The organism is Mycobacterium sp. NGS64, assembly GCF_059812245.1.
Genome location: NZ_JCALCI010000004.1, coordinates 570,905 through 628,575 on the forward strand (window position 1 = coordinate 570,905; position 57,671 = coordinate 628,575).

Annotated in this window: 39 protein-coding genes and 2 pseudogenes (2 of these 41 running past the window's edge); 29 read left to right on the forward strand and 12 right to left on the reverse strand. The window is 69.7% G+C overall.

Going from position 1 to position 57,671, the window contains the following annotated elements:
• The 7 genes from pafA to AC5Y4S_RS20690 form a co-directional block, all read left to right on the forward strand.
• Positions 1–232: the final stretch of a Pup--protein ligase gene (pafA, locus tag AC5Y4S_RS20660; protein WP_096866143.1), read on the forward strand. Its footprint begins 1,127 nt before the window's first position; the window shows 232 of its 1,359 coding nt (coding positions 1,128–1,359); the start codon falls outside the window, past its left edge; the stop codon is at positions 230–232.
• Positions 233–442: 210 nt separating this feature from the next.
• Entirely contained in the window at positions 443–1,435 is a 993-nt protein-coding gene (locus AC5Y4S_RS20665) for a helix-turn-helix transcriptional regulator (protein WP_500034474.1), read from the forward strand.
• Complete coding sequence (locus AC5Y4S_RS20670; protein ID WP_500034475.1) at positions 1,432–2,409, forward strand: helix-turn-helix transcriptional regulator; 978 nt, start codon at positions 1,432–1,434, stop codon at positions 2,407–2,409. The genes AC5Y4S_RS20665 and AC5Y4S_RS20670 overlap by 4 nt, the downstream gene beginning before the upstream one ends.
• A 50-nt stretch (positions 2,410–2,459) precedes the next feature.
• Entirely contained in the window at positions 2,460–2,714 is a 255-nt protein-coding gene (gene tatA / locus AC5Y4S_RS20675) for a Sec-independent protein translocase subunit TatA (protein WP_068105216.1), read from the forward strand.
• A 49-nt stretch (positions 2,715–2,763) separates the two neighbouring features.
• On the forward strand, positions 2,764–3,732 hold the full coding sequence (gene tatC, locus AC5Y4S_RS20680) for a twin-arginine translocase subunit TatC (protein ID WP_500034476.1): 969 nt from the start codon (positions 2,764–2,766) through the stop codon (positions 3,730–3,732).
• Between the two features lie 87 nt (positions 3,733–3,819).
• Positions 3,820–6,585 carry a DEAD/DEAH box helicase gene (locus AC5Y4S_RS20685; RefSeq protein ID WP_500034646.1) on the forward strand — a complete coding sequence of 922 codons (2,766 nt, stop codon included), beginning with the start codon at positions 3,820–3,822 and terminating at the stop codon, positions 6,583–6,585.
• Between the two features lie 65 nt (positions 6,586–6,650).
• Positions 6,651–7,427 carry a DUF4333 domain-containing protein gene (locus tag AC5Y4S_RS20690; RefSeq protein ID WP_500034477.1) on the forward strand — a complete coding sequence of 259 codons (777 nt, stop codon included), beginning with the start codon at positions 6,651–6,653 and terminating at the stop codon, positions 7,425–7,427.
• Between the two features lie 5 nt (positions 7,428–7,432).
• Here the strand turns inward: AC5Y4S_RS20690 and AC5Y4S_RS20695 are convergent, their stop codons facing one another.
• Positions 7,433–8,389: a 5'-3' exonuclease gene (locus tag AC5Y4S_RS20695; protein ID WP_500034478.1), complete on the reverse strand. Its 957-nt coding sequence runs from the start codon at positions 8,387–8,389 to the stop codon at positions 7,433–7,435.
• A 36-nt stretch (positions 8,390–8,425) separates the two neighbouring features.
• Here AC5Y4S_RS20695 and AC5Y4S_RS20700 point away from each other — a divergent pair, with 36 nt between their 5' ends.
• The 4 genes from AC5Y4S_RS20700 to AC5Y4S_RS20715 all read left to right on the forward strand — a co-directional run bounded on the left by AC5Y4S_RS20700 (position 8,426) and on the right by AC5Y4S_RS20715 (position 15,233).
• The gene (locus AC5Y4S_RS20700; protein WP_500034479.1) at positions 8,426–9,553 is read left to right on the forward strand and encodes a M24 family metallopeptidase; all 1,128 of its coding nucleotides are present in this window, start codon (positions 8,426–8,428) and stop codon (positions 9,551–9,553) included.
• Positions 9,554–9,558: 5 nt separating this feature from the next.
• Positions 9,559–11,835 (forward strand): alpha/beta hydrolase-fold protein, encoded by a 2,277-nt coding sequence (locus tag AC5Y4S_RS20705; RefSeq protein ID WP_500034480.1) that lies wholly within the window; start codon positions 9,559–9,561, stop codon positions 11,833–11,835.
• Between the two features lie 63 nt (positions 11,836–11,898).
• Positions 11,899–14,709 (forward strand): TNT domain-containing protein, encoded by a 2,811-nt coding sequence (locus AC5Y4S_RS20710; RefSeq protein WP_500034481.1) that lies wholly within the window; start codon positions 11,899–11,901, stop codon positions 14,707–14,709.
• Positions 14,706–15,233 carry a TNT antitoxin family protein gene (locus tag AC5Y4S_RS20715; protein WP_500034482.1) on the forward strand — a complete coding sequence of 176 codons (528 nt, stop codon included), beginning with the start codon at positions 14,706–14,708 and terminating at the stop codon, positions 15,231–15,233. Before AC5Y4S_RS20710 ends, AC5Y4S_RS20715 begins: the two co-directional genes overlap by 4 nt.
• 12 nt (positions 15,234–15,245) lie before the next feature.
• Here AC5Y4S_RS20715 and AC5Y4S_RS20720 read toward each other — a convergent pair whose 3' ends face one another.
• Positions 15,246–15,656: a F420-dependent biliverdin reductase gene (locus AC5Y4S_RS20720; protein WP_500034483.1), complete on the reverse strand. Its 411-nt coding sequence runs from the start codon at positions 15,654–15,656 to the stop codon at positions 15,246–15,248.
• A gap of 35 nt (positions 15,657–15,691) precedes the next feature.
• Between AC5Y4S_RS20720 and dprE2 the strand changes: the two genes are divergently transcribed.
• The 4 genes from dprE2 to AC5Y4S_RS20740 are packed head-to-tail and all read left to right on the forward strand — an operon-like array spanning position 15,692 to position 19,078.
• Positions 15,692–16,441, forward strand: coding sequence for a decaprenylphospho-beta-D-erythro-pentofuranosid-2-ulose 2-reductase (gene dprE2, locus AC5Y4S_RS20725; RefSeq protein ID WP_500034484.1), 750 nt, complete (start codon positions 15,692–15,694; stop codon positions 16,439–16,441).
• Positions 16,438–17,604, forward strand: coding sequence for a precorrin-6y C5,15-methyltransferase (decarboxylating) subunit CbiE (gene cbiE / locus AC5Y4S_RS20730; protein WP_500034485.1), 1,167 nt, complete (start codon positions 16,438–16,440; stop codon positions 17,602–17,604). Before dprE2 ends, cbiE begins: the two co-directional genes overlap by 4 nt.
• Positions 17,601–18,353 carry a precorrin-4 C(11)-methyltransferase gene (cobM, locus tag AC5Y4S_RS20735; protein WP_500034647.1) on the forward strand — a complete coding sequence of 251 codons (753 nt, stop codon included), beginning with the start codon at positions 17,601–17,603 and terminating at the stop codon, positions 18,351–18,353. The genes cbiE and cobM overlap by 4 nt, the downstream gene beginning before the upstream one ends.
• A complete protein-coding gene (locus tag AC5Y4S_RS20740; protein ID WP_500034486.1) occupies positions 18,353–19,078 on the forward strand; it encodes a cobalt-precorrin-6A reductase in 726 nt (241 codons plus the stop codon). Before cobM ends, AC5Y4S_RS20740 begins: the two co-directional genes overlap by 1 nt.
• On the opposite strand, the gene sigC is transcribed toward AC5Y4S_RS20740, so the two are convergent.
• Both sigC and AC5Y4S_RS20750 read right to left on the reverse strand, forming a co-directional pair.
• A complete protein-coding gene (sigC, locus tag AC5Y4S_RS20745; protein WP_500034648.1) occupies positions 19,075–19,629 on the reverse strand; it encodes an RNA polymerase sigma factor SigC in 555 nt (184 codons plus the stop codon). The genes AC5Y4S_RS20740 and sigC overlap by 4 nt on opposite strands.
• A 168-nt stretch (positions 19,630–19,797) precedes the next feature.
• Positions 19,798–20,430, reverse strand: a pseudogene (locus AC5Y4S_RS20750) (DUF2275 domain-containing protein); the annotation flags it as partial.
• Positions 20,431–20,568: 138 nt separating this feature from the next.
• Here AC5Y4S_RS20750 and AC5Y4S_RS20755 point away from each other — a divergent pair.
• Together AC5Y4S_RS20755 and AC5Y4S_RS20760 are read left to right on the forward strand one after the other, a co-directional pair.
• Positions 20,569–22,122 (forward strand): PPE family protein, encoded by a 1,554-nt coding sequence (locus tag AC5Y4S_RS20755; RefSeq protein WP_500034487.1) that lies wholly within the window; start codon positions 20,569–20,571, stop codon positions 22,120–22,122.
• Positions 22,123–22,295: 173 nt separating this feature from the next.
• Positions 22,296–22,922 carry a flavodoxin family protein gene (locus AC5Y4S_RS20760; protein ID WP_500034488.1) on the forward strand — a complete coding sequence of 209 codons (627 nt, stop codon included), beginning with the start codon at positions 22,296–22,298 and terminating at the stop codon, positions 22,920–22,922.
• Positions 22,923–22,926: 4 nt separating this feature from the next.
• Here AC5Y4S_RS20760 and AC5Y4S_RS20765 read toward each other — a convergent pair whose 3' ends face one another.
• From AC5Y4S_RS20765 to cobG, 3 genes are read right to left on the reverse strand one after another with little or no spacing between them, the layout of a single operon-like run.
• Positions 22,927–24,399 (reverse strand): precorrin-2 C(20)-methyltransferase, encoded by a 1,473-nt coding sequence (locus AC5Y4S_RS20765; RefSeq protein ID WP_500034489.1) that lies wholly within the window; start codon positions 24,397–24,399, stop codon positions 22,927–22,929.
• On the reverse strand, positions 24,396–25,022 hold the full coding sequence (locus AC5Y4S_RS20770; protein WP_500034490.1) for a precorrin-8X methylmutase: 627 nt from the start codon (positions 25,020–25,022) through the stop codon (positions 24,396–24,398). The genes AC5Y4S_RS20765 and AC5Y4S_RS20770 overlap by 4 nt, the downstream gene beginning before the upstream one ends.
• A 4-nt stretch (positions 25,023–25,026) precedes the next feature.
• Positions 25,027–26,136 (reverse strand): precorrin-3B synthase, encoded by a 1,110-nt coding sequence (gene cobG, locus AC5Y4S_RS20775; protein WP_500034491.1) that lies wholly within the window; start codon positions 26,134–26,136, stop codon positions 25,027–25,029.
• 71 nt (positions 26,137–26,207) lie between these two features.
• Between cobG and AC5Y4S_RS20780 the strand changes: the two genes are divergently transcribed.
• The 4 genes from AC5Y4S_RS20780 to AC5Y4S_RS20795 all read left to right on the forward strand — a co-directional run bounded on the left by AC5Y4S_RS20780 (position 26,208) and on the right by AC5Y4S_RS20795 (position 31,822).
• Entirely contained in the window at positions 26,208–26,879 is a 672-nt protein-coding gene (locus tag AC5Y4S_RS20780; RefSeq protein ID WP_500034492.1) for an alpha/beta hydrolase, read from the forward strand.
• Positions 26,880–26,882: 3 nt separating this feature from the next.
• Positions 26,883–30,458: a cobaltochelatase subunit CobN gene (gene cobN / locus AC5Y4S_RS20785; protein WP_500034493.1), complete on the forward strand. Its 3,576-nt coding sequence runs from the start codon at positions 26,883–26,885 to the stop codon at positions 30,456–30,458.
• A gap of 108 nt (positions 30,459–30,566) precedes the next feature.
• Positions 30,567–30,962 carry a PPOX class F420-dependent oxidoreductase gene (locus AC5Y4S_RS20790; RefSeq protein ID WP_500034494.1) on the forward strand — a complete coding sequence of 132 codons (396 nt, stop codon included), beginning with the start codon at positions 30,567–30,569 and terminating at the stop codon, positions 30,960–30,962.
• Between the two features lie 5 nt (positions 30,963–30,967).
• Positions 30,968–31,822 (forward strand): type 1 glutamine amidotransferase domain-containing protein, encoded by an 855-nt coding sequence (locus AC5Y4S_RS20795; protein WP_500034495.1) that lies wholly within the window; start codon positions 30,968–30,970, stop codon positions 31,820–31,822.
• An 11-nt stretch (positions 31,823–31,833) separates the two neighbouring features.
• Here AC5Y4S_RS20795 and AC5Y4S_RS20800 read toward each other — a convergent pair whose 3' ends face one another.
• Entirely contained in the window at positions 31,834–32,532 is a 699-nt protein-coding gene (locus tag AC5Y4S_RS20800) for a dienelactone hydrolase family protein (protein ID WP_500034496.1), read from the reverse strand.
• Positions 32,533–32,605: 73 nt separating this feature from the next.
• Here AC5Y4S_RS20800 and AC5Y4S_RS20805 point away from each other — a divergent pair, with 73 nt between their 5' ends.
• The 3 genes and pseudogenes from AC5Y4S_RS20805 to lnt all read left to right on the forward strand — a co-directional run bounded on the left by AC5Y4S_RS20805 (position 32,606) and on the right by lnt (position 37,597).
• On the forward strand, positions 32,606–33,127 hold the full coding sequence (locus tag AC5Y4S_RS20805; RefSeq protein WP_500034497.1) for an FxsA family protein: 522 nt from the start codon (positions 32,606–32,608) through the stop codon (positions 33,125–33,127).
• 162 nt (positions 33,128–33,289) lie between these two features.
• Positions 33,290–34,822, forward strand: coding sequence for an amidohydrolase (locus tag AC5Y4S_RS20810; protein WP_500034649.1), 1,533 nt, complete (start codon positions 33,290–33,292; stop codon positions 34,820–34,822).
• Positions 34,815–37,597 (forward strand): annotated as a pseudogene (gene lnt, locus AC5Y4S_RS20815) (apolipoprotein N-acyltransferase). Before AC5Y4S_RS20810 ends, lnt begins: the two are co-directional and overlap by 8 nt.
• Here lnt and rbpA read toward each other — a convergent pair.
• Positions 37,594–37,929: an RNA polymerase-binding protein RbpA gene (rbpA, locus tag AC5Y4S_RS20820; RefSeq protein WP_067015244.1), complete on the reverse strand. Its 336-nt coding sequence runs from the start codon at positions 37,927–37,929 to the stop codon at positions 37,594–37,596. The pseudogene lnt and the gene rbpA sit on opposite strands and share 4 nt — an antisense overlap.
• A gap of 155 nt (positions 37,930–38,084) precedes the next feature.
• On the opposite strand from rbpA, the gene AC5Y4S_RS20825 reads away from it, so the two are divergent.
• The 5 genes from AC5Y4S_RS20825 to AC5Y4S_RS20845 all read left to right on the forward strand — a co-directional run bounded on the left by AC5Y4S_RS20825 (position 38,085) and on the right by AC5Y4S_RS20845 (position 55,729).
• Complete coding sequence (locus tag AC5Y4S_RS20825; protein ID WP_500034498.1) at positions 38,085–38,435, forward strand: hypothetical protein; 351 nt, start codon at positions 38,085–38,087, stop codon at positions 38,433–38,435.
• A gap of 322 nt (positions 38,436–38,757) precedes the next feature.
• Entirely contained in the window at positions 38,758–51,279 is a 12,522-nt protein-coding gene (locus tag AC5Y4S_RS20830) for a type I polyketide synthase (RefSeq protein WP_500034499.1), read from the forward strand.
• Between the two features lie 9 nt (positions 51,280–51,288).
• Complete coding sequence (locus AC5Y4S_RS20835) at positions 51,289–53,850, forward strand: sugar epimerase family protein (RefSeq protein ID WP_500034500.1); 2,562 nt, start codon at positions 51,289–51,291, stop codon at positions 53,848–53,850.
• A 257-nt stretch (positions 53,851–54,107) separates the two neighbouring features.
• Positions 54,108–55,415: a cytochrome P450 gene (locus AC5Y4S_RS20840; RefSeq protein WP_500034501.1), complete on the forward strand. Its 1,308-nt coding sequence runs from the start codon at positions 54,108–54,110 to the stop codon at positions 55,413–55,415.
• A 53-nt stretch (positions 55,416–55,468) separates the two neighbouring features.
• Positions 55,469–55,729, forward strand: coding sequence for a hypothetical protein (locus AC5Y4S_RS20845; RefSeq protein ID WP_500034502.1), 261 nt, complete (start codon positions 55,469–55,471; stop codon positions 55,727–55,729).
• On the opposite strand, the gene AC5Y4S_RS20850 is transcribed toward AC5Y4S_RS20845, so the two are convergent.
• The 3 genes in view from AC5Y4S_RS20850 to AC5Y4S_RS20860 are tightly spaced (at most 20 nt apart) and all read right to left on the reverse strand, a layout consistent with a single transcriptional unit that may run on beyond the window.
• Entirely contained in the window at positions 55,706–56,947 is a 1,242-nt protein-coding gene (locus AC5Y4S_RS20850; protein WP_500034503.1) for a cytochrome P450, read from the reverse strand. The genes AC5Y4S_RS20845 and AC5Y4S_RS20850 overlap by 24 nt on opposite strands.
• Entirely contained in the window at positions 56,944–57,360 is a 417-nt protein-coding gene (locus AC5Y4S_RS20855) for a hypothetical protein (RefSeq protein WP_500034504.1), read from the reverse strand. The genes AC5Y4S_RS20850 and AC5Y4S_RS20855 overlap by 4 nt, the downstream gene beginning before the upstream one ends.
• Positions 57,361–57,380: 20 nt before the next feature.
• Positions 57,381–57,671, reverse strand: the final stretch of a protein-coding gene (locus AC5Y4S_RS20860; protein WP_500034505.1) for an NAD(P)H-dependent amine dehydrogenase family protein. It continues 765 nt past the right edge of the window; the window shows 291 of its 1,056 coding nt (coding positions 766–1,056); the start codon falls outside the window, past its right edge; the stop codon is at positions 57,381–57,383.

Below are 57,671 nucleotides of genomic sequence, written 5' to 3' on the forward strand. Positions count from 1 at the left end.
CGCCCGGGTAACCACCGACGAGGACATCGCGGAGGCGGTCGACCACCCGCCGCAGACCACCCGCGCCCGGCTGCGCGGGGAGTTCATCAGCGCCGCCCAGGCGGCGGGCCGTGACTTCACCGTCGACTGGGTGCACCTGAAGCTCAACGACCAGGCGCAGCGCACCGTGCTGTGCAAGGACCCGTTCCGGGCGGTCGACGAGCGGGTCAAGCGGCTGATCGCCAGCATGTAGCCGGGTGGTCGGTTCACGGCCAGTCACATCAGTCACATCGGCACCGTTGCGGCACCCCATTTTTGAACCGCAAACGTGATAGCGCCGGCGCCATCAAGTTTCAGAGTCAGTGCCCCCGGCCAGCTCGCGACCGGTGTGGCCGCCGTGAATCGTGCGACGCGGCCCGCCGGCGTAAGCGCCGCGCGGGGACCATCGAATAACCTGGGACAAATGGCGACCTCGAAAGTCGAGCGGCTGGTTAATCTCGTGATCGCCCTGCTGTCCACCCGCGGCTATGTCACCGCCGAAAAGATCAGGTCCAGCGTCGCCGGCTACTCCGACAGCCCTAGCGCCGAGGCGTTTTCGCGGATGTTCGAGCGCGACAAGAACGAATTGCGCGACCTCGGCATCCCGCTGGAGGTCGGCCGGGTGTCGGCCATGGATCCCACCGAGGGCTACCGGATCAACCGCGACGCCTACGCGCTGGCGCCGGTCGACCTCACCCCGGACGAGGCGGCCGCGGTGGCCGTCGCCACGCAGCTGTGGGAGTCGCCCGAACTGATCACCGCCACCCAGGGCGCCCTGCTCAAGCTGCGCGCCGCCGGCGTGGACGTCGACCCGGACGCGCCGGTGGCCATCGCGTCCCCGGCGGGCGTGCCGGGCCTGCGCGGGTCGGAGGAGGTGCTCGGAATCCTACTGTCCGCCATCGCTTCCCGTCAGGCGGTGCAATTTCCGCACCGGCCATCGCGGGCCGAGCCCTACACGACGCGCACCGTCGAGCCCTGGGGCGTCGTCACCGAGAAGGGCCGCTGGTATCTGGTCGGCCACGACCGCGACCGCGACGCCACCCGCACCTTCCGGCTGTCTCGGATCGGGGCCGACGTCGCGCCGATCGGCCCGCCCGGCGCGGTCACCGTGCCCGACGGCCTCGACCTGCGCAAGATCGTGGCCCAGACGGTCAGCGAGTGGCCGGCCGTCGGGCAGGCCCGGGTGTGGGTCGCCGACGGGCGGGCCACCGCGCTGCGCCGCGCCGGCAGGTCGACCGGGGCGCAGCAGCTCGCGGGCCGCGACGGCGAGGTGATCGAGCTCGGCATCGGATCCGGCGATCAGCTGGCCCGCGACATCGCCGGCTATGGGGCCGACGCCGTCGTGCTCGAGCCGCAATCGCTGCGCGACGAGGTGCTGGCGCGGCTGCGTGCGCATGCGGGGGTGCACAGCTCATGACCCCCGTGTCCACCCGGCTCGTTCGGCTGCTCAACATGGTCCCGTATTTCCAGGCCAACCCGAAGGTCACCCGGGCCAAGGCCGCGGCCGACCTCGGGGTGTCGGAGAAGCAGCTGGAGGAGGACCTCAACCAGCTGTGGATGTGCGGTCTTCCCGGCTACTACCCGGGGGACCTCATCGACTTCGAGTTCTCCGGCGACACCATCGAGGTGACGTTCTCGGCGGGCATCGACCGGCCGCTCAAGCTCACGTCGCCGGAGGCCACCGGCCTGCTGGTGGCGCTGCGGGCGCTGGCCGACATCCCGGGCGTCGTCGACCCGGAGGCCGCGCGCAGCGCGATCGCCAAGATCGAGGCCGCCGCCGGCGCCGTCGGGCACGACGCTTCGGCTGCAGTGGCGGCAGTCGACGAGCCCGCACCCGTCGAAAGCCGCGCCGCGGCGGCCGTCCGCACGGCGGTGCAGTACAAGCGCGCGCTGGCCATCGACTACTACTCCGCCTCGCACGACACCCTGACCAGCCGGGTCGTCGACCCCATCCGGGTCTTGCTGATCGGCGGGCACAGCTATCTGGAGGCATGGTCGCGCGAAGCCGAAGGCGTCCGGCTGTTCCGCTTCGACCGGATCGTGGACGCCACCGAGCTGGGCGAGCCGGCGGCCCCGCCGGAACCGGCGCTGCACGCGCCGCCGGACACGTCGCTGTTCGACGGCGACCCGTCGCTGCCGTCGGCGCGGCTGTGGGTGGCGCCCGCGGCCTCGTGGATGTTCGAGTACTACCCGATGCGCGAGGTGCTCGAGCTGGCCGACGGCTCGTGCGAGGCCGTCATGACCTACGCCTCGGAGGACTGGATGACCCGGCTGGTGCTGGGCTTCGGGTCGGCGGTGCGGGTGCTCGAACCGGAGTCGCTGGCCCGTCGTGTACGGGATGCCGCCGCGGCCGCCCTGGAGTCCTACCAGGTCGCGGCGCGGCCACAATAGCCGCGACCGTTGCTGCGGTAGCATCGGGTGGACGTCTGGAGGTAATCAAAGTGGGCAGTCTTAGTCCGTGGCACTGGGCGATCCTCGCTGTCGTAGTGATCCTGTTGTTCGGTGCCAAGAAGCTCCCCGATGCCGCGCGCTCGCTGGGCAAGTCGATGCGCATTTTCAAGTCCGAGATGCGGGAAATGCAGACCGAAGGCAAGTCCGAGGCGCCTTCCATCGAGACCCCCCAGCCCGTGCAGTCGCAGCGGGTCGACCCGCCGGCGACCACCGAGCAGGGGCACACCGAAGCGCGCCCGGCCTAGCCGCGCCGCCGCGGTGCCCGAGCGCCCCTGATCGACCGCAAAGACCACCGTGAAAGGTTTCAAGGTTTCGGCGCGCACCGCGGGCCTGCTGAAACGGCTCAACCCGCGCAACAGGCGCAGCCGCACCAACCCCGACGCGACGATGTCGCTGGTCGACCACCTGACCGAGCTGCGCACCCGGCTGCTGATCTCGTTGGCCGCGATCCTGGTCACGACGATCTTCGGGTTCTTCTGGTACTCGCACGGGATCTTCGGGCTGGAGAGCCTCGGCGAATGGCTGCGCCACCCGTACTGTTCGCTGCCGCAATCGGCGCGGGCGAGCATCAGCGCCGACGGGCAGTGCCGGCTGCTGGCCACCGCGCCGTTCGACCAGTTCATGTTGCGCCTCAAGGTCGGGCTGACGGCCGGGCTCGTGCTGGCCTGCCCGGTCTGGCTCTACGAGCTGTGGGCGTTCATCACGCCCGGGCTCTACCAGAAGGAGCGCCGCTTCGCGGTCGGGTTCGTGGTGCCCGCCGCGGTGCTGTTCGTCGTCGGCGCCGTGCTGGCCTACTTCGTGCTGTCCAAGGCGCTGGGGTTCTTGTTGACCGTCGGCAGCGACGTGCAGGTGACCGCGCTGTCCGGGGACCGGTATTTCGGCTTCCTGATCAACCTTTTGGTGGTCTTCGGGGTCAGCTTCGAGTTCCCGTTGCTGATCGTCATGCTCAACGCGGTGGGCGTGCTGAGCTACGAGCGGCTCAAGTCCTGGCGGCGCGGCCTGATCTTCGGCATGTTCGCCTTCGCGGCCATCTTCACGCCCGGATCGGACCCGTTCTCGATGACGGCGCTGGGGATCGCGCTGTCGGTGCTGCTCGAGCTCGCCATCCAGATCTCCCGACTGCACGACCGGCGCAAGGCCAAGCGCGAAGCCCAGGTCACAATTCCCGACGACGAGGCGTCGGTCATCGAGCCGCCCGAGCCGATACCGGGGCCGATACCGGAGCCGTCGTTCACGGCCGGGCAGCATGACGACGTCACCTAGGCCCCCCTTGCGCGAGAGCGCGTGTCTGCACACCGACACGCCGATGTCGACGTACATTTGCGGACCCTCGCGCGATCCGGCAGCGGCGTGACCGAGCTGCCCGAGCTCACCCGCTTCGCCGCGGAACTGAGCTTCACGCTCGACGACTTTCAGCGGCGCGCGTGCGAGGCGCTGGAACGCGGCCACGGCGTGCTGGTGTGCGCGCCGACCGGGGCCGGCAAGACCGTGGTCGGCGAATTCGCCGTGCACCTGGCCCTGGCGTCCGGCGGCAAATGCTTTTACACCACGCCGCTGAAGGCGCTGAGCAACCAGAAGCACACCGACCTGAGCGAGCGCTACGGCCGCGACCGGATCGGGCTGCTGACGGGCGACATGTCGGTGAACGGCGACGCGCCCGTCGTGGTGATGACCACCGAAGTGCTGCGCAACATGCTCTACGCCGATTCGCCTGCGCTGCAAGGCCTTTCGTATGTGGTGATGGACGAGGTGCATTTCCTCGCCGACCGGATGCGGGGCCCGGTGTGGGAGGAGGTGATCCTGCACCTACCCGACGAGGTGCGCGTCGTCAGCCTCTCGGCGACGGTGAGCAACGCCGAGGAATTCGGCGGCTGGATCCAGACCGTGCGCGGCGACACCACCGTCGTCGTCGACGAACACCGGCCCGTTCCGCTGTGGCAGCACGTGCTGGTCGGCAAGCGGCTGTTCGACCTGTTCGACTACTCGCACGCCGTGCCGGACGCCGCAGGCAAGCCGCGCGTCGACCCGGACCTGGTGCGCCACATCGCCCATCGCCGCGAGGCGGACCGCATATCGGACTGGCAGCCGCGGCGCGGCCGGACGGCGCGACCTTCCCGCCCGCGCTTCTACCGGCCGCCCCCGCGGCCGGACGTGATCGGCATCCTGGATTCGCAGGGCCTGCTGCCGACAATCACGTTCGTGTTCTCCCGGGCCGGCTGCGACGCCGCCGTCCAGCAGTGCCTGCGATCGCCGCTGCGGCTCACCACCGAGGAGGAGCGCGCGCAGATCGCCGAGGTGATCGAGCACCGCTGCGGGGACCTGGCCGACGCCGACCTGGCGGTGCTCGGCTACTACGAGTGGCGCGAGGGATTGCTGCGCGGGCTGGCGGCCCACCATGCCGGGATGTTGCCGGCGTTCCGCCATACGGTCGAGGAGCTGTTCACCGCGGGCCTGGTCAAGGCGGTGTTCGCCACCGAGACGCTGGCGCTGGGCATCAACATGCCCGCGCGAACCGTGGTGCTCGAGCGGCTGGTCAAGTTCAACGGCGAGCAGCACGTGCCGCTCACGCCGGGGGAGTACACCCAGCTGACCGGGCGCGCCGGCCGGCGCGGCATCGACGTCGAGGGCCACGCGGTGGTGCTGTGGAATCCCAGCGAGGAAACCACCGAACCGTCGGCGGTGGCTGGGCTGGCGTCGACCCGCACCTTTCCGCTGCGCAGCTCGTTCGCGCCGTCGTACAACATGACGATCAACCTGGTGCAGCAGATGGGCCCCGAGCAGGCGCACCAGTTGCTCGAGCAATCGTTCGCCCAGTATCAGGCCGACCGTTCCGTGGTCGGCCTGGTCCGCGGCATCGAGCGCGGCCAGCGGATGCTCGACGAGATCGCCGCCGAGTTCGGCGGCCACGACGCGCCGATCTTCGAATACGCGCGGATGCGCGCGCGGATCTCTGAGATGGAGCGTGCGCAGTCCCGCGCGTCGCGGCTGCACCGACGGCAGGCCGCCAGCGATGCGCTGGCCGCGCTGCGCCGGGGTGACATCATCACGATCACCCACGGCCGGCGCGGCGGGCTGGCGGTGGTGCTGGAGTCGGCGCGCGACAGCTCCGACCCGCGCCCGCTGGTCCTCACCGAAAACCGTTGGGCGGGAAGGATTTCGTCGGCGGACTATTCGGGCGCGACGGCACCCGTCGGCTCGATGCCGTTGCCCAAGCGCGTCGAACATCGTCAGCCGCGGGTGCGCCGCGACCTGGCTTCTGCCCTGCGGTCGGCGGCCGACGGGCTGGCCGTTCCAACTGCGCGCCGCGGCGGTCGCGGCGACGGGGACGGCGCGTTCCACGACCCGGAGCTGGCGTCGCTGCGCACCGAACTGCGCCGGCACCCCGCGCACAACGCCCCCAACCTCGAGCCCCAGATGCGCCAGGCCGAGCGGTACCTGCGCATCGAACGCGACAACGCGCAGCTGGAGAAGAAGGTCGGCGCGGCCACCAACTCGTTGGCGCGCACGTTTGACCGGATCGTCGGGCTGCTCACCGAACGCGGCTTCATCCAGGGCCCGGCCACCGATCCGCATGTCACCGACGACGGCCGGCTGCTGGCCCGGATCTACAGCGAGAGCGACCTCCTGGTCGCCGAATGCCTGCGCACCGGCGCGTGGGCGGGTTTGAAACCGGCCGAGCTGGCGGCGGTGGTCTCGGCCGTCCTGTACGAGTCCCGCGGCGGTGACGGTGCCGGCGCGGCGTTGGCCGCCGAGGTGCCCACCCAGCGGCTGCGGCAGGCGCTGCAGCAGACCTCGAGGCTGTCGATCGCGCTGCGCGCCGACGAGCAGGCACACAGGATCGCCCCGAGCCGCGAACCCGACGACGGCTTCGTCAACGTCATCTACCGGTGGGCCCGGACGGGAGACCTGGCCGCGGCACTGGCCGTCGCCGATGTGTCCGGCGGCGGCTCGCTCCAACAGGGAATGTCGGCGGGCGACTTCGTGCGGTGGTGCCGCCAGGTGCTCGACTTGTTGGACCAGGTTCGCAACGCCGCGCCCGATCCGGAGCTCCGCGCGGCCGCCAAGCGGGCCATCAATGACGTCCGGCGCGGCGTCGTCGCAGTTGACGCCGGGTAGGCTGGGCGCGAGCTACCGTTACATGGCGCTAATAGCGCGAGACACAAGGGAACTGAGGAGAAGGAATGAGCGGACCGCAGGGGTCGGACCCGGGTCACCAGTGGCAACCGCCCGGTCAGAGCGGCGATCAGTCCTCGGAGCCCACCCAGGTGGCGCCAACGCACTGGCAGCCGCCGCAGCAGCAGCCCGGCCAGGAGCAGACGTGGCAGGCCCCGGCCTACACGCCGCCCGCCGACTACCCGCAATACCAGCAACCGGCCGAGCAGGCGTACCCGCAGCAGTACCCCCAGCAGCCGGGCTACGGCCAACCCCCGCAGTACGGCGAACAGCCCCAGCAATACGCCCAGCCCGGCCAGTACGCCCCGTACGGCCAGCCGGGCCAGTACGGCCAGCCGGCGCCGGGCCAGCCCGGCCAGTACGGCCAATACGGTCAGCCGGGTCAGTACGGCCAGCCCGGCCAATACCCGCAGCAGTACGCGCCCTACGACCAGCAGCCCGCCAAGAAGCGCTCGATGGCGCTGATCGGCGGCGTGGTCGGCGTCATTGCGTTCCTGGTGATCGCCGTCGTGCTGGTGCTCGGCTTCTGGCAGCCCGGGTTTTTCGTCACCACCAAGCTGGACGTCAACAAGGCGCAGGCCGGCGTGCAGCAGGTGCTGACCGACGAGACCAACGGCTACGGCGCCAAGAACGTCAAGGACGTCTCCTGCAACCACGGCCAGGACCCCGTCGTCAAGAAGGGCGCCACCTTCGACTGCGACGTCAGCATCGACGGCGCCAAGAAGCACGTGACGGTGACCTTCCAGGACAACAAGGGCACCTACGAGGTCGGCCGGCCCCAGTAGGGCCGTCAGCCGGGCAGGCCGTCGAGCGCCTTTTGCAGCCGGGCCACCGGCGACCCGACCCCCAGCTCGGTCGCCAGCTTGGCGGTGCGTCGCGGATGGGCCGCGGCCAGCGGCAGCGCGTCGGTGGGCGTCGACAGCGTGACCGGCGCGTCGGTGGCTACCCGCACCACCTTGCCGGCGGCTTCGATGTAGTCGATCGCGTCCAGCAGCTTCGCCCGTAAACCCTTGGCCATCTTGGACTTCGGGTCGCGGGCGGCGGCCAGGATGCCTTCCAGCGAGCCGTGCTGGGCCAGCAGCGTGGCCGCCGTCTTCTCGCCGACACCCGGGACGCCGGGCAGGCCGTCGGACGGATCGCCGCGCAGCAGCGCGAGCTCGGCGTAGGCCGGCCCGGCCCGTTCCCGCGGCACGCCATAGTGCTCGGCCACCTCGGCCGGCCCGAACAGCGTGGCCTTGGTCAGCCCGCGGCCCAGGTAGAGCACCCGAACCGGGATGGGGTCGTCGGCGACCACCTGCAACAGGTCGCGGTCGCCACTGACCACGACGACCGGGTCGGTGCGTTCCCGCGCCGCCAGCGTGCCCAGCACGTCGTCGGCCTCGAAACCTTCGGCGCCCGCCGTCGGGATCCCGAACGCGTCGAGCAACTCCATGATCATGTCGATCTGCGGCGTCAGGTCGTCGGGCACTTCCTCGATGTCGGGCTGGCCCTGCGGCTCGGGCTCGGCGACCCGGTGCGCCTTGTAGGACGGGATGAGGTCGACCCGGAATTGTGGCCGCCAATCCAGGTCCAGGCACACCACCAGCCGGCCGGGCCGCTGCTGGCTGATCACGACTGCCATCGAGTCGAGGAAGCCGCGCACGGCGTTGACGGGCCGACCGTCGGGCGCCTTGATCGACGACGGCACGCCGAAGTACGAACGGAACCACATGCTGGCGCCGTCGAGGAGCACAAGCGGTTCGGGCATGCGGGCTATCCTGCCAGCGCCGTTAATCTGGCTGCCATGGACTCGCATCGATTCGACGCGGGGGTGTACGCGCGCCGGCTGGCCGCGGCGGCCGCGGCGACCGCCGACGCCGGGCTCGCCGGCCTGGTGATCACCCCGGGCTACGACCTGCGTTACCTCGTCGGCTCGCGGGCGCAGACCCTCGAGCGGCTCACCGCGCTGGTCCTGCCGGCCACCGGCGACGCGACGATCGTGGTGCCCCGACTGGAGCTGGCCTCCCTCAAGGAGTCCGCCGTTGCGGAACTGGGCATGGCAGTGCGGGATTGGGTCGACGGCGACGACCCCTACCTGCTGGTGAGCGAGGCGTTGGGCGGCGCACCCGCCGCGACCGCCGTCACCGACTCCATGCCCGCGCTGCACCTGTTGCCGCTGGCCGAGGTCCTGGGCGTGCTGCCGGTGCTGGCCACCGACCTGCTGCGCGAGTTGCGGATGGTCAAGGAGGAATGCGAGGTCGACGCGCTGCGCAAGGCCGGTGCGGCCATCGACCGGGTGCACGCCCGCGTGCCGGAGTTCCTGCGGCCGGGCCGCACCGAGGCCGACGTCGCCGCGGATATCGCCGAAGCGATTGTCGCCGAAGGACATTCGGAGGTGGCGTTCATCATCGTCGGCTCGGGCCCGCACGCCGCCGACCCGCATCACGGCTATTCGGATAGGGAATTGCAGGTGGGTGACGTCGTCGTCGTGGACATCGGCGGTGCCTACGAGCCGGGCTACCACTCCGACTCGACCCGCACCTACAGCATTGGCGAGCCGAGATCCGATGTAGCACAACAGTATTCGGTGCTGCAACGAGCCCAGCGCGCCGCGCTTGACGCGGTCCGTCCCGGCGTCACCGCCGAGCAGGTCGACGCCGCCGCCCGCGACGTGCTGGCCGAGGCGGGGCTCGCGGAGTTCTTCGTGCACCGCACCGGGCACGGCATCGGGCTGTCGGTGCACGAGGAGCCGTACATCGTCGCCGGCAACGACCTGCCGTTGGCGGCGGGCATGGCCTTCTCCGTCGAACCCGGCATCTACTTCCCCGGCCGGTGGGGCGCCCGGATCGAGGACATCGTCGTCGTCACCGAGGACGGCGCCCTGGCGGTCAACAACCGGCCGCACGAGTTGATCGTGGTGCCCGCGCCCTAGCTGGCATGACGGTGGCGCCGCGTAGGTTGGGCGACGTGTCGATCCTGGACCTCACGCTGCTTCCGCTGCGCATCGCGCGCCATGTCGCCGACGCGCTGCTGCACCCCGCGGCGCCCGCGCCGGCGCCGCCCGGCGAACTCGTCGTCGTCGACGGCATGCCCGAGGGCGTGCCGCCGGCCGCGCGGCGCCCCGAGCCGCGGCTGCCCGTGCCGTCGAATTGGCCATTCGGAGAGGAGTTTCCGCGCACCTGCGGCGCGGGCCGGCTGGCCGGCGGCGCCCTGTTCTGGACGGACTTCCTCTACGACGACCACGGCGCGACGGGCATCCCGGTCGGGGACCTGAAAATCCAGGCGCCGCCGCGCGGCACCTACGTCTATCCGGGCGGGCCCGCCGCCCGCAACGGCGCCGACATCTTCCGCGTCGCCGTCGGCCTCACCGACACCCACACCTGGTGGCGGGTCGACTGGAACACCCTGCTGGACGCCTCGGTGCCCGTCGCGCTGTTCACGTTTGACACCGACCCTGCCCGCACGGCCGCCGCCGACTGGCCGGCCGGGGCGGGCGTGCGCTCGGCGGGCATCGACACGGCCCTGCTGCTCTCGGGGCGCGGCGCCACGTTGATCGACCTGACCACGCAGGCGACGACGCCGGTCGAGCACAGCGTGGATATGCAGTCGCGGTCGTTTATTGCGCAGGTCCCGCGGTCGCTGGTGGAACCGGAAGGGAGCTGGACGGTCCGGCTGGCGGCCGGGCTGGCCAACGCGGCGGGGGACGGGTTCGGCGACGTGCCCGCCGAACACGGTGCGCTGCCCGGGCAGCCCAACGTCTACAACGTCGCGTTTCGCACCAACGAGCAGGAGCCGCCGCACCTGAACTTCTGGTCGGACGCGGCCCAGGCCGCGGCTTTGACGCGCGGCGACGTGTCGGCGTTCGCGGTGACGGTGCCGTGGGCCCGGCTGGCGGCCCGCGAAACCGAGCCCGAGCCGGTGCTCACCGGCCCGTCGACCCGCTGGTACGTGTCCTCGGTGGAACTCGGTCAGGGCTTGTCGGGCGACGACATCTTGAGCACCAAGCCACAATTCCTCGGGCGCGTGCAGCCGTATTCGGTCTGCCTGCCGTCCAGCTACACCCCGGGTCGTGCGCTGCCGCTGACACTCTTGCTGCACTCGCTTGCCTTGGGCCAGAGCCAGTTCGCGGCGATCGACCCGCGGCTGCTGCACGAGGTGTGCGAGGGCCGCGACTCGGTGGTGATCACCCCGCTGGCCCGGGGCCCGTCGACCTGGTACTTCGACACCGGGGAACTCGACGTGTGGGAGGTGTGGGCCCGGGTCGCCGAACAGCTGGGCACCGACCCCAATCGCACTGTCATATCCGGCTATTCGATGGGCGGGTATGCGGCCTACAAGCTCGGGCTGAGCTATCCGCAGGTCTTCTCGCAGGCGGTGGTCCTGGCCGGGCCGCCGGCGTGCGGGGTGCGGCTGCTGCCCGACGTCGACATCCCGGCCGACCTCGACCTGGACTCGCCCTGCGCCCGGGAGGGTGACACCTGGAAGTTGCTGGTGAACGCCCGCTGGCTGCCGTACGTAATCGCCCACGGGCTGGTCGACGAACTGGTACCGTTCGCGTCGGCAGCCGAGCAGGTGCTCGAACTCGACCGGCTGGGCTACCGCCATCGGTTCACCGTCTATCCGCTCGAGGACCACCTCGCCTGGGTGCTGCAGGACAAGTTCGAGGACCCGATCGCTCACATGGGAACCGGTCTGCGCCAAGCGGATCCGGGACACATCACGTTCGCGTGGTATCCGCAATTGGTGCGCGCGGATCTGGGTATCGGGCCCCACCAGGTTTGGTGGCTCTCGGAGCTGACCGCCGATCCCTCGGTAACCGCGCGGCGCGGGGCCGTCGCCGAGGTCGACGCGCGGTCGTATGCCCGTCCGGACCCGACGCACACGATTCGCCACCACCGCGGCGTGCTTTTGAACTTCGAGCCGACGCCCGGGTTGTACAGCGAGCTGGACTGGCAAGTCGGCCGGCCCGTCGGCGCGCTGCCGTACCTGACGCTGCGTCTCAACGGCGTCGCCGGCCTCACGGTCGACGTTGCGCGCGCCGGGCTGGCCGCGTTGCCGTCGTCGACGATCACCGTCACCACCGACAAGGCCGCGCGGATCACGCTCGGCGGGCTGCCCGACGGGGCCTCGGTGCAGCTCGACGGTGAGCCGGCCGGGACGACTGTCGCCGTGCCGGCGGGGCGGCACCGCATCACGTTGCGCGTCGCTAGGTGAGTCTTCTCGCCCTGCGACCTGGGTGAATAGCGTCGCGCAGGGCCGTCGGCGAGAATTTCGCGCGTGGGCCCGTTGGCGGTTGATCCTGAGGCGCTGTTCGCCGCCGGCAGCGCCGTGGCTGCCGCCGGTGATGGTCTGGCCGCGAATCTGACCGTGTTGACGGCGGGTTTTGCGGCCCATACCGGCATAGATGCCGCCGGCGAGGTGTTCGGCCTCGGCTACCAGGACGCGGCCGGGTCGCTGTTGAAGGCCGCGGCCGCCGCGGTCAACGCCTGCCGGCAGAGCGGGGCCCTGATACAGCAGGGCGCGTCGAACTATTCGAAGGCCGAGGCGGCGTCCACGTTGGGTGGCGGTGACGGCGCGCTGCAGGCCCCGGCCGAGCCGGCCAAGATCTCGGCGCCCGGCCCGCCGGGGACCTGGGGGAAAGGGGAACCGCCGCCGCTGCTGTGGGCGGTGGTGCAGTCGTTCGTGGACTCTGTGTGGCCGGACGGCGACGTGGCCGGGATGCACGCGGCCGCGGCGAGTTGGCGGGGCTTCGCCACGTCGGTCATTGGGATGCAGGGCGCACTCAACGCCTCGAAGTCGCTGCTGGCCGCGCAGCAGATACCCGAGGGCGGCAAGATCGACGAGGCGTTGTCGCACATCGCCACCGGGATGGGACAAATCTTCGAGGCTTCCTCGAAGATCGCGACAGCGCTCGACAATTTCGCCAACGACGTCGGGCGGGCGCAGAACGCGATCCGCGACCTGCTGAACCGGCTGGGGTCATTGACCGACCTGGGGCACGACCTGATGTTGATCGTCAAAGGCGATGCGCTCGACGAGATCAAGAAGATCGCCAAGGACGTCAACGACGTGCTGCACAACTTGGGGCGGGAAGCCCGGGCCTCCGAACAGGCGGTCAAGCTGGGTATGGGGGTCGTCGACGGCCTGGTCGTCAAGCTGGAGAAATACGTGCGGGGCGAACTCAAAGAGTTTCTGGGCGACGCGGTCGGCAACCAGGTGGCTACGGTTTTCGATGTCTTTGCCAACGCCAACGAGGGAGTTCTGAAGGGCGCCGTCGGGATGGCGACGTCCATGGCGGACCTCGACCCGCGCTGGTTTCTCATAGATCCCCAAGGTGCGGCGTCGACCTGGGCGGGGCTGGGAAAAAGCCTCTGGAAGGGAAGCCTCTTCAACGCCGTGATCAACCCGCAGGAGGCCGGCGAAGCTCAATTGCAGCAGCTGAAAGGCGTTCTGCACCTTGATGATTGGAGTACGGCTCGCCCGGGATTGGGGCTCGGGGAAAACGCTTTCGATGTCGCGACGCTGTTCATTCCGGGAGGCGGTGAAGCGGCTGCGGCGGCCGATGGCGCCGGGGCGGCCGCGCGGGGCGCCGAGGCGGCAGTCCAGGCGGAGCGCGCCGCCGGCAGAGCGGCCGATGGGCTCGCGGGTGTGGTGGGTCCTCGCGGTGCACTGGCCGATATCGCCGGGAAGGGCAGCAGCCTGACCAAAGACCTCGAAGGCGTGACCGGAGAGCTGCCCAAGATCGAGCCTCCGGTCAGCGGCCAGCCCGTTGCGTTGCCTCCTAAGCTGGTTGAGGCGCCGGTCGGTCCGGCGCCACGTGCGTCCGATGCGGCGCCGGGTGCACCTCACGGGCCAACTGCCGAGCCCAGGCCGGGCGAGGCGGGCGGTCCGCGCGATCCGGCCGGTACCGCGCCAGCGCCGGCGCATGCTTCGCCGGGCGGTCCGCACGATCCTGTGGGTGGTCAACCGCATGAACCGGTGTCAGCGCCGGCAGGTAGTCCGCATGAACCTGATTCAGTGCCGGCCGGGAGCCCGCGTGAGCCGATACCGGCAACCGCACCTGCATCGCATCCGCCATCCGTTCCTGCTGCCGCGGGCGAACGTGTTCCGGCAACTGTGCCGGAGCTGGGTAATCATCCGCCTGCTCCGGTGCAAGCAGCGCCTAGTGGCGCTCCCGTCGAACCCGCAGCCGCCGCGTCTCATCCATCGGCGCCGTCGCTCTCTTCTGCAGCGCCGCATTCCACGCTGCCGGAAGGTCGTGCGACTGAGTTGCCGGGCGGGGGCTGGCACGCGCCCGGCGACAGTGGTCCGCGCGGTGGTCACTCCGGCGACGGTGGCGGTCCGCACCGCGCCGCCGATGGAGGGTTGCCGGGTGATCGCCCGCCCGGACTCCCGCCGGGAGGCGATGGTTCGCCCGGTCCTGGTCATGGCAGCTTCTCAGACGGTGAGCGTCACGATCCCATACATTCCCACGAGCCATCCGGTGATGGATGGCATCGGTTGCCAGATGAACCGATTGACCCGGTTTATGGCCAACCCTTGCCGGAGCATTGGGACTTTGCGGATAATCCTGCTGATCCAAGCCAGATCAAGCCGTCGATTGCTCAACTGATTAAGGATCCTGAGGCGCCTTTCGGCCGGGATCCGGCCGGGCACCCTTATAGCGAGCAACAATACGCTGAGCGCTTTAACAAAATCGGTGATATGCATGAGCACTGGGTCAATTTTCCGCCTAACGATGGTGCTGTACCGGGGACAAAGATCGCCTACACTGACCCTGAAAAGTTCTTGAGAGACTATGGTTCGCAACTTGACCGTGTTGGCAGGACTAATGGAAAATATCTGGCCGTCGTGGAAGATGGTCAACCTGCATCGTGGGAGCAACGCGCCCTTCATGTCGACTCGCTACGCGACCCATATAACGCATATGAATTCGGTAAGTTGCCTGAGGGATGGACCATCGAGGTGTCGGAGGTTGCACCCGGTGTGGGACAACCGGGGGGATCGATCCAGGTTCGAGTATTCGACGACGAGGGCTTCCCACGCCCTGTCGACGAGCTAGTACAAAAAGGGGTGCTGCTGAAGTGACGACCGCTGTGGATCTTTCGCCCGATTTAATTGCGTGGATTCAGCTCGCTGGACTCGATATGATCCAGGGGTCACAAACGAATGATGGCCGGACCATTATATGGAACACAGGCGGCGAAGTTCGATATTTTATCGCCACCATGGACGGCTGGTATGTTATTACTGATTCTGACCGGTTGGGCCCGGAGTACTATGAGTTCGCAGCAAATTCCATGCCGGTCATAGAGAAGTATCTCTATGGAGTATTCGGCGGCTCGGTTCGCGGCGACGAACTTCCATCCATACGAGCCCCTTTTGAGCGAGAAGAATTGCGAGAGGGATATCAAATTGGCAAGCAGGAATTTGCTGGGCGGGAGCGACGTACTCTCATTGATCGCAGTGGCAATACTGTCGCAATTGGAGCCCACGACAGATTAGTCGAATTATCGCATTATCTGGACGCATCTATCGACACCATCAGGCGCTCTTACCTGGCCGAAGACGGCAAGCCGCTCTTCACGCTGTGGCGTGACATCCGGAGCTGACTGAGCGCGAACCTACTCGCCCCGGTCCAGCAAATCCGAGGAACCCAGCACTCGCTCGACCTGCACCTCGATGACCACCCGCCGCGGGTTGGGCCGGGGTGTCCGATAGCGCTGGGCGTAGCGCAGCTCGGCGTCGCGCACGGCCTCGGCGTCGCTGTTCACTTTCGACCGACCTTCCAGCGACAGCCACCGCGCGCCGTCGACCTGACTGAGCACGGCTACCCCGGCGCGGTCGGCGTTGACGGCCTTCTGCGAGCCGCCGGTCGTGATCACCCGCGCGATGTGCGTCTTGGGATCGAAGGTGAAACCGACGGCGACCACATGGGGCGAATTGTCGGCTCGCAGCGTGGTCAGCATGGCCAGGTGACGTTCTGACAGGAAGGCCAGCGCATCGTCGGTGAGCCGGGTAGTGGTATTCGCCATCACCGCCCACGCTAGCGCAGGCGATAATCGCAGCCGTGGACGACACGGGCGCAGGTCCGGTACTAATCCTGGGCGGCCGCAGCGAGATCGGCATCGAGCTGGCGCGGCGGCTGGCGCCCGGGGCGACGGTGGTGCTTGCCGCCCGCAGGTCCGATCAGCTCGACGACCAGATCGCCACCCTCAAAGCCGCCGGCGCCACAGCGGTGCACACCACAGAATTCGACGCCGACGATCTGGCGTCGCACGGACCGCTCGTCGCCTCGATCGTCGCCGACCATGGGCCCATCGGCACCGCGGTCCTGGCCTTCGGGATCCTCGGCGACCAATCACGCGCCGAGACCGACGCCGCCCACGCGGTCGCCATCGTCCACACCGACTACGTCGCCGAAGTCAGCATGCTCACCCACCTTGCCGCGGCCATGCGCGCGGCAGGCCGCGGCTCGCTGGTGGTGTTCTCCTCGGTCGCCGGAATACGGGTGCGCCGCGCGAACTACGTCTACGGCTCGGCGAAGGCGGGCCTGGACGGATTCGCGAGCGGCCTGGCCGACGCGCTGCACGGGACCGGCGTGCGGTTGCTCATCGCGCGCCCGGGCTTCGTCATCGGACGTATGACCGAGGGCATGAGGCCCGCGCCGCTGTCGAGCACCCCGGAGCAAGTGGCCGCCGCAACGGCACGGGCCCTAGTCAAGGGCCGACGCACCGTGTGGATCCCGTGGTCGCTGCGGCCGATGTTCTTCGTGATGCGGCTGCTGCCGCAGTTCATCTGGCGCAGGATGCCCCGATGATCATCGTTGTCGGTATCGGCGCCGACGGCATGGCTGGGCTCGCGGAATCGTCGCGCTCCGAATTGCACAGGGCCACAGTAATTTACGGATCCCGACGACAGCTCGACCTGCTCGACGGCACAGTGACCGCGCCCCGCCGGGAGTGGCCGTCACCGATGCTGCCCGCGCTGCAAGCGCTACCCGTAGACGACGAAATCCACATCGTCGCCAGTGGAGACCCGCTCCTGCACGGCATCGGCGGTACCCTGATCCGGTTGTACGGTCCCCAGAAAGTCAGGGTGCTGCCGCACGTGTCCTCGGTGACGTTGGCGTGCGCGCGGATGGGCTGGAACGTCCACGACACCGAGGTCATCAGCCTCGTCACTGCGCCGGCGCACACCGCCGTGCGCCGCGGCGGCCGGGCGATCGTGCTGTCGAAAAGCGCGGCCACACCGAAGGAATTGGCTGCACTGCTGGCCGCGCACGGGCGCGGCGGCTCCGAGTTCACGGTTCTCGAAAACCTCGGCGCCCCAACCGAGCGCCGCCGTGACGGCACCGCCCGCCAATGGGCCGACGACCCACCGCAACACGTCGACGACCTCAACCTGGTCGCCGTCCGCTACCTGCCCGACGAACGCATGTCGCCGTATCCCGATGACGCGTTCGTCCACGACGGCCAGATCACCAAACTTGGGGTCCGGGCGGCGACCCTGGCCGCGCTGGCGCCGCGGCCGGGGGAGCGGCTGTGGGACATCGGCGCGGGTTCGGGCAGCATCAGCGTCGAGTGGTGCCTAAGCTGGCGGGGCTGCAGCGCGGTGGCGTTCGAGCGCGACGAACGGCGCCGCCGCAACATCGAAGCCAACGCCGCGTCCTTTGGCGTCGGCATCGACGTCCTCGGCGAGGCGCCGGAGGGGTTCGATGGCGCCGAAGCGCCCGCGGCCATCTTCGTCGGCGGCGGCCTGACCCAGCCCGGCCTGCTCGACGCGTGCCTGGACCACCTGCCCCGAGACGGACGGCTGGTGGCCAACGCGGTCACAGCTGAATCAGAATCACTTCTCGCACAGTCACATTCGCGCTATGGCGGCCAATTGCGACGCTTTCAGCACTACCAGGGCGAGCCGCTGGGTGGCTTCACCGGTTGGCGCCCTCAATATCCGGTCACCCAATGGGCGGTGACCAAGTGACGGTGTATTTCATCGGCGCGGGACCCGGCGCCGCCGACCTCATCACGGTCCGCGGCCAGCGGCTCCTCGAAAGCTGCCCAACGTGCCTGTATGCCGGCTCTATCATGCCCGAAGACCTGCTGACGCTCTGCCCCGAAGACGCGAAAATCATTGACACCGGACCGCTTACGCTCGAACAGATTGTCACCGAAATGGCCGACGCCGATGCGGCGGGCCATGACGTGGCGCGGCTACACTCCGGTGATCCGTCGTTGTACAGTGCGCTGGCCGAGCAGTGCCGGCGACTCGACGCGCTGGGCATCGACTACGAAATCGTCCCGGGGGTACCGGCTTTCGCCGCTGCCGCAGCCGCGTTGAAGCGTGAGCTCACGGTCCCCGGGGTGGCCCAGACGGTGACGCTGACCCGGGTGGCCACCCTATCGACACCCATGCCGCCGGGCGAGGAGCTGAGCACGCTGGCCCTATCCGGGGGCACCTTGGTGCTGCACCTGGCCGCTGCCCAGATTGACGCCATCGTCCCGCAATTGCTCAAGAGCTATCGCGCCGAAACCCCCGTCGCCGTGGTGGCTTTCGCGAGCTGGCCACAGCAGACCGTGCTGCGCGGTACGCTGGCCGACATCGCCGGCCAGATGCACGACGCCAACATCACCAAGACCGCCGTGATCATCGTCGGCGATGTCCTGGCCGCCGAGGGGTTTACCGATAGCTACCTGTATTCCACCGAGCGGATCCGGGGGAGCCGGCACTGATGCGCGTCCTGCTGCTCGGCGGCACATCGGAGGCCCGCGCACTGGCGAAAACCCTGCACCCGCAGGTCGACATCATCAGCTCGCTGGCCGGGCGCGTCCCCGATCCCGCCCTCCCGGTTGGTCCGGTTCGCATCGGGGGCTTCGGCGGCGTCGACGGACTAAAACGCTGGTTGCAAGAGGAACACATCGGCGCCGTCGTCGACGCCACCCATCCGTTCGCCGCGACCATGACCGCGCACGCCGCCGAAGCATGCGCCGCACTGCGGATACCGCACTTGGTGCTGGCGCGCCCCGCGTGGACGCCCGGCGACGCTATCGTCGTCCCTTCAGACGTGGAAGCGGCGAAAACCGTTGCCAAGCAGGGCTACTCACGCGTTTTCCTCACCACCGGGCGTTCGGGTGTCAACGCCTTCGCCGACAGCGACGCGTGGTTTCTGATCCGCGCGGTCACCACGCCGGACCCCGCGTCGCTGCCGCGTCAGCACCAGCTGCTGTTGTCGCGCGGCCCGTATCACTACGACGACGAATTGACGCTGCTGCGCGAACACCGCATCGACGCGCTGGTCACCAAGAACAGCGGCGGCGACATGACCCGCGGCAAGTTGGACGCGGCCGCCGCGCTGGACATTCCGGTGGTGATGGTCGCGAGACCGAGACTTCCGGCCGGAGTCGCAGCTGTTGGCACCCCCGAAGAGGCCGCCGAATGGGTTGCGGCGCTTGACTAGCCGGTCAGGTCCTCGCGTTCCGCGTCAGCCAGCAGCGCATCGCGGGCCCGGGCAACGCGAGATCGAATGGTGCCGACCGGGCACCCGCAGACCGCCGCGGCGTCGGCGTAGGGCAGCCCGAGCAGCTGCGTGAGCAACAGCGCCTCCCGCTGCTCCGTGGTGAGCTTGGCAATCATCGTGGTCACCTCGACCAGGTCTTCGAACCCTCGGGCATGGCGGTCGCCGCTGATGAAGTGATTGGGATCCGCGCCGGAGGCGGTACGCGGCCGCGATTGAGCGTGGCGGATGTGATCGGCCACGACACGGCGCGCGATGGCCAGCAGCCAGGTTCGGGCACTGGATCGTCCGGAGAACCGCTCGATCGCGCCGATCGCTCGTAGGAAGGTCTCCTGCGTCAGGTCGTCCGCGGTATTCGCGTCGGAAAGATAGGCGACGAAACGCCAAACGTCTTGCTGGGTCGCTTTGATGAAAGCCTCGAGCGCTCGCTCGTTCCCGCGTGCGGCCGCCAACGCGAGGTCGGTGACGGCCTCGTCGTCGCTTGACGCGGTCATAGCCAACCACCTTAGTTGGACGGGTGCGATCGGTCTACGACGGGTCGTCGTAGAGACCGAGCGGTTGATCGGCCAGAGATGCCGATGCCGCCGACCGCCGGGCGCGTCCGACGGCCACTCGGGGTAGTCGCCGTCCTTGCCGGAGGTGCCCCGCCCCCGGGTCCGCACATGTTCGCGCGCCACCAGGAACGCGAACGCCAGCCCCAACAGCAGGGGCATGTGGCTCGCGATGCGTGTCGCGGTCACCTCGCCGGCGAAGGCGTCGACGACGACGTAGCTCAACAGCGCGACGGAATACACACCGGTAATCGCGGCCACCCCAATCGCGGTGGCGGGCCAAACGCCCGCTGCAATCATGGCCAGACCCAACGCCAGCAACCACGCGGTGGACTCGTGCATCAGGTGCTCGCCGGACATCGCGCCGTGCATGTGGCTCGACACCATGCCGAAATCGATGCCACTGATCTGGGCGGCCGCGATCGCCACCTGGAACAGGCCGACACCGATCAGCCCCCAACGCCGGTAGCGCGACCGCAACCAGCGCACCGAGCGGTGATAGGCGGGCGACTGCTGATCGAGTTTCGCCATGATCTTGTCGACCAGGTCCGGTCCTTCGCCCGGTTCAATGGAGGACAGCCGGCGCGTCTGCACCGCCGCGCCGATCAGCCAGGTGCGGCAACCCCGACACGATTCCAGGTGGGCATCGACCTGTTGCGCGAGCACCTGCGGACGCTCGCCGTCAAGTCGCGCAGAAAGCGCCTCACGCGCAACGTCACACCGCATCCCTGCATCGTTGCGCATGCTCGGTCACCGCGCAAAGGCGTCGAACTGCGGCCGACGGGAACCAAACCGTCCGGCAAACCGACCACTGAAGGCAAGCCCGTCCGTGACAACGCCCAGCGAAGAGGTATTCGTGTTCCTGCCCGAAGGCCCCCGAAGATGACCGCCCCGATCTGGATCGCCTTTCCGCCCGAGGTGCACTCCACATTGCTCAGCAGCGGCTCGGGTTCCGGGCCGCTGCTCGCTGCTGCGCAGGCGTGGTCGGCGATGGGCGCCGAATATGCCGCCGCGGCAGACGAACTCATCGGGGTGCTGGGCGCCGTCCAGGGCGCATGGGATGGTCCCAGCGCCGAACGGTACGTGGCCGCCCACGCGCCGTATCTGAGCTGGTTACTCGAGACCGCCTCCCGCAGCGCGGTCGCCGCGTCGTCGCACCGAACGGCGGCGGCCGCCTACGCCACCGCACTGGCCACCATGCCGACGCTCGCCGAACTCGCCGCAAACCACGCCACGCACGCGGCGCTCGTGGCAACCAATTTTTTCGGCATCAACACCATCCCCATCGCGGTCAACGAAGCCGATTACGTCCGCATGTGGCTGCAGGCCGCCGAGACCATGACCGCGTATCAAGCCGTCTCCGAGTCGGCCCTGGCGGCGGTCCCGACGGCCACGCCGGCGCCGCAGATCGTCGTGACGGGCGGGGAGACAAGCGCAGCGGCGGCGGCCGGCACCGCCCCATCGTGGCAGGATCAGCTCGCCGCGCTCATCCAGCAGTACACCAAGAATTTCGCGTGGCCGGTGTCCAAGGATCTCAACCCCGCGGGCTGGCCCATTCCCGCCGTCCCATTCGCCAACGGGCTCAGCTCGGCGCTGATGCAGATCCCCGGAATGTCCCCGGCCCTCGCCAGCGCCCTCGCGTGGGCCACCTTCCACACGTTGATGATCTTCTGGCCCTTCGGGCAGCAGGCGATCCAGCTAGCCATTTCGCTCGCCCCCGCGCTGGTCGCGATTCCGGCCGCCGGTGCCGCGGGGGTGGCGGCGGGGGCCGCGGCCGCGACCGGCATCGCGGTCCCGGTGTCGGTGGCCACCGCGGTGCCGGCCGCCGTGGCAGCGCCGGCGCCGGTAGGCGCGATGCCCGCCCCCGCGCCCGCCGCCGGCCCGGCCAGCGTGAGCAGCGCCGCCACCGTGCCCGGGCACGCGGCGCCGAGCCCAAGCTCCGCCATCGGCGGGGGACCGGCCGGTGGCGGGCCGGGGGTGGGGTTCGGTCCGTCGGCGACGACGGGCATCGGCGCAAGCCTGTCCGACGTCCTCTACGCCGTCGGCCTTTCCGGGTTGTCGGCACGCGGCAGCGCCACCAGCCGCACTCGTCGTAAAGCCGAGGAACCCGCACCCGACGACGTCGAGGCGCCGGGCGTGGTCGCGGCGGCCGACGCGAAACGGGCCCGTGCTCGCCGGCGCCGCGGCGCAAGATCCGCTGACCGCGCGTACCGCTACGAATTCATGGACGCAGAGCAGGACGCGGACCGCGGCTTTGGCGAGGCGGACGCCCACCCCACCCGCGCCTCGGAACAGGGCGCACAACGGGTTGGATTCGCGGGGGCCGCAGCCAAATCCAGCGCGCCCCGGCCCGGCGGGTTGGCGACGATTGCCGGTCCAGGGGACGACGACGGCCCGGCATTGCCGATGCTGCCCCGCAGCTGGGGCGTCCACTAGCCCGATATGTCTGACTGACCGCAATCGCCTTCGGCTGGCGTCACATGGCTAGCCGGGAAATGCACTGTGCAGGTCTGTATTTGCGGTCCGCGGAGCGCGGTTCGGCGGTTGGCCGACGTATGGACCCAGTCCTGGATCGTTTGCCGCCGCGACACGCGGGTACTTGGGCCACCATGACTACGGCAACACAGCAACGGCTGCGCGCCGTTGCGTTGATCTGCACGTTGAAGAAGAGTCCCGCAACCTCGAGTAGCGAGCTAATGGCCGACCAGGTGCTCGAGCAGCTGCGCAAAGCCGGCGCCGAAGGCGAGAAGGTCCGCTGCGTCGACTTGAACCTCTTGCCGGGAACGGAATCCGACATGGGGCCGGGTGACGAGTGGCCGCAGCTGCTCGAAAAGGTCCAAGCCTCGGACATCGTCGTGCTCTCCACGCCGACGTGGGTGGGTCACATGTCCAGCGTCGCCCAGCGGGTCCTGGAGCGACTGGATGCCGAGATCTCCGAAAAGGACGACGCCGGCCGGCCCAGGATGGTTGGCAAGGTCGCACTGGCCGCGGTCGTGGGCAACGAGGACGGCGCTCACAAGATCGTCGCTGACCTATTCCAAGCCCTCAACGACATCGGATTCTCGATTCCGGCGCAGGGCTGCACGTACTGGAACGGCGAGGCAATGCAGGGCGGGGATTTCAGCGACCTCGACGACGTGCCGCAAGCCGTCGCGACGACCACCGAATCCGCGGCCCGCAATGCGGTGCACCTGGCCGGTGCGCTGCGGCGCAGCCCCTATCCGCCGTACGAGTGAGCGGTCACCCCGGATACCGCCGAGGCGTGAACACTCGGTCGCCGAAATCGTCTGAGTGCCACTGTGTTTGCGACGAGCCGACGATCAGCAGGCAGCGCATGTCGACGTCGGCGGGATCGAGATCGGCCAGTCGCACCACGCGGACGTCTTCGTCGGGCCCGGACACGTTACGGCCGATAACCACCGGCGTGCCGGGTTCGCGGTGGGCCATCAGCACGTCGCGCATCGCGCCGACCTGCCAGGTCCGCGCCTTGGATGCCGGGTTGTAAATGGCCAGCACCAGATCGGCGGCCGCGGCGGCGGCCAGTCGCTCGGAAATCACGGCCCACGGTTTGAGCCGGTCCGACAACGAGATCACGGCGTAGTCATGACCCAACGGAGCGCCGACCCGGCTGGCGACGGCCTGCGCTGCCGTCATCGCCGGGATGACCCGGATCCGCACTCCCGGCCACTGTTTGGCTTCCTCCAGCACCGCGGTCGCCATCGCGAACACGCCCGGGTCGCCCGACGACACCACGGCGACGGCGTGGCCTTGTTCGGCCAGCGCGCAGGCCAGCCGAGCCCGCGCCGGTTCGTCGGTGTTGTCGCTGGGATGGCGCCGCTGGCCGTCGCGGACCGGCACGCGGTCCAGGTAGCCGGCATAGCCGATCAGGTCGGTCGCGGCGGCCAGTTCCCGGCGGCTCTGCGGCGTCATCCAGTCGAGGTCACCGGGCCCCAGGCCCACGACCGCGACTGTGCCCGAAAGCGTTTCGCGCCGGCGGCCGCCGGGGAGCATGGCCAACGAAAAGTAGGGCACGCCGGCCTCGTCGACCTCCGCGGCGGGCAGTATCCGCTGTCCCGACGTGCTGGCCCGCTCGACGTAGAACGCGTCGTCAAGCTGTCCGGACGCCGAAAGCGCTTCCCGCACAGCGTGATACGAACGACCCAGCTTGAGCACCACCGCGGCGTCGGCGTCGGCAAGGCGCCGGGTCAGCTCGGCCACCGGCAGGGTGCCGGGAAGCACCGACAGCACCTCGTCGCCGGCCACCAGCGGGGTCGCGATGGCCGCCGAGGCGGCGCTCACCGACGTCACACCCGGCACGATGACGGCGTCGAACCGCTGCGTCAGCCGGGTGTGCAAATGCATGTACGAGCTGTAGAACAGCGGGTCGCCCTCGGCGAGCAGCGCCACGTCGCGACCGGCGTCCAGGTGCGCGGCGATGCGCCGGGTCGAGTCAGCATAGAAGTCTTCGATCGCACCGGCGTAGCCGCCCGGATGGTCGGTCGCCTCGGTGGTCACCGGGTAGATCAGGTGCTCCTCGATCTGCCCGGGCCGCAGATACGGCTCGGCGATTCCGCGGGCGATGCTGCGGCCGTGCCGGGCGCTGTGGTAGGCCACGACGTCGGCCTCGCCGATCACCCGGGCGGCCTTCACCGTCACCAACTCCGGATCGCCGGGCCCCAACCCGACTCCCCATAGGGTGCCGCGGGCGCTCATTCGATGTCGCTCGCGATCGCGTTGACGGCGGCCGCGGCCATCGCGCTGCCCCCGCGACGTCCCCGCACCACCAGATACGACATGCCCCGCGGCCGCTCGATGAGCTCCTGCTTGGACTGCGCGGAACCGACGAATCCGACCGGTCCGCCGAGCACCGCAGCCGGCGGGGAGGCGCCCTCGTCGATCAGCTCCAGCAGCCGGAACAGCGCGGTGGGGGCGTTACCGATCGCGAGCACCGCGCCGGCCAGCCGCCCCGCCCACAGCTCCACGGCGGCCGCCGAACGGGTGGTCTGCCGGCGCGCGGCTAGCTCGGGGGCGCGCGGATCGGCCACCAGCGACACGACCTCGTTGCCCGCGGGCAGCCGCGCGGTGGTGATCCCGGCGGCCACCATCGACGAATCGCACAACACCGGCGCGCCGCCGCGCAGCGCTTCACCCGCCCGCGCGACCACGTCGTCGGTGTAGGCGACGTGGTCGGCGACATCGATCTGGCCGCAGGTGTGAATCAACCGGACCACCACCCGCGCGACGTCGTCCGGAAATCTCGTCAGGTCGGCTTCGGCGCGGATGGCCGCGAACGACTGGCGATAGATCTCCGCCGCGTCGCGGATGTAGTCGAGCACCCGCTCACCTTAAGGGCTGGTCGCGCAGCAGCCGATAGCCCTGTCCGCTCGCGACCAGAACCTGCCCGGCGGGCGGGCTGCCGCACGCGCGCTCGCAGCCCACGAAGTGGCGGTGAACCGGGGAATCCGGTTCCAGCGACATCGTGGCGTCGGCCCGCACGTCGGCCGCCGCGTGCTGGCAGCCGGGGCTGCCGGTGCAGGCGCTGACCGTCAGCCAGGGGGAGTGCTCGTCGAAAACCAGGCCCAGCGGCGCCAGCACGCGCAGCGCGACGTCGGCCACCTCCTCTTTGAGATCGCACACCAGCACCGATCGCCACGGCGTGACCACCAGCGGCGCCTCGATGGCGGCCAGGTACTCCGCGACCCGGGCGGGCAGCACGCCCAGCGGCACCGCGGCGCCCAGCGCCACCCGGCCATCATCCTGGCCGATCCAGCCCACCTGGGGTTTGGTGACGGCCGGAAACGCCGCACCGAGTTCGGCGCCGGGCCATAGCGCCGCAGCGTCAGCCAATTCGCCTACGCGCCAAGCCTTCCCGCGTACCTCGATGAACCGCAGCGCGAGCGCGACCAGCGACTGCGCCACGTCGGCCACGGCCAGCCGGACGCCGGTGTCCCGCCCGGCCAACACAAGCGCGACGCCGTCGTCCAGGGCATGCACGCCGACGTCGGCGCCCAGCCCGGACACGTCGGCGCGGCCGTCATCGACGCTGAACCAGAACCGGCCGCCCAAGTCCGCGAGCCTGGGCTCGGCGCAAATCGCCGCGTCCAGCTCGCTCACCCACCCACTGACGTCGGCGAGCCCGCCCACCCGGCCGGTCAGCGGCGACGCGACGATGTTGCGCGCCCGCTCATGCGTCGGCGACGGCAGCAACCCGGCCTGCGCGAGCGCCTCGGCGACGGCCGCCACGTCGGTGACCGCGCGCAGCTGCACATTGCCCCTTGCGGTCAGCTCGAGCGTTCCCGAACCATGCTGACTGGAAAGGCCCGCCAGCGTCGCCAGCTGGGCGGCGCTGATCCGGCCGCCGGGCAAGCGCACCCGCACCAGCGGGCCGTCGGCCGCCTGATGCACCTGCAGCGCACCCGGGCAGGCGTCGGTGTCGCGCGCTCGGACCATCCGCCCACGGTACGACTCCAAGCCTCCGTTGCGCAGGTTCGGCGCGGGCTGGTGTGGGCACTCTGTTGCCCGTGAGGACGGTGGAGTACGCCCCGGGACGTTTCGCCGACGTCTACGGCGATTCGGCGCAACCCGCGATCCTGCTGTGGCACGGCATGCAGACCGACGCCCGCGCCGCCGTCGGGCCGCTTGCCGGCCTGCTCGCCGAACGCGGCGCCGCGGTGGTGGCGCCGGATTGGAACTCCCACGCCGACGACGGCGGCCGCGCGGACCTGTTGCGGTCGCTCGAGTTCGCCCGCGACCGCGCCGACGGCCCGCTGGTCCTGGTCGGGTGGTCGTTGGGGGGTTGCGCCGCCGCCGGCCTGACGCTCGACGCGGCGCGCTTCGACGTCGCCCTCGCCCATACGGTCTGCCTGGCCGGGGCCTTCATGGCTCCAGACCCGATCTCCGGCCGCCCACCGACGGACATGCTGTCGCCCGACCGCGCCCCCTCGCCGTTCACGCTGCTGCACGGGCTCGCCGACGACGCGGTGCCGGTGGCGGCGAGCAGGGCGTTCGCCGCCGACCTGCAGCAGGCCGGTTGGCCGGTGGAGCTGGTGGAGCTGGCGGCCGATCACGGCTCGATCGCCGGCGCCGACTACGACTCCGTCGCGGATCGTTACGTTCCCGCGACGGGCGGACGGGCGCTCGAGGTGGCCGACGAGGTCGCCGCGCGCATCGCGGCGACGCTGCGGTACGAATGACGGGTGGCTGAGCCGAGGATCCTGCTGCTGTCGACGTCCGACACGGACCTGATCAGCGCCCGGTCCAGCGGCAAGAATTATCGGTGGGCCAACCCGTCGCGGCTCTTGGACACAGAACTGCCGGACCTGCTGGCCGACGCCGACATCGTGGTGGTCCGCATCCTCGGCGGCTACCGCGCCTGGCAGGACGGCATCGACGCGGTGATCGCCAGCGGCGTCCCGACGGTACTCGTCAGCGGCGAGCAGGCCGCCGACGCCGAGCTGACCGGACTGTCCACGCTGGCGGCCGGCATCGCGGTGCAGGCGCACATCTATTTGGCCCACGGCGGCGTGGAGAACCTGCGCCAGTTGCACGCCTTCCTCTCCGACACGGTGCTGATGACCGGCTTCGGATTCACCCCGCCGGTGGTGACGCCGACCTGGGGAGAGCTGCCGCGCCCGGACGCCGCCAACGGCGACGGCCCCACCATCGCGGTGCTCTACTACCGCGCGCAGCAGCTGGCCGGCAACACCGCCTACATCGAATCCCTATGCCGGGCCATCGAAGACGCCGGCGGCCGAGCGCTGCCCGTCTACTGCGCCTCGCTGCGCACCGCCGAACCCGAACTGCTGCAACGGCTGGGCGACGCCGACGCAATGGTGGTCACCGTGCTGGCGGCCGGCGGACTGAGGCCCGCCGAAGCGGCGGCTGGTGGTTCCGATGACAGCTGGAACGTAGAACACCTTGCCGCGCTGGATATCCCGATCCTGCAGGGCTTGTGCCTGACCAGCCCCCGCGACCAATGGCGCGACAACGACGACGGCCTCAGCCCGCTCGACGTCGCCAGCCAGGTCGCGGTGCCCGAGTTCGACGGGCGCATCATCACCGTCCCCTTTTCGTTCAAGGAGATCGACGACGACGGGCTGATCTCATACGTCGCCGATCCGGAACGCTGCGCGCGCGTCGCGGGCCTGGCCATCCGGCACGCGCGGCTGCGGCACGTCCCGGCGGCGGAAAAGCGTGTGGCCCTGGTATTTTCGGCCTATCCGACCAAGCACGCCCGCATCGGCAACGCGGTCGGGCTCGACACCCCGGCCAGCGCGGTCGCGCTGCTGCGCGCGATGCGCGAACGCGGGTATCAGGTGGGCGAGCTGCCCGGCGTCGAGGCCAACGACGGCGACGCCCTGATCCACGCGCTGATCGAACGCGGGGGACAGGACCCCGACTGGCTCACCGAAGGGCAGCTCGCCGGCAACCCGATTCGGGTGTCCGCCAAGGACTATCGCGCGTGGTTCGCGACGCTGCCCGCCGAGCTCGCCGACGCCGTGGTCGAACACTGGGGCCCACCGCCCGGCGACCTCTTCGTCGACCGCACAGCAGACCCCGACGGCGAGATCGTCATCGCCGCCATCCAAGCGGACAACCTCGTCCTGATGGTGCAGCCGCCCCGCGGATTCGGGGAAAACCCGGTCGCCATCTACCACGACCCGGACCTGCCGCCGAGCCACCACTACCTGGCCGCGTATCGCTGGCTGGACACCGGGTTCCACGCCGACGCGATAGTCCACCTGGGCAAGCACGGCAACCTGGAGTGGCTGCCGGGCAAGACCCTCGGCATGTCGGCGGCCTGCGGATCCGATGCCGCACTGGGCAACCTGCCGCTGATCTACCCGTTCCTCGTCAATGACCCCGGCGAGGGCACCCAGGCCAAACGGCGGGCGCACGCCGTGCTCGTCGACCATCTCATCCCGCCGATGGCGCGCGCCGAAACCTATGGCGACATAGCGCGTTTGGAGCAGCTGCTCGACGAGCACGCCAACGTCGCGGCCCTGGATCCCGGCAAGCTGCCCGCCATCCGCCAGCAGATCTGGACGCTGATCCGGGCCGCCAAGATGGACCATGATCTGGGATTGACCGAGCGACCGGAAGAGGACTCGTTCGATGAGATGATCCTGCACATCGACGGCTGGCTGTGCGAGATCAAGGACGTCCAGATCCGCGACGGGCTGCACATCCTCGGCCAAAAGCCCACGGGGGAGGCCGAACTCGACCTGGTGCTGGCCATCCTGCGGGCGCGCCAGCTGTTCGGTGGCGAGCATGCCATTCCCGGCTTGCGGCAAGCACTCGGCCTCGCCGAGGACGGCACGGACGAGCGCGTCACGGTCGACCAAACCGAGGCCGCGGCGCGCGAATTGGTCGCGGCGCTGCAGGCCAGCGGCTGGGATCCCGGCGCCGCCGAGCGCCTGACCGACGACGCCGACGTCGCGGCGGTGCTACGGTTCGCGGCCACCGAGGTGGTGCCCCGGCTGGCCGGCACGTCATCCGAAATCGACCAGGTGCTCAGGGCGTTGGACGGCCGGTTCATTCCCTCCGGCCCGTCGGGGTCGCCGCTGCGCGGCCTGGTCAACGTGCTGCCGACCGGTCGCAACTTCTACTCGGTCGACCCGAAAGCGGTGCCGTCCCGGCTGGCGTGGGAGGCCGGTGTGGCGCTGGCGGATTCGCTGCTGGCCCGGTACCGGACCGACCACGGGCAATGGCCGCAGTCGGTCGGCCTGTCGGTGTGGGGCACGTCGGCGATGCGCACCGCCGGCGACGACATCGCCGAAGTCCTTGCGCTGCTCGGTGTTCGACCGGTCTGGGATGACGCCTCGCGGCGGGTCGTGGGCCTGACCCCCATTCCGCTGGCCGAACTGGGCCGCCCCCGCATCGACGTGACCGTGCGGATTTCGGGCTTCTTCCGGGACGCCTTCCCGCACGTCGTGACCATGCTCGACGACGCGGTGCAATTGGTCGCCGATCTCGACGAGGCCGCCGCGGACAACTACGTGCGCGCCCACGCCCAGGCCGACCTCGCCCAGCACGGTGACCAACGCCGTTCCACCACACGGATATTCGGATCCAAGCCGGGAACCTACGGCGCCGGGCTGCTGCAGCTGATCGACAGCTGCAACTGGCGCGACGACGCCGACCTCGCGCAGGTGTACACCGCGTGGGGCGGGTTCGCCTACGGGCGCGGCCTGGACGGTCGCCCGGCAACCGACGACATGAACCGCCAGTACCGGCGCATCGCGGTGGCCGCCAAGAACACCGACACCCGCGAGCACGACATCGCCGACTCCGACGACTACTTCCAGTACCACGGCGGCATGGTCGCGACGGTGCGCGCGCTGACCGGGCAGGCGCCCGCCGCCTACATCGGCGACAACACCCGCCCCGACGCGATCCGCACCCGGACCCTGTCGGAGGAGACCACCCGGGTCTTCCGTGCCCGGGTGGTCAACCCGCGCTGGATAGCGGCGATGCGCCGGCACGGGTACAAGGGCGCGTTCGAGATGGCGGCGACGGTGGACTACCTGTTCGGCTATGACGCCACCGCGGGCGTCATGGCCGACTGGATGTACGAGCAACTGACCGAGCGCTACGTGCTGGACCCCGAAAACCGCAAGTTCATGGCCGAATCCAACCCGTGGGCGCTGCACGGCATGGCCGAGCGGCTGCTCGAGGCCGCCGGCCGCGGCATGTGGGCGGCACCGCAGCCGGAAACCCTCGACGGGCTGCGCCAGGCGCTGCTGGAAACCGAGGGCGACCTGGAGGGCTGATCCTCCAGCGGTGTTCGCCGGGCCCTGCCCGGCCACCAGACGCGGAATCGCACAAAAAGCGCTGTTCGCGTACGACTCTGCGTCTGCTCGCGGGGTAAGTTGACACCCGTGACGCCCACTTTCGCCGATCTCGCCAAGGCGCAATACCTCCTGCTGACCACCTTCACCAAGGACGGCCGGCCCAAGCCGGTGCCAGTCTGGGCCGCTTTGGACGAGCAGCGCGGCGACCGGCTGCTGGTCATCACCCAGGAAAAGTCGTGGAAGGTCAAGCGGATCCGCAACACCCCGCGGGTCACGCTGGCCACCTGCACCATGCAGGGCCGGCCGACCAGCGAGGCGGTCGAGGGCACCGCGGCGATCCTCGACAAGTCGCAGACCGCCGCCGTCTACGACGCCATCGGCAAGCGGTACGGCATCGTCGGCAAGGTCTTCAACTTCTTCAGCAAGCTGCGCGGCGGCATGGACAACAACGTCGGCCTCGAGCTGAAAGTGGCGCCAGCTTAAGGCAAATGGGGACCGTCCTCATCCCGATCCCGGACCGCGACTTCGACCCCACCGAGGTCGCGGTCAGCTGGCGGGTCCTCACCGACAACGGACACCGGGTGGTGTTCGCCACCGAAAGCGGCGCGCCCGGCGTCGCCGACGACATCATGGTCACCGGCCGCGGGTTGGACATCTGGTCGGCGCTGCCGGTGCTGGGCAGCCTCCCGGTCGTCGGGCTGATGCTGCGGGCCAACAAAGACGGCCGCGAGGCGTACCGGGACATGCTGCGCTCGTCGGAATTCCAGCGCCCGGTCACCTGGTCACAAGCCGGCCTCGACGGCATCGACGCGCTGCTGCTGCCCGGCGGCCATCGCGCCCGGGGCATGCGCAGTTACATCGACAGCAACATCCTGCAGCGGCTCGTCGTGGACGCCTTCGCGCGAGGGCTGATCGTCGCCGCGATTTGTCACGGCGTGCTGCTCGCCGCCCGCAGCATCGATCCCGCCACGGGGCGCTCGGTGCTCTACGGACGCAAGACCACCGCGCTGACGTGGGCGATGGAAGGCCTGGCCTGGCGGCTCACGCGGCTGACTCGATGGCGGGATCGCCACTACTACCGAACCTACACCGAGGAGCCCGGTCAGCCCGTCGGGTACATGTCGGTGCAGTCGGAAGTCACTCGCGCGCTTAAGGATCCGTCGGACTTCCAAGACGTCGGCAGCGGAACGCCGCACCGGTGGCTGAAGTCATCGGGCGTGGTGCGTGACACCGCCACCGATTCGCGGCCCGCCTTCGTCGTCGACGACGGCCGCTACGTATCGGCGCGCTGGCCCGGCGACACGCACACGTTCGCGACCGTGCTGTCGCAGAAGCTGAAGTGACCCAACGTGTTTCAGCCCGCCTTCAGGTGCTCGCCGAAGAAGGCGAAGACGCGGCTCCACGCGTCGTCGGTGGCGGCCTGGTCGTAACCGAAACCCGCGATGCGAAGCAGCGGCTGGGCGGGCAGCGTGTTCGCGAAGCTGTGCCCGACGCCGGGATAGTCCTTGATATCGGTAGTTATCTGCTTCGCGGCGGTCACCTCGCGAAACTTGTCCGCGGCGCCCCTGCCCAGCGGGTCGCGGCTGCCGAAGCTCGCCACGATCGGGCACGCCCCCTCCAGGGTCTTGTCGAGGTCGCGGCGCAGGGGAGTGCCGTAGAACGGCGCGGAGGCGTCGAAACCCTTGGGCGACATGACGATCGCGAATTGCCCGCCCATGCAGAAGCCCGCGATGCCGACGGGCCCTGAGCACTCGGGCATTGCCTTGAGATGATCGCGGGCCGCCAGGATGTCGTCGACGGCTCGACCCCGCTTCGTCTGCAGGTCCCGCATGACCCTGGTGATGCAGCGGACGCGGCCGCCCCGCGAGTACAGGTTCGGCGTCAGGGCCAGGTAGCCGGCCTGGGCGATGCGCTCGTTGGTCGCCTGCTTGTCCCGGCCGTAGCCGAAGGCGTCGTGGATCACCACCACCCCTGGCCATGGGCCATCGCCCGGGGGAAGGTTCAACAGCGCATCAATCGATCCGTCCGGGGTGTCGATCTGAATCGTTCCCATAGCGTCATCTAACTGCAGCCGTGTCGGGCGCCACCAGGGGAACTCCCCGGTGGGCCGCGGACGTTGGCCTCACATGATGTCGCGGCTGTTTCTGATCTACGCCGTCGTCGAGCTCGCGACGGTCATCGCGCTGGTCTCGTCGGTCGGGTGGGGCTGGACGCTGCTCGCGCTGCTGGCCACCTTCATGCTCGGGTGGGTCGTGCTGGCCCCGATGGCGGGATCACAGCTCATCCGACAAATCGGGCAATTGCGATCCGGGCTGACCGAGCCGCGCACCGCGGCGAGCGACGGGGCGCTGGTCACGCTGGCCATCGCCTTGGTCCTGGTCCCCGGCCTGGTCACTACTGCCGTCGGGCTGCTGTTGCTGGTGCCGCCGATACGGAAGGTCGCCGGGCCGGGACTGACCGCGCTGGGCATGCGCGGCCTGCGGCGGCGGGCGCCGCTGATCACCGACGCGACGCTGTTCGGAACCGACGCCCGCGATACCCAGCGCGACTACATCGACGGCGAGGTCGTTGACGTGCGGGACTTCCGCGCGCCGGCCCTGCCCAGTGAGACGCGCGGCGGATATCCCGGAAACCCCGCGTGGGACTAATTTGCCCGGCTCCTCAGCCCGCCGCTGCGCGGCGCGCATCGTCGCCGCGCTGGGATTGATTGCCCTCGGCACAGCCACACGTAGTTTTGGCCTGTGACCGACGACATCACGCTGCTGGTCAACGGGAGGGTCCACAGCCCGACCCACCCGGACGCCACCGCCATGGCGGTCCGCGGCGACGTCATCGCCTGGCTGGGCAGCGACGACGTCGGCCGCAGCCAGTTCCCGGGCGCCGACATCGCGGACCTGGACGGCGGCTTCGTGGCGCCGGCGTTCGTGGACAGCCATATCCACCTCACCGCGACCGGCCTGACGCTCAGCGGCCTGAACCTGCAACCCGCCGAGTCGCGCGACCAGTGCCTGCAGATGGTCGCCGACTACGCGGCCGCCCACCCGGGCCGGCCGGTGTGGGGCCATGGCTGGGACGAATCGTCGTGGCCGGAGAACGCGCCGCCGAGCACCGCCGATCTGGACGCCGTCCTCGGTGACCGGCCCGCCTACCTGACCCGCATTGACGTCCACTCCGCGCTGGCCTCCACCGCGCTGCGGCGTCACGTCGCGGATCTCCCCGCGGCGACCGGCTTCGACCCGGAGCGCCCGCTGGTAGGTGACGCGCACCACCTGGTCCGCGCCGTTGCCCGCGACCTGCTGACGCCCCAGCAGCTGACCGAGGCCCGCACGGAAGCGCTGCGGGCCGTCGCCGCGGCCGGCATCGTCGCGGTGCACGAATGCGCGGGTCCCCAGATCGGCGGCCTCGACGACTGGCTGGGCATGCGTGACCTCGACGGCGGCGTCGAGATCGTCGGCTACTGGGGCCAGGCGGTGACCACGGCCGCCGAGGCGCGGGCGCTGCGGGACGAGACCGGCGCCCGCGGGCTGGCCGGTGACCTGTTCGTCGACGGCGCACTGGGGTCGCGCACCGCCTGGTTGCACGAGCCCTACACCGACGCCCCGGACCGCCACGGCACCTGCTACCTGGACCCCGACGCCATCGAGGCCCATCTGCGGGCGTGCACCGAGGCGGGGGTGACGGCCGGTTTCCACGTCATCGGCGATGCCGCCGTCTCGGCGGCGGTCGCGGCGTTGGAACGGGTCGTCGCCGACCTCGGGGTGGCCGCCGTCGCCCGCTGCGGGCACCGCCTCGAACACCTGGAGATGATCACCGCCGAGCAGGCCGCCAAACTCGGCGCGTGGGGCGTCATCGCCAGCGTGCAGCCCAATTTCGACGCGCTGTGGGGTGGCGCCGACGGCATGTACGCCCGGCGGCTGGGCGCCGAACGAGGCAGCCGGCTCAACCCCCTTGCGCTGTTAGCATCCCAAGGCGTGCCCCTCGCGCTCGGTTCCGACGCCCCCGTCACGGGCATCGACCCGTGGGCGAGCGTGCGGGCGGCGGTCAATCACCGCACCCCGGGCAGCGCGGTGTCGGCGCGGGCCGCGTTCGCGGCCGCCACCCGCGGCGGCTGGCGGGCGAGCGGCACGCGCGACGGCCTGGCGGGAACGCTCGTGCCCGGTGCGCCCGCGTCCTACGCCGTGTGGGACGCCGGGGCCCTCGACGTCCACGCACCCCGCGACGCCGTCCAGCGCTGGTCTACCGATCCCCGCTCCCGGGTGCCGGCGTTGCCGCGCCTGGGCCCCACCGACGCGCTGCCGCGTTGCCGCCGGACGGTGCATCGAGGCGCTGTCATCCATGGCTAGGGAGTGGTTCGGCGGCTACCAGCCTCCCGACCAGGACCCGATCAGCGACGAGGCCGAATCGGAGCGGGATGAAGACGCCGCCGAGATCGAACCGGCCACGACCGACGAACCCGAACCCGAACCCGAATCGCCCGACGCTGCGGGCACGGCCACCCGAAAGGGGAGGGCGGCGTGGCTTGGCGCGGCGGTGATCGCAAAGCTCCCCGGCGTGTGGGCCGCGCTGCGACCCCGCCTGCCGCGGCTGGCGCTCGCCCTCGCGGGTGGCTTGCTGCTGTTCGCCAGCTTCCCCGCCGTGAACTGGTGGTGGGCGGCCGTCGTCGCCGCCGCGCTGCTGGCCTGGGTGCTGCGGCACCCGGCCACGACGCCGGCGGGCGGTTTGGGGTATGGGTTCCTGTTCGGGCTGGCCTTCTATGTGCCGCTGTTGCCGTGGATCAGCACGTTGGTGGGCGCCGTGCCGTGGCTGGTGCTGGCCGCCGTCTGCGCGCTGTTTCCCGCACTGTTCGGCCTGTGCGCCGTCATCGTGCGACGACTGCCGGGCTGGCCGATCTGGTTCGCGCTGGTGTGGGCGGCCCAGGAGTGGCTGAAGTCGATCTTCCCGTTCGGCGGCTTTCCCTGGGGCGTGGTCGCGTTCGGCCAAGCGCAGGGCCCGTTGCTGCCGCTGGTCCAGCTCGGCGGGGTCGCGCTGCTGTCCTTGGCGGTCGTGCTGGTGGGATTCAGCGCGACCGCGATCGCGCTGGAGATCGTCAAGTGGTGGAAAACCGGCCACCCGGACGGCGCAGCAGCCGCGAAAGAGCCCGCGCCGCCGCCTGCCGTCGTGCTGCCGGGCGTCTGCATCTGCCTGGTGTTGTTCGCCGCCGTCATCATCTGGCCGCAGGTGCGGCACGCCGGCGCTGGCGCGGGCGGCGAACCCTCGGTCACGGTCGCCGTGGTGCAGGGCAACGTGCCCCGGCTGGGTTTGGACTTCAACGCGCAACGCCGAGCGGTGCTGGACAACCACGTGCGCGAGACCCAGCAGCTGGCCGAGGATGTGCGCGCCGGCCTGGCCCCGCAACCGCAGTTCGTCATCTGGCCGGAGGATTCCTCGGACATCGACCCGCTGGCCAACCCCGACGCCGCCGAGCAAGTCGCGCGGGCCGTCGCGGCGATCGGCGCGCCGATACTGGTCGGCACCGTGCTCGACGTGCCCGGCCGCCCGCCGGACAACGCGCAGTACACCAACACGGTGATCGTGTGGAACCCGGTCAGCGGGCCGGCCGACCGCCACGACAAGGAAATCGTGCAGCCGTTCGGGGAGTACCTGCCGATGCCGTGGCTGTTCAAGCACCTCTCCGGCTATGCCGACCGGGCCGGTCACATGGTGCCCGGCCGAAGCAGCGGCGTGGTGCACATCGCCGGGGTGCCGGTCGGGGTGTCCACGTGCTGGGAAGTCATCTTTGACCGGGCCCCGCGCAAGGCCGTGCTGAACGGTGCCCAACTGCTGGCGGTCCCGGCCAACAACGCGACCTTCAACAAGACGATGAGCGAACAGCAGCTGGCGTTCGCCAAGGTCCGGGCGGTGGAGCACGACCGCTACGTCGTGGTCGCCGGGACCACCGGGATCAGCGCGGTGATCGCCCCGGACGGCGCCGAGCTGGTCCGCACCGACTTCTTCGAGCCTGCCTACCTGGACATACAGGTGCGCCTGAAGACAAAGCTGACGCCGGCGACCCGGTGGGGCCCGATAGTGCAGTGGGTTTTGGTCGTAGCGGCCGGAGCGGTCATTCTGGTCGGGATACGGCACAATGGATGGTTCGCGCGTCCGATTCGTCGGAGGTCCAGGCCTCGCGGTGAATCGGAAGACGCCGGTACGCCCCCGGGCGGACCCCCGCCCGACGAGGGCGACGCGGAGAGAGCGCAAGGCACTGCGCCGGACGCGGGCGATGACGACAATCCGCCCGAGGATGGCGGCCTACCTGATTTCGGGCGAGACAGAGGAGCTACATGACCACCGGCCAGCCGGCGCCCCGGGTCCCGGGCAACCGTCCCAGCGAGCGCGTCCTGGTGATCATCCCGACGTTCAACGAACGGGAGAACCTCCCGGTGATCCAGCGGCGGTTGAAGGCGGCGTGCCCGAACGTGCACCTGCTGATCGTCGACGACAACAGCCCCGACGGCACCGGCCAGCTTGCCGACGACCTCGCGGCGGCCGACCCCGACCGCGTCCACGTCATGCACCGCACCGCCAAGGACGGCCTGGGCGCGGCCTACCTGGCGGGTTTCGCCTGGGGTCTGAGCCGGGACTACGCGGTGCTCGTCGAGATGGACGCCGACGGCAGCCACGCGCCCGAACAGCTGCACCTGCTGCTGGACGCGGTCGACGCCGGCGCCGATCTGGCGATCGGCTCACGCTACGTCGAGGGCGGAGCGGTGCGGAACTGGCCGTGGCGGCGCTGGGCGCTGTCCTGGACGGCGAACACCTACGCGCGGGTCGCCCTCGGCATCGGCGTGCATGACATCACCGCCGGCTACCGCGCCTACCGCCGCGAAGTCCTCGAAACGATCGGCCTGGACGGCGTGGACTCCAAGGGCTACTGCTTCCAGATCGACTTGACCTGGCGCACGGTCTGCAACGGGTTCGTCATCGCCGAGGTGCCGATCACCTTCACCGAGCGCGAACTCGGCGTTTCCAAGATGAGCGGATCGAACATCCGCGAGGCGCTGGTCAAGGTCACCCGGTGGGGCATCGAGGGGCGAACCACCCATCCCCGCGCGATCCGCGCCGACAACCGCGGTTAGCCGCGGCGGCGCGACCGGATCAGCTCGAGGCGCTCCTTGAGCAGCTCTTCCAGCTCTTCGACCGAGCGGCGCTCCAGCAGCATGTCCCAGTGCGTGCGCGGCGGCTTGACCTTCTTCGGCTCGGGCAGGTCGCCCTCGATGAGGGTGCCTTCCATGCCGTTGCGGCACAGCCAGGTGCCGGGGATGTCGGCGTCGTCGGCGAAGGGAACCTCGAACTCCTCGCCGTTCTCGGTGCGGTACCGCGCGATCTGGCGCGGCGCGAGGTCGTGGTTGCGGTCGGTCTCGTAGCTCACGGCTCCAAGGCGACTGCCTCTCAGGACGCGATCGGCCATGGCTGCTACTCCTTTAGATCCTGTGGGCTGTGGTGCAATTTCCGTTTAGCAAACGTAATGACGGCCCGCGTAGTTCCCAGGCCGACACGCGGCATACGCGACGCGACCTTCGATGATACGGGATCGCCGACGACGGCCGACTATCCTCGGCAGGCGTGACCCGCCGCGCCCGCCCCCACCCGTGCCGGTGGTGCGGTCGCGACGTGACGGACGCCGGGATGGGCCGCCGCCGCCAGTACTGCCGGCAGTCCTGCCGGCAACGCGCCTACGAGCAGCGCGCCTCTTTGAATAGGGGTGATGCGGGAGCCGTGCCGGCCGACGCGGTGGTGCTGTCCGCCGAGGACGCCGCCGACCTGTCGGATCGCGTCTACCAGGTGCGTTGCGCGGCGGAGGACGTCGCCACGGCGCTCGACGAGGGGGCCGCCCCGGCCGAGCTTCGTGAGCTGTGCGACCTGCTGATTCGGGCCGCCCGGGCCGCCGACGGTTGGCGCCGGGCGGGCGTCTAACCCGGCTTGACCACCACCGATAGGTTGCCGAGTACAGTCGCGCCATGGGCGGCGGACCATTTTCACTCGGGTTTAGAGGTCGACGCCGTTCCTCTTTTAGCAGCCGGGAGCATCGGACGTTTTGAAATCCTGCCGGAGTTGGCCATACTCACGAGCGACATTCCTGGGTCGGAGAGCAGCACGAAGCTTGTTGGAGCTGGTCGAAAAATCCACGAGACCGATTCGTGCAGCAACTTCTGTGACTCGGCAAGGGCGCTCGGCACACGCCGCATCCGGCGGTTACCAGATCGCCCACCTGCCAGGTGAGGGTTAGGCGAGGTTAGTGATGGATCAACTCCAGCATGCGACCGAAGCGCTGCGCAAAGCGCTGGTCCAGGTGGAACGCCTGAAGCGCACCAACCGTGCGTTGCTGGAGCGGTCGAGTGAGCCGATCGCCATCGTCGGGATGTCGTGCCGCTTCCCCGGCGGGGTCGAGACCCCAGAGGACCTGTGGCAAATGGTCGCCGACGGTCGCGACGTGATCACCGACTTTCCCACCGATCGCGGCTGGGACGTGGCGGCGTTGTTCGATCCCGATCCCGACGCGCGTCACAAGACCTACGCCCGCACCGGCGGCTTCGTGGACGGTGTCGCGGACTTCGACGCCGCGTTCTTCGGCATCGCGCCCAGCGAGGCGCTGGCGATGGACCCCCAGCATCGGATGCTGCTGGAGTTGTCGTGGGAGGCGTTGGAGCGGGCCGGGATCGATCCCAGCGGGCTGCGCGGCAGCGCCACCGGCGTCTTCGCCGGGCTCATCGTTCAGGGCTACGGCATGTTGGCCGAGGAGATCGAGGGCTACCGGCTCACCGGCATGACCTCCAGCGTCGCCTCCGGCCGGGTGTCGTATGTGCTCGGGCTGGAGGGCCCGGCGGTGTCGGTGGACACGGCGTGCTCGTCGTCGTTGGTGGCCCTGCACATGGCGGTGCAGTCGCTGCGAACGGGCGAATGCGACCTGGCCCTGGCCGGCGGCGCGACCGTCAACGCCACGCCCACGGTCTTCGTCGAGTTCAGCCGCCACCGCGGCCTGGCGCCGGACGGCCGCTGCAAGGCCTACGCGGGCGCCGCCGACGGCGTCGGCTGGTCCGAGGGCGGGGCCATGCTGGTCGTCGAGCGGTTGTCGGACGCGCGACGGCTCGGACATCCAGTGTTGGCGGTGGTGCGCGGCTCGGCCGTCAACCAGGACGGCGCGTCGAACGGGCTGACCGCGCCCAACGGCCCATCGCAGCAGCGGGTGGTGCGCGCCGCGCTGGCCAATGCCGGGCTTTCGGCCGCCGACGTGGACGTCGTCGAGGGTCACGGCACCGGGACCACGCTGGGTGATCCGATCGAGGCGCAGGCGTTGTTGGCCACGTACGGCCAAGACCGCGACGCCCCGCTGTGGCTGGGATCGATCAAATCGAACATGGGTCACACGCAGGCCGGCGCCGGGGTCGCCGGGGTGATCAAGATGGTGCAGGCGATGCGCCACGAGACGCTGCCCGCGACGCTGCACGTCGATGTGCCCAGCCCGCACGTGGATTGGTCGGCGGGCGCGGTGTCGCTGCTCACCGAGAACCAGCCCTGGCCGGCGAGCCGCGCGCGCCGCGCGGGTGTGTCGTCGTTCGGGATCAGCGGCACCAACGCGCACGTGATCGTCGAGGCGGTGCCCGAGGCCCCGCAACGCGAGCCTGACCCGGCGCCGGCGGCGCTGCCGTGGGCGGTGTCGGCAAAGTCGGCCTCGGCGTTGCGATCTCAGGCCGCCCGCTTGGCGGCGCACGTGCGCGCCCATGCCGATCTCGATGCCGCCGATGTGGCGTGGACGCTGGGGGGCCGGTCGGACTTCGAGCATCGTGCCGTGGTTGTCGGCGGTGACCGGGACCGGTTGCTGGCCGGGCTGGATGAGCTGGCAGCAGACGAACCCGTATCGGTGATCCGGGGAACCGCCGCTGCCGCGGGCAAGACCGTCTTCGTCTTCCCCGGTCAGGGCTCCCAATGGCTGGGCATGGGCGTCGAATTGCTGGACACCGCACCGGTATTCGCGCAACAGATCCAGGCGTGCGAGGAGGCTTTCGCCGAGTTCGTCGACTGGTCGCTGACCGACGTTCTGCGCGGCGCCCCCGACGCCCCGGGCTTGGACCGGGTGGACGTGGTGCAGCCGGTGCTGTTTGCGGTGATGGTGTCGCTGGCCGAGCTGTGGAAGTCGGTGGGGGTCAATCCCGACGCGGTGATCGGGCACTCGCAGGGCGAGATCGCCGCGGCCTACGTCGCCGGTGCGCTGTCGTTGGCCGACGCCGCCCGGGTGGTCACGTTGCGCAGCAAGCTGCTGAGGTCGCTGGCCGGCCCTGGCGGCATGCTGTCCATCGCATGCAGCACCGAGCGCGCCCGGGAGCTGTTGGCGCCCTACGGAAATCGCGTCAGCATCGCCGCCGTGAACGGCCGATCGGCCGTCGTGGTGTCCGGGGACGGGGCCGCGCTGGACGAACTCGTCGGGTTCTGCGGCGACCTGGAGCTGCGCACCCGGCGGATCGACGTCGACTATGCGTCGCATTCGGTCGAGGTCGAGGCGATCCGAAGCGAGCTCGCCGACGTGCTGGCCGGCATCGAGCCGCGGTCCTCGCGCACGGCGTTTTTCTCGACGGTGACCGGAAACCGGTTGGACACGGCGGGATTGGACGCCGACTACTGGTATCGCAACATCCGGCAGACCGTCCAGTTCGACCAGGCGGTGGGCAGCGCGTGCGAGCACGGATTCCGGACGTTCATCGAATCCAGTCCGCACCCCGCGTTGATCGCCGGGATCGAAGACACCGCCAACAGCTGCTTAGCGGGCGACAGCCCGCAAATCAGTGAGGCGATCGTCGTTCCCACGCTGGGCCGCGACGACGGCGGCCTCGAGAGGTTCCTGATCTCGGCCGCCACCGCGTTCGTCGCGGGGGTGGGCGTGGACTGGCGCGGGGCGCTGGACGGGGCGGGCTTCGTGGAGCTGCCGACCTACGCCTTTGACCGACGCCGGTTTTGGCTGTCCGGCGAAGGGGTCGCGGCCGACGTCACGGGCCTGGGCCTGGGAACCAGCGAACACCCGTTGCTGAGCGCGGTCGTGGAGCTGCCGTCCTCCGGCGGCGTGCTGCTGACCGGCCGGTTGTCGGCCGGCCTGCAGGGCTGGCTGGCCGATCACGCGGTGTCCGGGGTGGCCGTGTTCCCCGGAGCGGGGTTCGTCGAGTTGGCGATCCGCGCCGGTGACGAAGTCGGTTGCTCGACGGTCGACGAACTGACGCTGCAGGCGCCATTGATGTTGCCCGCCAAGGATTCCGGGTCGGGCTCGGTCGCCGTGCAAGTCGTGGTGGGGGCCGAGGACGAGGGCGGCCGGCGCGGCGTGTCGATCTTCTCGCGCCACGACGCCGGCTCCGGCTGGGTGTGCCACGCCGAGGGCACGCTCGGCAAGGGCTCGGTCGAGCCGACGGCGGACCTGTCGGTGTGGCCACCGGCGGGGGCGGTCGCCGCCGACCCGGCCGAGGGCTACGAACGCTTGGCGGCGCGCGGTTACGGCTACGGCCCCGCGTTCCAGGGCCTCACCGCGGCGTGGGTCCGCGGCGACGAGGTGTTCGCCGAGGTCCGGCTGCCCGACGCCGCCGGGGGCGTCAACGGGTTCGGTGTGCACCCCGCGTTGCTGGACGCGGCGATGCACGCGCTGGTGATGGGCCACCAAATCGCCGGCGGGGCAGACGAAGTCGTGTTGCCATTCTCCTGGGAGGGTGTGTCGCTGCACGCCGCGGGTGCGTCGGCGGTGCGCGCGCGCATCGCGCCGGCCGGTACGTCGGCGGCCAAGGCGGTTTCCAAGGCGGTTTCCATCGAACTCGCCGACGGTCTCGGGTTGCCGGTGCTGTCGGTGCGGGCGATGGCGGCCCGGCCGGTCAGCGAGCAGCAGCTGCGCGCGGCGGTGTCCGGCGCGGGCCCGGACCGGCTCTTCGAGGTGAACTGGTCGCCGGCGACGGCGACCGCCTCGGCCGGGGATACGCCGTCCTACCGGTTGTTCGAATCCCTTGCCGCCGCGCATGATCCGGTCACGCAGACCCATGAGCGCACGCATCATGCGCTGGCCGCCGTGCAGTCGTGGTTGTCCGAGCATGACTCCGGTGTGTTGGTGGTGGCCACCCGCGGTGCGATGGCATTGCCGGGGGACGACGTCACCGACTTGGCCGGCGCCGCGGTGTGGGGGCTGGCGCGGTCGGCGCAGACCGAGCACCCCGGCCGGATCGTCCTCGTGGATACCGATGCGCCGCTGGATGATCGGGCGATCGCCGCCGTCCTCGCGCTCGGCGAGCCGCAGGTATTGGTGCGCGGCGAAACGCATTACCACCCGCGGGTGCAGGGCAGCCGCGCGGTCGACGGTCTCCTGGTACCTCCGGCCGACGGCCCGTGGCGGCTGGGCATCAGCAGCGCCAGCACGTTCGAAAACCTGCGCCTGGAGCCGGTGCCCGACGCCGGCGCGCCGCTGCAGCCGGGGCAGGTGCGGGTGGCCCTGCGCGCGATCGCCGCGAACTTCCGCGACGTCATGATCACCCTGGGCATGTTCACCCACGACGCCCTGCTCGGCGGTGAAGGGTCCGGCGTAGTGGTCGAAGTCGGGCCAGGCGTCACCGAGTTCGCGGTGGGCGATTCGGTGTACGGATTCTTCCCCGACGGCAGCGGCACCCTGGTCGCCGGCGACGTCCGCCTGCTGGTGCACAAGCCCGAAGACTGGTCCTACCCCGAATCCGCCGCCATCTCCGCCGTTTTCACCACCGCCTACATGGCGTTCATCCACCTGGCCGACGCCAAACCGGGCCAGCGGGTGTTGGTGCACGCCGCGGCGGGCGGAGTCGGGATGGCCGCCGTCCAGCTGGCCCGGCATCTGGGCCTGGAGGTGTACGGGACCGCCAGCCGCGGCAAGTGGGACACCCTGCGGGCCATGGGCCTTGACGACGACCACGTCGCGGACTCCCGGAGCCTGGAATTCGAGGAGAAGTTCCGGGCGGCCACCGGCGGGGCCGGGATGGACATCGTGCTGGACTCGCTGGCAGGCGAATTCGTCGACGCCTCCCTGCGGTTGGTCGCCCCCGGCGGCATGTTCCTCGAGATGGGCAAGACCGACATCCGCGACCCCGACGCGATCGCGCAGGAATATCCGGGCGTGCGCTACCGCGCCTTCGACCTCTTCGAGCCGGGCCGCCCCCGAATGCATCAGTGGATGCTCGAGCTGGCCGGGCTCTTCGACGCCGGCGTACTGAAGCCGTTGCCGGTGACGACGTTTGACGTGCGACGCGCGCGCACCGCGTTGCGCTACCTGAGCCAGGCCCGCCATGTCGGCAAGGTCGTCATGACCATGCCTTTTGGGCCTGGTGCCGGGCTGGCCTCGGGCACCGTGCTGATCACCGGCGGCACCGGCATGGCGGGTGCCACGCTGGCCCGCCACCTGGTGGCGCACCACGGCGTCCGGGACCTGGCGCTGCTGAGCCGCCGCGGCCCGGACGCGCCGGGTGCGGCCGAACTGGTCGCCGAGCTGGAGGCCGCGGGTGCGCGGGTCGCGGTGGTCGCGTGCGATGCGGCCGACCGGGCCGCGCTGGCGGCGGTGATCGCCACTGTGCCAACGCTTTCGGCCGTCATTCATGCGGCCGGCGTACTCGACGACGCGATGGTCAGCTCCCTGACGCCGGAGCGGGTCGATGCGGTGTTGGGGGCCAAGGTCGACGCGGCGTGGAACCTGCACGAATTGACGCGCGACCTCGATCTGTCGGCGTTCGTGATGTTCTCCTCGATGGCCGGGCTGGTGGGCTCGTCGGGCCAGGGCAACTACGCGGCCGCCAACTCATTCCTGGACGGACTGGCCGCGCATCGGCGCGCACACGGGCTGCCGGCGATATCGCTGGCGTGGGGCCTGTGGGATCAGGCCAGCGCGATGACCGGCGGGCTCGACGAGGCCGACCTCGCCCGGCTGGGCCGCGACGGAATCCTGGCCTTGTCGTCGGCCGAGGCGATGGAATTGTTTGACACCGCGCTGATCGTCGACGAACCGTTCATGGCGCCCGCCCGCATCGATCTTGGCGCGCTGCGCGCCCACGCCCTCGCGGTGCCGCCGATGTTCAGCGACCTCGTCAACGCACCGGCTCGCCGCCGCGTCGACGACTCGCTTGCCGCGGCGAAGTCGAAATCGGCGCTGGCGCATCGCCTGCAGGGGCTGCCCGAGGCCGAGCAGCACGCGGTGCTGCTGGACCTGGTGCGCTCGCACATCGCCACCGTGCTGGGCAACACCACCGCCGAGGCGATCGACCCGGACAAGGCGTTCCAGGAGTTGGGCTTTGACTCGTTGACCGCGGTCGAAATGCGCAACCGGCTCAAAACCGCCACGGGACTGGCGCTTTCGCCCACGCTGATCTTCGACTACCCGACGCCCAGCGGCTTGGCTAGCTACATGCGCACCGAGCTCGCCGGAGCGCCGCAAGAGGTCAGCCACGCCCCGGTGGTCCGCGCCACCGACGACGACCCGATCGTCATCGTCGGCATGTCGTGCCGGTATCCCGGTGGGGTGAATTCCCCCGAGGACCTTTGGGACATGCTGACCGAGGGCCGCGACGTGCTCTCGGAATTCCCGACCGATCGCGGTTGGAACCTCGACGGGCTGTACAACCCGGACCCCGACGTTCCGGGCACCTGCTACACCCGCACCGGCGGCTTCGTCGACGATGTCGCCGGCTTCGACCCCGCCTTCTTCGGCATCACGCCGAACGAGGCGCTGGCCATGGACCCGCAGCAGCGGCTGTTCCTCGAGCTGTCCTGGGAAGCGTTGGAGCGCGCGGGAATCGAGCCCGGCGGGTTGCGGGGCAGCGCCACCGGCGTGTTCGCCGGGGTGTACACGCAGGGCTACGGAATCGGCGCCCCGGCGGCCGCCGAGGGCTTCCGGCTGACCGGGCAGTCGTCCAGTGTGGCGTCGGGCCGCATTTCGTATGCGCTGGGCCTGGAGGGCCCCGCGGTCTCGGTGGACACGGCGTGCTCGTCGTCGTTGGTGGCCTTGCACATGGCGGTGCAGTCGCTGCGCACGGGCGAATCCGATCTGGCCCTGGCCGGCGGCGTCACGGTCAACGCCACCCCGGACATCTTCGTCGAGTTTAGCCGCATGCGCGGGCTGTCCGCCGACGGCCGGTGCAAGGCCTACGCCGGCGCGGCCGACGGCACCGGATTCTCCGAGGGCGGCGGCATGCTCGTGGTGGAGCGCCTGTCCGACGCCGAGCGCCTCGGGCACCAGGTGCTGGCGGTGGTTCGGGGTTCGGCGATCAACCAGGACGGCGCCTCGAACGGCTTGACCGCGCCCAACGGTCCGTCGCAGCAGAGGGTGGTGCGGGCGGCGCTGGCCAATGCCGGGCTGTCCGCGGCCGAGGTCGACGCGGTCGAAGGCCACGGCACCGGAACGATGTTGGGCGATCCCATTGAGGCCCAAGCGTTGTTGGCCACCTATGGACGCGACCGCGCCGAACCGCTATGGCTGGGGTCGATCAAGTCGAACATGGGTCACACGCAGGCCGCGGCCGGCGTTGCCGGTGTGATCAAGATGGTGCTGGCGATGCGCCACGAGATGTTGCCGGCCACGTTGCACGTCGACGAGCCCAGCCCCCACGTGGATTGGTCGCTGGGGGCCGTGTCGTTGCTGACCGAAGCCCGGCCCTGGCCCGCACACGGCAAGACCCTGCGCGCCGGGGTGTCCTCGTTCGGCATCAGTGGCACCAACGCACACGTGATCATCGAAGCCGCGCCCGCCGGGTCGGAGCGCGTCGTGCAGCGCCCCGAGCTGCCGGTGGTGCCGTGGGTGGTGTCGGCGAAATCGGCGACGGCCCTGACGTCGCAGGCCACCCGGCTGGCGACGCACCTTCGCAGCCACGCCGCACTCGACGTCGCCGATGTGGCGTGGTCGCTGGCGGGCCGGTCAAACTTTGAGCATCGGGCCGTCGTCGTCGGCGGTGACCGCGACGACCTGCTGGCCGGGCTGGACGAGCTGGCCCGCGACGACCTGGCCGGCTCGGTGATAAGTGGCGTGGCAACGTCCGCCGGCAAGACCGTCTTCGTCTTCCCGGGCCAGGGCTCCCAAATCCTCGGCATGGGAAGGGAGTTGCACGCGGCGTACCCGGTGTTCGCCGAGGCGTTCGACGCCGTGCTGGGCGAGTTGGACCAGCACCTGCTGCGGCCCCTGCGCGACGTCATGTGGGGCCAGGACGAAAACCTGCTTAACACAACCGAATTCGCGCAGCCGGCCCTGTTCGCCGTGGAAGTCGCCCTGTTCCGGCTGCTCGAATCCTGGGGTGTACGGCCCGATTTCGTGATGGGCCACTCGGTCGGCGAGATCACCGCCGCACACGTCGCCGGTGTCCTGTCGCTCGAGAACGCGGCGGTACTGGTCGCCGCCCGAGGCCGGTTCATGCAGGCGCTGCCGGCCGGCGGAGCGATGATCGCCGTGCAGGCCACCGAAGACGAGGTGCGGCCACTGCTGACGGCCGGCGTCGGCATCGCGGCGGTCAACGGGCCTGCCTCCGTGGTCATTTCCGGCCCCGACGACGCGGTGACCGCGGTCGCCGACCGGCTGCGCGCCGACGGCCGCCGCGTCCATCGACTCGCCGTCTCCCACGCGTTCCACTCCCCGCTGATGGATCCGATGATCGACGAATTCGGAACCGTCGCGGGCGGGCTCGTCGTCGGCAAGCCCACCATCCCGGTCGTGTCGAACCTGACCGGGCAACTGGCCGGCGACGACTTTGGTTCGGTGGCGTACTGGAAGCGGCACGTCCGCGAGGCCGTGCGATTCGCCGACAGCGTCCGGTTCGCGCACTCCGCCGGCGCCACCCGGTTCCTCGAAGTCGGGCCGAGCGGCGGGCTGACAGCGTCGATCGAGGAGTCGCTGCCGGACGCCGTCGTGACCACCACGTCGGCCCTGCGCAAGGAACGCCTGGAGCCGGCGTCGCTGATCAACGCCGTCGCGCAGGGGTTCGTCGCCGGGATGGACGTGGACTGGCGCGGCACGCTCGGCGCGGCCAACTTCGTTGAGCTGCCCACGTATGCCTTCGAACGGCGGCGCTTTTGGCTCGCCGCCGACGGCGCCTCCGCGGACGCGGCCGGGCTGGGGCTGGCGGCCGGCGAACACGCCCTGCTGGGCGCGGTGGTGGAGCTGCCGGCCTCGGGTGGCGTCGTGCTGACCGGTCGGTTGTCGCCGAGCGTGCAAGGCTGGCTGGCCGACCACGCCGTCGGTGGTGTCGTGCTTTTCCCGGGTGCGGGATTCGTCGAGTTGGCGATCCGGGCCGGCGACGAGGTGGGCTGCGGCGTCGTCGACGAGCTGAACCTGGCCGCACCGCTGGTGTTGCCGGCCGGTGGGTCGGTCGCGGTTCAGGTCGTCGTCGGTGGCGCGGACGATTCGGGCGCCCGTTCGGTATCGGTCTTTTCGCGCGCCGAGTCGGGGTCCGGCTGGTCGTTGCACGCCGAGGGCGTGCTGCGCGCGGGGTCCGTGCAACCGGACACGGATCTGTCGGCGTGGCCACCGGTGGGCGCGGTGCCGGTGGATATCGGCGACGGGTACGAGCGGCTGGCCGAGCGTGGCTACGGGTACGGGCCCGCGTTCCGCGGCCTGACGTCCATGTGGCGCCGCGGCGACGAGGTGTTCGCCGAAGTCGCGCTGCCCGAGGACGCCGGGCTGTCGGTGGCCGGATTCGGTGTCCACCCCGCGATTCTCGACGCCGCGTTGCACGCGGTGATCCTGGCGTCGGATAGCGGCGAGCTCCCCCAAGGGTCGATGCTGGTGCCGTTCTCGTGGCAGCGGGTGTCCCTGCACGCGGCGGGCGCGGCGGCGGTGCGGGCGCGGATCGTGCCGGTGGGGGAGTCGGCCGTGTCGATCGAATTGGCCGATGGCTTGGGGTTGCCGGTGCTCTCGGTGGCGTCGATGGTGGCCCGACCGGTGACCGATCAGCAGCTGCTGGCCGCGGTGTCGAGTTCCGGACCCGACCGGCTCTTCGAGGTCGTCTGGTCCGCGCAGCCGCTGTCCGCGGTGCAGCCGGTGGAGGTGTGCGCCTGGGGTACTGAGGGTTTGGAGGAATTCGAGGACACCGCGGCGGTGCTTTTCGAATCGGCACCCGTCGCCGGGGACGTCGTCACCGAGGTACACGCGGCGACGCGCGCGGTGCTGCCGGTGCTGCAGTCATGGCTCTCGCGCGACGGGGCGGGAACGCTGGTGGTGTCGACCCGCGGCGCCATGGCATTGCCGGGGGAGGACGTCACCGATCTGGCGGGCGCGGCGGTGTGGGGCCTGGTGCGCTCGGCGCAGACGGAGCACCCCGGCCGCATCGTGCTCGTCGACACCGATGTGCCGCTGGATTCCGACGCTGTGGCGGCCGTTTTGGCGCCGGCCGAGCCGCAGGTGTTGCTGCGCAACGGGACCGTCTTCACCGCGCGGGTGCACGGCAGCCGCGCCGTCGGCGGCCTGTTGGTGCCGCCCGACGACGGCCCGTGGCGGCTGGGCATGAGCAGCTACGGCACCATCGAGAATCTGCGCTTGGAGCGGATCCCCGACGCCTCTAAGCACGTTGCACCGCTGGGCCCCGGCCAGGTCCGGGTCGCCCTGTCGGCCATCGCCGCCAACTTCCGCGACGTGATGATCGCGCTGGGCCTCTACCCCGATCCGGACGCGGTCATGGGCATCGAGGCGGCCGGCGTCGTTCTCGAAACGGCCCCGGGCGACGGCCGTTTCGCCGTCGGCGACCGGGTCATGGGCCTGTTCCCGGACGGGACCGGGACCATCGCCACCACCGACCAGCGGCTGCTGGTCAAGGTGCCGGCCGGCTGGTCACTGACGGCGGCCGCGACGGCGTCGGTGGTGTTCGCCACCGCCCGCTATGCGCTGGTCGACCTCGCGGGCGTCAAGCCGGGTCAGCGGGTCCTCGTGCACGCCGCGGCCGGCGGGGTGGGCATGGCCGCCGTGCAGCTGGCCCGCCACCTCGGCCTGGAGGTGTTCGCGACGGCCAGTCGGGGCAAGTGGGACACGTTGCGGGCCATGGGCTTTGACGACGACCACATCGCCGACTCGCGCAGCCTCGATTTCGAGGAGAAGTTCCGCACGATCACCGGGGGCCGCGGCGTTGACGTGGTGCTCGACTCGCTGTCCGGCGATTTCGTCGACGCGTCGCTACGGCTGGTCGCCCCCGGCGGGGTGTTCTTGGAGATGGGCAAGACCGACATTCGCGACCCGGAGGTCGTCGCCCGCGACCACCCGGGTGTGCGCTACCGCGCCTTCGACCTCTTCGAGGCCGGACCCGAGCGCATCCAGGAGATGCTCGACGAGCTGGCGGCGCTGTTCGGGGACGACGTGCTGCAACCGTTGCCGGTCACCAGGTTTGACGTGCGGCGCGCGCCGGCGGCGTTGCGGTACCTGAGCCAGGCCCGCCACGTCGGCAAGGTCGTGATGAGCATGCCGGACGCCTGGGTGGCGGGCACCGTGCTGATCACCGGCGCGACCGGCATGGCGGGTTCGGCGTTGGCACGTCACGTCGTAACCCGGCACGGCGCGCGTCATCTGGTGCTGATGAGCCGGCGCGGCCTGGACGCACCGGGCGCGGCGGAGCTGATGACCGAGCTGTCCGCGGCCGGGGCCCAGGTGCAGGTGGTCGCCTGCGACGCGGCGGACCGCGAGGCCGTCGCCAAGGTGCTGGCCGATATCCCGGTGCAGCGACCGCTGTCCGGCGTGATTCACGCGGCCGGGGTGCTCGACGACGCGGTGATCTCGTCGCTGACGCCGGAACGCGTCGACGCGGTGTTGCGCGCCAAGGTCGATGCGGCATGGAACCTGCATGAGCTCACCCGCGACCTCGACGTGTCCGCGTTCGTGATGTTCTCGTCGATGGCCGGGCTGGCCGGAGCGTCGGGCCAGGCCAACTATGCGGCGGCCAACTCGTTCCTGGACGGGCTGGCGGTGCACCGGCGCAACCTGGGGTTGCCGGCGATCTCGCTGGCATGGGGCCTGTGGGACCAGGCCAGCGCCATGACCGGTGCCCTGGGCGCCGCCGACCGGGCCCGGTTCGGCCGGGACGGCATCGTCGCGATGTCCTCCGACGAGGCGCTGGAATTGATGGACACCGCGTTGATCGTCGACGAGCCGTTCATGTTGCCCGCGCACATCGACCTCGCGGCGCTGCGCGTCAAGTTCGACAACGGCACGCTGCCGCCCATGTTCGTCGATTTGATCAACGCGCCGACCCGGCGTCAGGTTGACGATTCGCTGGCGGCGGCGAAGTCGAAATCGGCTCTGCTGCAGCGCCTCGAGGGGCTGCCCGAGGACGAACAGCAGGCGGTGGTGCTGGACTTGGTCCGCTCGAACATCGCCACGGTGCTGGGCAACTCCAGCCCCGAGTCCATCGATCCGGATCGGGCGTTCCAGGAGTTGGGCTTCGACTCGCTGACCGCCGTCGAGATGCGCAACCGGCTCAAATCGGCCACCGGGCTGGGGCTTTCGCCGACGCTGATCTTCGACTACCCGAACTCCGCGGCGCTGGCCGGCTACATCTACCGCGAACTCGTCGGCACGGCGGAGCAAAGCGCCCCTGCCGCCGCGCCCGGTGAGGCCGAGATCCAACGCGTCGTCGGGTCCATTCCGGTCAAGCGCCTGCGCCAGGCGGGGGTGCTGGAGCTGCTGCTCGCGTTGGCGAACGAGGCCGACGGCAGCGGTCCGTCGGCCCCCGCGGCGACGAGCGAAAAGGACATCGCCGACATGGATCTCGACGCGCTGGTCAACGCGGCCTTGAGCGACGATGACGACGATGAGTAAGGGCGCCGCGTGAGAGTTGCGGTCACCGGGGCCAGTGGTGTGCTCGGCCGCGGCCTCGCCGCCCGCCTCCTCAGCCAGGGCCATGACGTCGTCGGCATGGCCCGACGCCGCCCCGAAAGCTGGTCGAGCGCGGCGGAATTCGTCGAGGCGGACATCCGCGACGCGGAAGCGGTCAAGCGCGCCATCGCCGGTGCGGACGTCGTCGCGCACTGCGCGTGGGCAACCGGCAGCGAGCAGGTCAACATCGGCGGCACGCTCAACGTTCTCGAGGCGATCGCCGAAACCGGAACCCGACGAATCGTTTTCCCGTCGTCGGCGCACGTCTACGGCGGCGGGGACGCGCCCAAGACCGAGCATGACCCGAGAACCCCCGTCAGCGCCGACGGCCGGCACCGGGCCCGCGTCGAACGGCTGCTCGAGGATTCGGGCCTGGAATGGGTCGTCATCCGCTCGGCGCTGATCCTCGGCCGGAGCGTCGACAACTGGGTGCGCCGGGCGTTGGCGTTACCGGCGTTTCCCGGCGCGGCGGCCGATCGTCGCATCCAGGTCGTCCACCTCGACGACGCGCTCCGGCTGTTCAACCGGGCGATCGTGGACACCGAAGTCGGCGGTGGCCCAATCAATCTCGCCGCACCGGGTGAGCTGACCTTCCGGCGGGTGGCCGCGGCGCTCGGACGCCCGATCGTGCGCTCGGGCATCCGACCCGCCGAGCTGCGACTCGTGCAGAGTGCCCCGTTCATGGATACCGCGCGGTTGCGCCACCAGTGGGAGTTCCGGCCGGCTTGGAACTCCGCCGAGTGCATCGAGGATTTCGCGGTCGCGGTGCGCGGCCGGGTCAGCGTGGGCAAGCGGGTGGTATCGCTGCCCTGGCGGATGACCAACATCCAGGACTTGCCCACCGTCGACGCCCCGAGCGAGGACGGCGTGAAGCCCAATTGGGCCGGCCCGGCAGGGGATAACGGGGAGTTCGACACCCCGATCGACCCGCGCTTTCCCACCTTCCTGGCCACCAATTTGTCGGAGGCGTTGCCCGGCCCGTTCTCCCCGGCATCGGCCTCGGTGACTGTGCGCGGGCTGCGCGCCGGCGGCGTGGCCATCGCCGAGCGGCTGCGGCCGGGAGGGGTGATCCAGCGCGAAATCGCGATGCGCACGGTGGCGGTGTTCGCCCACCGGCTCTACGGCGCCATCACCTCGGCGCATTTCATGGCGGAGACGGTGCCCTTCGCCAAACCCGCGACGATCGTCAGCAACAGCGGATTCTTCGGCCCCAGTATGGCGTCGTTGCCGGTCTTCGGTGCGGAGCGCCCACGCTCCGAAACCAGCCGGCTGCGAAGGCAACTGCGGACTGTGCGCAATATCGGGGTGTTCGGTGTGAACCTGATCGGCCTGTCCGCCGGATCGGCCGATGACACGAACGAGTTCGTCGCCGATGTCGATCGCCTGGAGCGGCTGGCCGGCGACGACGTCAGCCGGCTCGACGATCGCCGGCTGCTGAGCCTGATTGCGCTGGCGCGCGACGAGGTGGTGCACGGCTGGGTTCTGGCCTCGGCTTCGTTCATGCTGTGCGCCGCGTTCAACGTGTTGTTGCGCGGTTTGTGTGGGCGAGACACCGCCGCGCCCGCGGGACCGGAACTGGTGAGCGCCCGATCGGTTGAGGCGATGCAGCGGTTGGTGCTCGCCGCACAGCGGGACCCGAAAGTGACGGCGCTGCTTGCCGAACCGGGGGAGCGGCTGGGCAAGCTGGCGGTCGAGGCGCCGGAGTTTCACGCCGCGGTGCTGGCCGAGCTGGCGCTGATCGGGCATCGCGGCCCGGCCGAACTCGAGATGCGCTCGACCAGCTACGCCGACGACCCCGAGTTGCTCGTGCGCATGGTGGCCAGGGCGATGAGCGCACCTCCCGCACCGCAGCCGGAGCGTACCCGGATTCCGCTGCGGGCCAAGCCGATTGCCCGCCTGGCCGGACACCAACTTCGCGATCGCGAAGTCCGTCGCGACAAAGTGGTGCGGGCCAACTGGGTGCTGCGCAACCTGATGCGTGAGTACGGGCGCCGGTTGGTCGAGGCCGGAATCTTCCAGACCGCCGACGACGTGTTCTATCTGCTGGTCGACGAGCTCGATGCCCTCCCGGCCGACGTCGGGGGCCTGGTGGCCCGGCGCCGAGCCGAACAGCGCAGGTTGGCCACCGTCGTTCCGCCGACGGTGTTCAGCGGCAGCTGGCAGCCAACCGAGACGACGTCGGCGGCACTCACCAGCGGGGACACCCTGCACGGGGTCGGTGTCTGCGGCGGCCGGGTGCGCGGCCGCGTACGGATCGTGCGGCCGGAGACCATCGACGACCTGCAGCCCGGCGAAATCCTCGTCGCCGAGGTCACCGACGTCGGTTACACCGCCGCCTTCCTTTACGCCGCGGCCGTCGTCACCGAACTCGGCGGCCCCATGTCGCACGCGGCGGTGGTGGCCCGCGAGTTCGGATTCCCGTGTGTGGTGGACGTTGCGGGCGCCACCAAGACTTTGCCGCCCGGCGCGCTTGTCGAGGTCGACGGCACGACTGGCGAAATACAAGTGCTCTAAGCGACGCCTTAGCAGGCTGGGGTCTCCTTGGCGTACCGGCGATGGTCTACGTCAGGCGGGGTCACAACAAATCCGTTTTATCACCGCGAGACATATTGGGCTCGATGTCTCATAGGCATGCGCAGCTCCTGATGATTTTGCGGACAGAAGTGCTTCTCAGCCGTGTGCGGGGCCTTCTCAACTTCGCTGCCAGGTATTGACCGCCTCGCGGCCGGGACTGACTCTAAAGCCACTGCTGTCGGGAAGGTGCGCTCATCTTGAAGCTCGGAAAGGCCGCTGACGGTTCCATCGCATTGTTGTCGCCGATCGTTGCAGCGGGGCGATTAAATGTCGCCGCGGCGCTCCGCACGCGCAGTCGGGGCTACACGGGCTGGACGGGTGCGATCAATACCGACTATGACCCGTTGGACCCGGCCGTCGCGGCGCAGCCCCACGCTGCCTACGACGCCCTGCACCGCAGCGGACGTGTTCACTACAACCCTCGGCGTGCCACATGGATTCTGCACAGACTCGACGACGTCCGCGCAGCCCTATGCGACACAGATCAGGTGACCAGCAGCCATGGAGTGACCCGAGTACGGATGGTCGCCGATCTTGTGGTGGTCACCGACGGAGAACAGCACAGCCGCCTGCGCAAACAAGTCCAGCCGGCATTTACCAAAGGTGCACTGGAGAGTTGGCGCAGCATCATCGATGAGCTTGCCGCCGAACTCGTCGATGACATGATCGCTGCTGGCGACTGCGATGCCGTGCAGCGGCTGACAATCCCGATGCCTCTTCGCGTCATCGCCGCCATCCTCGGCGTCCCCGAGAGCGACATCGCCGACTTCCGCCGGTGGTCAGACGAAGCCACCCAAATCATCAACTTCACCCCTTCGGTGAAAGGCGTTGCGAGTACGGCCCGGTCGATGCGGGCCGCAGTAGCGCTGCGCCGCTATTTCTTGAAACATCTGGCGGAGGGGCACCTTAAGGGATCGGACACCGTCCTCGGCCGCCTGTTGGCGCACAGCGCCGATGGTGCGATGACCGACAACCAGTTGTTCTATATCGCAATCTTGCTTTTGATCGCCGGCAATGAGACCACAACCAACCTTCTCGGGGGGATGCTCCACACCTACGCCCACTACCCCGATCAATACGACATGATCCGCGCCAACCCCGACCTCATCCCTCAGGCCATCGAAGAACACGTGCGCTACACCAGTCCCATTCAAAACCTCTACCGATACACTCGTGCCGACTATCAAGTAGGCGATGTCACCATCCCATCGGGTTCACGCGTGCTGATGTCATTTGGAGCGGCCAACCGCGATCCCCTTGCCTTCGACGACCCAAACACCTTCCGCGCGGACCGAAATCCACGCACCCACGTCGGTTTTGGTTACGGTCCACACCTGTGTCTGGGAGCGCCGCTGGCACGGATGGAGGCGCAAGCCGTTCTCCGTGAACTGGTCAACCGCGTGTCCCGAATCTCGCTCACCGGACCGACAACCTGGTCCACTAACAGCTCGCTGCGTGGCCCCACCCACCTTCCCGTCGTTCTTCACGAGAGGTCGACCCCATGAAGCCCGGACGCACACAATCCGAAAGATGGGCGTTGCTCGGGGGACTGGGACTCATGGCGTCCGGTATCGCGCACCTTCTGTGCCCGAGTGCGTTCGAATCGGTGAATCGAATGGCCTTCACGGACCGCATTCGGGCCCACGTGCTCATCAACGGCAGCATCGAAGCGGGCTTGGGCTTAGCGCTTTTCAATTTTCGCACTCGTCGAGCCGCCGTGGTCGCCACAGTTGTCTACCTGACCTATTTCAATGCGAGCCTGCTGTACAGGCAGCGTGTCCTACGAAGCGGCGGATCAGGTATCGAACTCGAGCGGTAGGCGCGTGGGCCCACTCATGCCGAGAAGTGGCCGCCACGGCGGATTTTCGATGCTCCGCGGATGCGGCAGGCGATGGGAAAGGATCTTGAGCGCCTCGGAGAGTTCTCGCCTGGCAAGGTTGGCGCCGAGGCAGTAGTGCGCGCCACCGCCGAAGGTGAGGATGGGCGGTGGGTCGTCGCGGGTGATGTCGAAGCGGGTGGGGTCTTCGTAGATCGACGGATCACGGTTGGCGGCATAGGTGTTCACGATGATGAAGGTGCCGGCCGGGAAGGTGTGATCGCCGATCGTGACGTCATCGGTGACGCTGCGCAAGGTGCTGCACATCGACGGCGAGTGGCGCATGGTTTCTTCGACGGCTTTCATACCGAGCTCGGGACGGTCGCGAAGTAACGCCCACTGGTCGGGATGCTCGCACAGGACTTGCATCGAAGCCGCCAATTGCGTCCGCGTGGTGTCGGTTCCGGCCACCAGAATGCTGAACGCGAGCATCCGAACCTCACCGGCGTCGAGTCGGTCGCCGCGATCTTCGGCCCGGATGAGTTCGGAGAGCAGGTCGTCGGTCAGGGTCTTGCGCCGATCGGCGATCATCCCGTCGATGTATTCGTCGAAAGCGTCCCAGGCTCTGAGGACCTTGGGTTCTTCCTCGGCCAGATCGCAGTCAAAGCTGACGATCTTGAAGATGTCCTCCGCCCACTTTGAGAACAGCTGCCAGTCTTGCCGCGGCGCGCCCAGCAGGGCACAGATGACGGGGATGGGGTACGGTCGTGCGATCTCCTCGACGAACTCGCAACTCCCTTCGGCGACAACGGCGTCGGCGAGTTCGTTGATGACGGCGTGGATCGTATCGTCCATCCTCGCGGTTGCCCGCGGCGTGAAGGCCCTCGACACGAGCCCGCGCAACCGACGGTGTTCGGCGCCTTCCATACAGAGGATGCTGCGGACGACCCGGTCCCACAGTTCACCTGACGTCACGCCGTGCGCGGTGAGGTGAATGCCCGGGGGAATCCCGAATCGCGGGTCACCCAGCACAGTTCTGGCGAGTTCGTAGGACAGCACTTCGGGTCCCACGGGCCCCAACGCGGTCGGTGCGATCTGCTGGGCGGCGCGAAACTGTGGGTAGATCTCTTGAGGTGTGTCGGTGATGTCGTAGCTCAGCACCGGTAGATCGGCGTCGAAGATGCTCGGCATCGCCGTGCCGAGGGGTTGCTGGGCTGTCATGGAATGTCCGTGGCCAGAAGTGTCAGCGGCAGGCCGCAGACCGACAGGTCGACCTCGTCGAGGTAGGAGCCGTCACCCTCGAAGTGCTGCCGGAATCGCGTTGTCGCGCCGTAGCGTTCGGCGACGGCTTCAGCGGAGGAGGCCGCCGCGACTCCAATTACCACCGTGTACACCCCGTCGCCGTGGCGCTCGAGGAACTCGTTCACGGAAGCGGCGACCTCCCCGGGCGATCCCGGGATGGGGCTGATCAGCTCGATACCGCGATTCCAGTCGAGGTGGATGTCCAACCCGAGTTCTGGCAGCTGAAAATTCTCGAAGGCAAACCCCAGGTCGGTGAACATTTGCGCGGCGGTTGCATGCCGCTCGAGCGCCACGGCGAACACGACGTGATGAAGCAGCGGCGATTCAGGCATGGACGTCTCCCAATCGACAGTTATGCATCCGCGCAAAGTACTCCACGCGGAAGGAGTAGCGGCAGGTCGTTGTAGGTGACGATGCCGGGCGCAGCGGCGACAACAGCGGGTATCGCGGTGATCGCCGGCATCGCGGTGATGGTGAGGCCCAACATGATGTAGTCGTCCAATGTCTCGCCTTGAAAGTCAGGCGGCGGAAGGAAGCTCAATGTCGTCTTGATCGTCGGCTGACCCTGAACTTCGATCGTGTAGCCCATGTCCAGCGGCCAGTCCGGGTCCAACGTTTGGCCCTTGCGCCATCGCCCACGGAT

Excerpts from the sequence above, each read along its gene's own strand:
- AC5Y4S_RS20765 (WP_500034489.1), bottom strand. The coding sequence starts at position 24,399 with ATGAGCGCCCGCGGCACCCTATGGGGAGTCGGGTTGGGGCCCGGCGAT.
- AC5Y4S_RS20740 (WP_500034486.1), top strand. The coding sequence starts at position 18,353 with ATGCGCGTCCTGCTGCTCGGCGGCACATCGGAGGCCCGCGCACTGGCG.
- AC5Y4S_RS20760 (WP_500034488.1), top strand. The coding sequence starts at position 22,296 with ATGACTACGGCAACACAGCAACGGCTGCGCGCCGTTGCGTTGATCTGC.
- AC5Y4S_RS20755 (WP_500034487.1), top strand. The coding sequence starts at position 20,569 with ATGACCGCCCCGATCTGGATCGCCTTTCCGCCCGAGGTGCACTCCACA.
- AC5Y4S_RS20805 (WP_500034497.1), top strand. The coding sequence starts at position 32,606 with ATGATGTCGCGGCTGTTTCTGATCTACGCCGTCGTCGAGCTCGCGACG.
- AC5Y4S_RS20795 (WP_500034495.1), top strand. The coding sequence starts at position 30,968 with ATGGGGACCGTCCTCATCCCGATCCCGGACCGCGACTTCGACCCCACC.
- rbpA (WP_067015244.1), bottom strand. The coding sequence starts at position 37,929 with ATGGCCGATCGCGTCCTGAGAGGCAGTCGCCTTGGAGCCGTGAGCTAC.
- AC5Y4S_RS20700 (WP_500034479.1), top strand. The coding sequence starts at position 8,426 with ATGGACTCGCATCGATTCGACGCGGGGGTGTACGCGCGCCGGCTGGCC.
- cbiE (WP_500034485.1), top strand. The coding sequence starts at position 16,438 with ATGATCATCGTTGTCGGTATCGGCGCCGACGGCATGGCTGGGCTCGCG.
- AC5Y4S_RS20810 (WP_500034649.1), top strand. The coding sequence starts at position 33,290 with ATGGCGGTCCGCGGCGACGTCATCGCCTGGCTGGGCAGCGACGACGTC.
- AC5Y4S_RS20690 (WP_500034477.1), top strand. The coding sequence starts at position 6,651 with ATGAGCGGACCGCAGGGGTCGGACCCGGGTCACCAGTGGCAACCGCCC.
- AC5Y4S_RS20720 (WP_500034483.1), bottom strand. The coding sequence starts at position 15,656 with ATGGCGAATACCACTACCCGGCTCACCGACGATGCGCTGGCCTTCCTG.
- AC5Y4S_RS20850 (WP_500034503.1), bottom strand. The coding sequence starts at position 56,947 with ATGACAGCCCAGCAACCCCTCGGCACGGCGATGCCGAGCATCTTCGAC.
- sigC (WP_500034648.1), bottom strand. The coding sequence starts at position 19,629 with ATGACCGCGTCAAGCGACGACGAGGCCGTCACCGACCTCGCGTTGGCG.
- AC5Y4S_RS20800 (WP_500034496.1), bottom strand. The coding sequence starts at position 32,532 with ATGGGAACGATTCAGATCGACACCCCGGACGGATCGATTGATGCGCTG.
- AC5Y4S_RS20845 (WP_500034502.1), top strand. The coding sequence starts at position 55,469 with ATGGCGTCCGGTATCGCGCACCTTCTGTGCCCGAGTGCGTTCGAATCG.
- AC5Y4S_RS20695 (WP_500034478.1), bottom strand. The coding sequence starts at position 8,389 with ATGCCCGAACCGCTTGTGCTCCTCGACGGCGCCAGCATGTGGTTCCGT.
- cobG (WP_500034491.1), bottom strand. The coding sequence starts at position 26,136 with ATGGTCCGAGCGCGCGACACCGACGCCTGCCCGGGTGCGCTGCAGGTG.
- AC5Y4S_RS20855 (WP_500034504.1), bottom strand. The coding sequence starts at position 57,360 with ATGCCTGAATCGCCGCTGCTTCATCACGTCGTGTTCGCCGTGGCGCTC.
- AC5Y4S_RS20665 (WP_500034474.1), top strand. The coding sequence starts at position 443 with ATGGCGACCTCGAAAGTCGAGCGGCTGGTTAATCTCGTGATCGCCCTG.
- AC5Y4S_RS20705 (WP_500034480.1), top strand. The coding sequence starts at position 9,559 with ATGACGGTGGCGCCGCGTAGGTTGGGCGACGTGTCGATCCTGGACCTC.
- AC5Y4S_RS20670 (WP_500034475.1), top strand. The coding sequence starts at position 1,432 with ATGACCCCCGTGTCCACCCGGCTCGTTCGGCTGCTCAACATGGTCCCG.